At 71.0% G+C, this 55691-nt stretch carries 54 protein-coding genes and 3 tRNA genes (1 of these 57 running past the window's edge); 36 read left to right on the plus strand and 21 right to left on the minus strand.

Annotated features, from left to right (window positions below):
* The 3 genes from D9599_RS17190 to D9599_RS17200 all read left to right on the plus strand — a co-directional run.
* Positions 1-979, plus strand: a 979-nt coding sequence (locus D9599_RS17190) for an aconitase family protein (protein WP_198382514.1), incomplete at its 5' end; no start/stop codon positions are given.
* Entirely contained in the window at positions 979-1530 is a 552-nt protein-coding gene (locus tag D9599_RS17195; RefSeq protein ID WP_198382515.1) for a hypothetical protein, read from the plus strand. The genes D9599_RS17190 and D9599_RS17195, both read left to right, overlap by 1 nt.
* Positions 1527-2198 (plus strand): flavin reductase family protein, encoded by a 672-nt coding sequence (locus tag D9599_RS17200; RefSeq protein ID WP_198382516.1) that lies wholly within the window; start codon positions 1527-1529, stop codon positions 2196-2198. Before D9599_RS17195 ends, D9599_RS17200 begins: the two co-directional genes overlap by 4 nt.
* 78 nt (positions 2199-2276) lie before the next feature.
* Here the strand turns inward: D9599_RS17200 and D9599_RS17205 are convergent.
* The 4 genes from D9599_RS17205 to D9599_RS17220 all read right to left on the minus strand — a co-directional run bounded on the left by D9599_RS17205 (position 2277) and on the right by D9599_RS17220 (position 4683).
* Positions 2277-2367 (minus strand) — tRNA-Ser (locus tag D9599_RS17205).
* A gap of 46 nt (positions 2368-2413) precedes the next feature.
* A complete protein-coding gene (locus D9599_RS17210) occupies positions 2414-2977 on the minus strand; it encodes a nucleoside 2-deoxyribosyltransferase (protein WP_198382517.1) in 564 nt (187 codons plus the stop codon).
* 71 nt (positions 2978-3048) lie between these two features.
* Positions 3049-3702, minus strand: coding sequence for a flavin reductase family protein (locus D9599_RS17215; RefSeq protein WP_198382518.1), 654 nt, complete (start codon positions 3700-3702; stop codon positions 3049-3051).
* A gap of 12 nt (positions 3703-3714) precedes the next feature.
* The gene (locus D9599_RS17220; RefSeq protein ID WP_198382620.1) at positions 3715-4683 is read right to left on the minus strand and encodes a D-glycerate dehydrogenase; all 969 of its coding nucleotides are present in this window, start codon (positions 4681-4683) and stop codon (positions 3715-3717) included.
* A gap of 126 nt (positions 4684-4809) precedes the next feature.
* Here D9599_RS17220 and D9599_RS17225 point away from each other — a divergent pair, with 126 nt between their 5' ends.
* Genes D9599_RS17225 through D9599_RS17240 form a run of 4 tightly spaced genes read left to right on the plus strand, consistent with a single transcriptional unit; the run spans position 4810 to position 9796 of the window.
* Complete coding sequence (locus D9599_RS17225) at positions 4810-5598, plus strand: SDR family oxidoreductase (protein ID WP_198382519.1); 789 nt, start codon at positions 4810-4812, stop codon at positions 5596-5598.
* A gap of 3 nt (positions 5599-5601) precedes the next feature.
* Positions 5602-7683 (plus strand): hydantoinase/oxoprolinase family protein, encoded by a 2082-nt coding sequence (locus D9599_RS17230; protein WP_198382520.1) that lies wholly within the window; start codon positions 5602-5604, stop codon positions 7681-7683.
* Positions 7680-9302, plus strand: a complete 1623-nt coding sequence (locus tag D9599_RS17235; RefSeq protein ID WP_198382521.1) for a hydantoinase B/oxoprolinase family protein — start codon at positions 7680-7682, stop codon at positions 9300-9302. Before D9599_RS17230 ends, D9599_RS17235 begins: the two co-directional genes overlap by 4 nt.
* An 11-nt stretch (positions 9303-9313) precedes the next feature.
* Positions 9314-9796, plus strand: a complete 483-nt coding sequence (locus tag D9599_RS17240; protein WP_198382622.1) for a YaiI/YqxD family protein — start codon at positions 9314-9316, stop codon at positions 9794-9796.
* Here the strand turns inward: D9599_RS17240 and D9599_RS17245 are convergent.
* A complete protein-coding gene (locus tag D9599_RS17245) occupies positions 9733-10449 on the minus strand; it encodes an aromatic acid exporter family protein (protein WP_198382522.1) in 717 nt (238 codons plus the stop codon). The two genes, D9599_RS17240 and D9599_RS17245, sit on opposite strands and share 64 nt — an antisense overlap.
* Before the next feature lie 26 nt (positions 10450-10475).
* On the opposite strand from D9599_RS17245, the gene D9599_RS17250 reads away from it, so the two are divergent.
* Entirely contained in the window at positions 10476-11927 is a 1452-nt protein-coding gene (locus tag D9599_RS17250; protein ID WP_198382523.1) for an amidohydrolase family protein, read from the plus strand.
* Between the two features lie 9 nt (positions 11928-11936).
* Here D9599_RS17250 and D9599_RS17255 read toward each other — a convergent pair whose 3' ends face one another.
* From D9599_RS17255 to D9599_RS17270, 4 genes are all read right to left on the minus strand, one after another.
* A complete protein-coding gene (locus tag D9599_RS17255) occupies positions 11937-12905 on the minus strand; it encodes a tripartite tricarboxylate transporter substrate binding protein (RefSeq protein WP_198382524.1) in 969 nt (322 codons plus the stop codon).
* Positions 12906-12946: 41 nt separating this feature from the next.
* Positions 12947-13927, minus strand: coding sequence for an amidohydrolase family protein (locus D9599_RS17260; protein ID WP_198382525.1), 981 nt, complete (start codon positions 13925-13927; stop codon positions 12947-12949).
* A 4-nt stretch (positions 13928-13931) separates the two neighbouring features.
* Positions 13932-14912 (minus strand): tripartite tricarboxylate transporter substrate binding protein, encoded by a 981-nt coding sequence (locus D9599_RS17265; protein ID WP_198382526.1) that lies wholly within the window; start codon positions 14910-14912, stop codon positions 13932-13934.
* Between the two features lie 143 nt (positions 14913-15055).
* On the minus strand, positions 15056-16042 hold the full coding sequence (locus D9599_RS17270) for a dihydrodipicolinate synthase family protein (RefSeq protein ID WP_198382527.1): 987 nt from the start codon (positions 16040-16042) through the stop codon (positions 15056-15058).
* A 123-nt stretch (positions 16043-16165) separates the two neighbouring features.
* On the opposite strand from D9599_RS17270, the gene D9599_RS17275 reads away from it, so the two are divergent.
* Positions 16166-17089: a LysR family transcriptional regulator gene (locus D9599_RS17275; protein ID WP_198382528.1), complete on the plus strand. Its 924-nt coding sequence runs from the start codon at positions 16166-16168 to the stop codon at positions 17087-17089.
* A 278-nt stretch (positions 17090-17367) separates the two neighbouring features.
* Here D9599_RS17275 and D9599_RS32285 read toward each other — a convergent pair whose 3' ends face one another.
* The 5 genes from D9599_RS32285 to D9599_RS17300 form a co-directional block, all read right to left on the minus strand.
* Positions 17368-18483: a nickel/cobalt efflux transporter gene (locus D9599_RS32285; RefSeq protein WP_198382529.1), complete on the minus strand. Its 1116-nt coding sequence runs from the start codon at positions 18481-18483 to the stop codon at positions 17368-17370.
* Between the two features lie 13 nt (positions 18484-18496).
* The gene (locus tag D9599_RS17285) at positions 18497-18775 is read right to left on the minus strand and encodes a metal/formaldehyde-sensitive transcriptional repressor (RefSeq protein WP_198382530.1); all 279 of its coding nucleotides are present in this window, start codon (positions 18773-18775) and stop codon (positions 18497-18499) included.
* 47 nt (positions 18776-18822) lie between these two features.
* Positions 18823-20148: a chromate efflux transporter gene (chrA, locus tag D9599_RS17290; RefSeq protein WP_198382531.1), complete on the minus strand. Its 1326-nt coding sequence runs from the start codon at positions 20146-20148 to the stop codon at positions 18823-18825.
* A gap of 178 nt (positions 20149-20326) precedes the next feature.
* A complete protein-coding gene (locus tag D9599_RS17295; protein WP_198382532.1) occupies positions 20327-21121 on the minus strand; it encodes a transglycosylase SLT domain-containing protein in 795 nt (264 codons plus the stop codon).
* A 220-nt stretch (positions 21122-21341) separates the two neighbouring features.
* The gene (locus D9599_RS17300; RefSeq protein WP_198382533.1) at positions 21342-22220 is read right to left on the minus strand and encodes an N-formylglutamate amidohydrolase; all 879 of its coding nucleotides are present in this window, start codon (positions 22218-22220) and stop codon (positions 21342-21344) included.
* A gap of 156 nt (positions 22221-22376) precedes the next feature.
* Here D9599_RS17300 and D9599_RS17305 point away from each other — a divergent pair.
* Together D9599_RS17305 and D9599_RS17310 are read left to right on the plus strand one after the other, a co-directional pair.
* Positions 22377-22451: transfer RNA gene (locus D9599_RS17305), tRNA-Val, on the plus strand.
* Between the two features lie 93 nt (positions 22452-22544).
* The gene (locus tag D9599_RS17310) at positions 22545-23573 is read left to right on the plus strand and encodes a cyclopropane-fatty-acyl-phospholipid synthase family protein (RefSeq protein ID WP_198382534.1); all 1029 of its coding nucleotides are present in this window, start codon (positions 22545-22547) and stop codon (positions 23571-23573) included.
* Between the two features lie 4 nt (positions 23574-23577).
* On the opposite strand, the gene tyrS is transcribed toward D9599_RS17310, so the two are convergent.
* Positions 23578-24825 carry a tyrosine--tRNA ligase gene (gene tyrS, locus D9599_RS17315; protein ID WP_198382535.1) on the minus strand — a complete coding sequence of 416 codons (1248 nt, stop codon included), beginning with the start codon at positions 24823-24825 and terminating at the stop codon, positions 23578-23580.
* Positions 24826-24880: 55 nt separating this feature from the next.
* Between tyrS and D9599_RS17320 the strand changes: the two genes are divergently transcribed.
* The gene (locus tag D9599_RS17320; RefSeq protein ID WP_198382623.1) at positions 24881-25987 is read left to right on the plus strand and encodes an anhydro-N-acetylmuramic acid kinase; all 1107 of its coding nucleotides are present in this window, start codon (positions 24881-24883) and stop codon (positions 25985-25987) included.
* 65 nt (positions 25988-26052) lie between these two features.
* Here the strand turns inward: D9599_RS17320 and D9599_RS17325 are convergent, their stop codons facing one another.
* Complete coding sequence (locus D9599_RS17325; protein ID WP_043833836.1) at positions 26053-26721, minus strand: alpha/beta hydrolase; 669 nt, start codon at positions 26719-26721, stop codon at positions 26053-26055.
* Positions 26722-27157: 436 nt separating this feature from the next.
* Between D9599_RS17325 and D9599_RS17330 the strand changes: the two genes are divergently transcribed.
* The 12 genes from D9599_RS17330 (at position 27158) to cysE (ending at position 36824) form a co-directional block, all read left to right on the plus strand.
* The gene (locus D9599_RS17330; RefSeq protein ID WP_198382536.1) at positions 27158-27616 is read left to right on the plus strand and encodes an Rrf2 family transcriptional regulator; all 459 of its coding nucleotides are present in this window, start codon (positions 27158-27160) and stop codon (positions 27614-27616) included.
* Complete coding sequence (locus D9599_RS17335; protein ID WP_198382537.1) at positions 27613-28722, plus strand: cysteine desulfurase family protein; 1110 nt, start codon at positions 27613-27615, stop codon at positions 28720-28722. Before D9599_RS17330 ends, D9599_RS17335 begins: the two co-directional genes overlap by 4 nt.
* A 52-nt stretch (positions 28723-28774) precedes the next feature.
* Positions 28775-29959, plus strand: coding sequence for a cysteine desulfurase family protein (locus D9599_RS17340; protein WP_198382538.1), 1185 nt, complete (start codon positions 28775-28777; stop codon positions 29957-29959).
* 35 nt (positions 29960-29994) lie between these two features.
* Entirely contained in the window at positions 29995-30321 is a 327-nt protein-coding gene (locus D9599_RS17345; protein ID WP_198382539.1) for a ferredoxin family 2Fe-2S iron-sulfur cluster binding protein, read from the plus strand.
* Complete coding sequence (gene tenA, locus D9599_RS17350; protein WP_198382540.1) at positions 30318-31007, plus strand: thiaminase II; 690 nt, start codon at positions 30318-30320, stop codon at positions 31005-31007. The genes D9599_RS17345 and tenA overlap by 4 nt, the downstream gene beginning before the upstream one ends.
* Before the next feature lie 31 nt (positions 31008-31038).
* The gene (gene mnmA, locus D9599_RS17355) at positions 31039-32151 is read left to right on the plus strand and encodes a tRNA 2-thiouridine(34) synthase MnmA (RefSeq protein ID WP_198382541.1); all 1113 of its coding nucleotides are present in this window, start codon (positions 31039-31041) and stop codon (positions 32149-32151) included.
* Between the two features lie 29 nt (positions 32152-32180).
* Positions 32181-32257 (plus strand) — tRNA-Met (locus tag D9599_RS17360).
* 123 nt (positions 32258-32380) lie between these two features.
* Positions 32381-33016 carry a hypothetical protein gene (locus tag D9599_RS17365; RefSeq protein ID WP_198382542.1) on the plus strand — a complete coding sequence of 212 codons (636 nt, stop codon included), beginning with the start codon at positions 32381-32383 and terminating at the stop codon, positions 33014-33016.
* Positions 33017-33107: 91 nt separating this feature from the next.
* Positions 33108-34361, plus strand: a complete 1254-nt coding sequence (locus tag D9599_RS17370; RefSeq protein WP_198382543.1) for a D-amino acid dehydrogenase — start codon at positions 33108-33110, stop codon at positions 34359-34361.
* A 177-nt stretch (positions 34362-34538) separates the two neighbouring features.
* Positions 34539-35177 (plus strand): peroxiredoxin, encoded by a 639-nt coding sequence (locus D9599_RS17375; RefSeq protein ID WP_198382544.1) that lies wholly within the window; start codon positions 34539-34541, stop codon positions 35175-35177.
* Positions 35178-35196: 19 nt separating this feature from the next.
* Positions 35197-36192: a cysteine synthase A gene (locus D9599_RS17380; protein ID WP_198382545.1), complete on the plus strand. Its 996-nt coding sequence runs from the start codon at positions 35197-35199 to the stop codon at positions 36190-36192.
* Complete coding sequence (cysE, locus tag D9599_RS17385; protein WP_198382546.1) at positions 36189-36824, plus strand: serine O-acetyltransferase; 636 nt, start codon at positions 36189-36191, stop codon at positions 36822-36824. The genes D9599_RS17380 and cysE overlap by 4 nt, the downstream gene beginning before the upstream one ends.
* A 4-nt stretch (positions 36825-36828) precedes the next feature.
* Here the strand turns inward: cysE and D9599_RS17390 are convergent, their stop codons facing one another.
* Positions 36829-38955: a malate synthase G gene (locus tag D9599_RS17390; protein ID WP_198382624.1), complete on the minus strand. Its 2127-nt coding sequence runs from the start codon at positions 38953-38955 to the stop codon at positions 36829-36831.
* 155 nt (positions 38956-39110) lie between these two features.
* Between D9599_RS17390 and D9599_RS17395 the strand changes: the two genes are divergently transcribed.
* From D9599_RS17395 to D9599_RS17430, 8 genes are all read left to right on the plus strand, one after another.
* A complete protein-coding gene (locus tag D9599_RS17395) occupies positions 39111-40706 on the plus strand; it encodes a gamma-glutamyltransferase (protein ID WP_232480621.1) in 1596 nt (531 codons plus the stop codon).
* Positions 40707-40767: 61 nt separating this feature from the next.
* Positions 40768-41748: a tripartite tricarboxylate transporter substrate binding protein gene (locus D9599_RS17400; RefSeq protein WP_198382547.1), complete on the plus strand. Its 981-nt coding sequence runs from the start codon at positions 40768-40770 to the stop codon at positions 41746-41748.
* Between the two features lie 31 nt (positions 41749-41779).
* Positions 41780-42421 carry a GPP34 family phosphoprotein gene (locus tag D9599_RS17405; protein ID WP_198382548.1) on the plus strand — a complete coding sequence of 214 codons (642 nt, stop codon included), beginning with the start codon at positions 41780-41782 and terminating at the stop codon, positions 42419-42421.
* A gap of 85 nt (positions 42422-42506) precedes the next feature.
* A complete protein-coding gene (locus tag D9599_RS17410) occupies positions 42507-43904 on the plus strand; it encodes an amidase (protein WP_198382549.1) in 1398 nt (465 codons plus the stop codon).
* Positions 43905-43972: 68 nt separating this feature from the next.
* On the plus strand, positions 43973-45160 hold the full coding sequence (locus tag D9599_RS17415; protein WP_198382550.1) for a M20 family metallopeptidase: 1188 nt from the start codon (positions 43973-43975) through the stop codon (positions 45158-45160).
* A gap of 89 nt (positions 45161-45249) precedes the next feature.
* Complete coding sequence (locus D9599_RS17420) at positions 45250-45519, plus strand: hypothetical protein (protein WP_198382551.1); 270 nt, start codon at positions 45250-45252, stop codon at positions 45517-45519.
* Positions 45520-45553: 34 nt separating this feature from the next.
* Positions 45554-46741 (plus strand): diaminopropionate ammonia-lyase, encoded by a 1188-nt coding sequence (locus tag D9599_RS17425; RefSeq protein WP_198382552.1) that lies wholly within the window; start codon positions 45554-45556, stop codon positions 46739-46741.
* A gap of 32 nt (positions 46742-46773) precedes the next feature.
* Positions 46774-47751, plus strand: coding sequence for a tripartite tricarboxylate transporter substrate binding protein (locus D9599_RS17430; RefSeq protein WP_232480622.1), 978 nt, complete (start codon positions 46774-46776; stop codon positions 47749-47751).
* A 37-nt stretch (positions 47752-47788) separates the two neighbouring features.
* Here the strand turns inward: D9599_RS17430 and D9599_RS17435 are convergent, their stop codons facing one another.
* The gene (locus D9599_RS17435) at positions 47789-49216 is read right to left on the minus strand and encodes a M20 family metallopeptidase (RefSeq protein WP_198382553.1); all 1428 of its coding nucleotides are present in this window, start codon (positions 49214-49216) and stop codon (positions 47789-47791) included.
* 12 nt (positions 49217-49228) lie between these two features.
* Positions 49229-50467, minus strand: a complete 1239-nt coding sequence (locus tag D9599_RS17440; protein ID WP_198382554.1) for an ABC transporter substrate-binding protein — start codon at positions 50465-50467, stop codon at positions 49229-49231.
* A gap of 165 nt (positions 50468-50632) precedes the next feature.
* Between D9599_RS17440 and D9599_RS17445 the strand changes: the two genes are divergently transcribed.
* From D9599_RS17445 to D9599_RS17455, 3 genes are read left to right on the plus strand one after another with little or no spacing between them, the layout of a single operon-like run.
* Positions 50633-51637, plus strand: coding sequence for an NAD(P)H-quinone oxidoreductase (locus tag D9599_RS17445; RefSeq protein ID WP_198382555.1), 1005 nt, complete (start codon positions 50633-50635; stop codon positions 51635-51637).
* Positions 51638-51641: 4 nt separating this feature from the next.
* Positions 51642-52523, plus strand: coding sequence for a DMT family transporter (locus D9599_RS32290; protein WP_198382556.1), 882 nt, complete (start codon positions 51642-51644; stop codon positions 52521-52523).
* A 4-nt stretch (positions 52524-52527) separates the two neighbouring features.
* Positions 52528-53280: an alpha/beta fold hydrolase gene (locus D9599_RS17455; protein WP_198382557.1), complete on the plus strand. Its 753-nt coding sequence runs from the start codon at positions 52528-52530 to the stop codon at positions 53278-53280.
* A gap of 264 nt (positions 53281-53544) precedes the next feature.
* On the opposite strand, the gene D9599_RS17460 is transcribed toward D9599_RS17455, so the two are convergent.
* Positions 53545-54189 carry a DNA-3-methyladenine glycosylase gene (locus D9599_RS17460; protein ID WP_198382558.1) on the minus strand — a complete coding sequence of 215 codons (645 nt, stop codon included), beginning with the start codon at positions 54187-54189 and terminating at the stop codon, positions 53545-53547.
* Between the two features lie 9 nt (positions 54190-54198).
* Positions 54199-55602 (minus strand): L-lactate permease, encoded by a 1404-nt coding sequence (locus D9599_RS17465; RefSeq protein WP_198382559.1) that lies wholly within the window; start codon positions 55600-55602, stop codon positions 54199-54201.
* A 74-nt stretch (positions 55603-55676) separates the two neighbouring features.
* Between D9599_RS17465 and D9599_RS17470 the strand changes: the two genes are divergently transcribed.
* A protein-coding gene (locus tag D9599_RS17470) for a 2'-5' RNA ligase family protein (protein ID WP_198382560.1) crosses the window boundary here: on the plus strand, positions 55677-55691 show its 5' portion. The gene runs 561 nt beyond the window's last position; 15 of the gene's 576 nt are visible here — the first part of the coding sequence; its start codon is at positions 55677-55679; its stop codon lies off the right edge, out of view.

Raw genomic sequence — 55691 nt, forward strand, 5'->3', positions numbered from 1 at the left:
AAGGCACCTCGTGATGGTGGAGAACGGGCTGGCCCGGCCGGGAATGCTCATCTTCTCCGACGAGGGAAACATCGCGAGCCTCGGCGCCGTGGGCGCGCTGAACATCCCGATCTCGACCGAGGTGCTCGTCTCGCTGATCGAGGATCAGAATTGGTTGGCGGTGCCGCCCTCCGCGCGCATCACGCTCACCGGCAGCCTGCCTTTCGGGGTGACGGCACGGGACCTTATCCAAACGATCATCCGCGATTTCGGTGCAACCGACCGGCTGCTCGGCTGCTGCGTGGAATTCACGGGAGAGGCGATCGCGGGTCTCTCGATGGATGACCGGCAGACGATCCTTGCCTCTCTCTTCCACAGCGGCGCCTACACGGGCGTGATGCCGGTGGACGATGTGGCGCTCGCCTATGTCGAGGCGCGCGCCAAAGGACGACCCTATCAGGTGGTGGAGCCGGACGCGGATGCCGACTACGTGCTCGAGGCGGCCTACGATCTCTCCGCCCTCGTGCCGATGGTGACCCGCCCGCCCGACCTGCACGGCGGCGTACCCGTGGACGACGTGAGCGGCCGGCGGATCGACCAGGCGACGATCGGCTCCTGCGCCGGCAACCGGCTGGAGGACATGCGGGCCGCGGCCGCCGTGCTGCGCGGGCGGCAGGTGGCGGGGCACGTCACCCTCTACATCACGCCCGGAAGCCGGGAGGTCTATTCCGCCGCGGCACGGGAGGGACTGCTGGAAATCTTCTCCGATGCCGGTGCCACCGTCCTCGCGCCGGGCTGCACGACCTGCTGGGGCTACCAGGGGCAGCTCAACGACCACGAGGTGCTGATCTCCACGCAGCAGTTCAACTACCAGGGACGCAACGGCAGCCGCCTGGCGGATGTATACCTCGCCGGGCCTTACGCCGTGGCCGCCGCCGCCGTGGCGGGGCGAATTATCGACCCGCGCGAGATGCTGGCCGAGAGGCGGGAGCACGCCTGATGAGCGGCACCGTGCTGCGCGGTCGCGTGTGGAAGTTCGGCGACAACATCAGCGGCGACGACGGGATCATCGAGTTCTCGATTATCCGCGAAGGCTTCGGCAAGGCCTTCGACGAGGAGGCACTGCGAGCCATGTGCTTCCGCCGCCTGCGCCCCGAATTTCCAACCGAAGTCAGGCCGGGCGACATCGTCGTGGGCGGACGAAATTTCGGCCACCACAACCATGTCGAGGTGAGCGTGGCGATGAAGGCCTCGGGCATCGCAGTCGTGGTCGTAGAGTCCTGCGAATCGGGCATTATCCGCCGCGCCCTGAATGTCGGGCTGCCGATTATGACCTGCCCGGGTATCACGGAGGCCGTGGCGGACGGCGAGGTGCTGGAGGCCGACCCTGCCACGGGCGCGATCCGCACCGCTGCTGGCCGGCATTTGCAGTCCCGGCCTTTCTCCGCCCGCATGGTGGAGATCTGGCAGGCCGGCGGCTCGATCCCGCTGCTTCAGCGGGAATTCGCCGAGCGCCGTGCAAGAGAGTCACAAGAGATGGATGCGAGATGAGCGCCAGCGACAACTTCCACTTCGTGGATGGCGAGGGGCTGGACACGGCCGCCGCCTACCGGCTGATCGTCGGCTGCGTGGTGCCGCGCCCGGTCGCCTGGATCACCACGGTGGACGGGGAGGGGCGCGTGAACGCGGCGCCCTTCAGCTCCTACAACTACGTCGCGACTAGCCCGCCGATGCTCGGCGTGAACATCGCCGCCCGTGCGGGCGACGGCGCGATGAAGGACACGGCCCGGAACATCCTCGCGAGCCGCGAGTTCGTCGTGAATGTCGCGACGGAGGCAACGATGGAGGCGATGCACGGCTCCGCCCAGGAATTTCCGCCGGAGATCAGCGAGGCGGAGGTGCTGGGGATCGACCTGCTGCCCAGCCGCCATGTGCGCGCGCCCCGAATCGCGGCCTCGCCCGTGCAGATGGAATGCCGCCTGGACCAGATCGTGCCGCTCGGGCGCGGCGTGAACACGCTCTATATCGGCGAGGTCGTGGCCTTCCATCTCTCGCCCGAGATCTACGACGGCTCGCGCGTGGACAGCGTGAAGATGCGGCCCGTGGCGCGCCTCGGCGGCCCCTTCTACGCGGCGCTGGGGGAGATCATCCACCGCCCCATGCTCCAGCGCCCGCCGGGCGGTGAGGGGTGGACCGGCGTCGGGAAGGAAAAGGCCTGAGCGATAGGTGGCACGGCGGCTCTGGAAAGGAGCTGCTCGCCGCTGGTGCGGGCCCGCTGGTTCCGAACCGGGTAAAGATGGCGGACAGGGTGGGATTCGAACCCACGATAGGCTTTTGACCTATACGCACTTTCCAGGCGCGCGCCTTCGACCACTCGGCCACCTGTCCCGCGGCGGCGGGGTATAGGGGGCCTCGGCGCCGGGGGCAAGCCGGGTCAGAGCGATTTCAGCAGGGCCAGCAGCGCTTCCTCAAAGGCGGAGAGGTCCCGCCAGCGGTCCGCCTCGCGCACGGCGCGCGCGATCAGCGGGTATCCGGCCGCGCGAAGCCCGCCGTCGATCATGAGGTTGTCGTGCAAGCCGAAAGACTCGATGTGCAGGCCCTCGGGGTCCTCCCAGTCACCATCCGCCCTCTGCCGGGCGCCACCGCCGAGAAAGCCTCGCGTGCGCTCGAGGAAGGGGAGGGCGTCGTTCGAGTACCCCGCCACCGGCCGGCCGAGAGCGCGCATGAAGCCCAACTCGTAGACCGTGCCGGCATCGGCGGAAGGCCCGCGGAAAGGGGTCAGGTTGGCGATCAGCGCGTCCGCGCGGCGGATATGCGCCTCGTTGCGGAGGTAGATCGCGAGCCAATCCTCGGCCACGGCATCCGCTTCGGGGCAGGTCACAGGATCGGTTGGGAAAATGCCGGTGGCGCCGTGCCGGGCGCAGATGGAACGTTTGGCATCCGCCAGGGCGCTGGCATCTGGCAGGAAGACCTCGGGGCCCGCGAGATAGATGTGCATGCGGACCAGATAGCAGCTAAGCCGCGAACCGCCAGCAACCGCCGGTGGTCATCATGCCTCGCCGGGCGGCGTCAGCCCTCCTTTCGGCGGGTCTCGGCCTGCTCCGGCGTCACGCGGGGCATGTCGAAAAGGTCCGTCGTGCGGGCGTACCAGCCGCCTCCGTGCATTCGCCCGACGAGGCCGAGCTTCGGCGTGTCCACATAGAGGCGGGTGGCGTCGAGCATGAATTCATCCCGGATATGCACCGCCAGCACCTCGCCAAGCACCAGATTGTGCGTCCCGATCGGCACCGTCTGGAACAGCCGGCATTCCAGCGCGACGGGGCTCTCCGCGATTCGCGGCACCCTGATCCGCTTGGAGGCGGCGGTGGTCAGCCCGGCCATGGCCAACTCGTCCACGCCCGGCGGGTAGTCCGCGCCGGTCACGTTCATGGCCTCCGCCGTGCTCTCGCTGACGAGGCAGAGGGTGAACTCGCCGGTCGCGCGGATGTTGGACATGGTGTCCTTCAGCTCCGTTCCCTCCTCCCCACCCATGCCGCGCGCGCCGACGCCGATGCCGACCACCACCGGGTCATTGCTGAGCACGTTGAAGAAAGAATAGGGCGCGGCGTTGTTCCGCCCCTCGGCGTCCTGGGTCACCAGCCAGGCGATCGGCCGCGGCACGATGGTGGAGACCACCAGCTTATACCGGTCCCGCTTCGGCAGGGCCGCGAAGTCGAAGAACATGCGGCGTTTCCCTCAGGCGGTGCGATGGGGCGGTTCGGTGCCGTGGATCAGAAGGGCGTCCAGGTTCTCAAGGCAGCGGAAACCCATGGCGTCGCGCGTCTCTGCCGTCGCGCTGCCGAGATGCGGCAGCAGCGTGACGTTGGGCGCGCTGTAGTAGCCCTCGAAGATCGCGGGCTCGCCCGTGAAGACGTCGAGCCCCGCCGCGCGGAGATGCCCGGTCTTCAGGGCCTGGCAGAGGGCCGCGTCGTCCACGGTGGTGCCGCGGCCGGTGTTCACCACGATCGCGCCCCGGGGCAGCTTCGCAATGCGGGCGGCATCTAGCCAGTGGCGCGTCGCCTCGCCGCCGGGGATGTGCATCGACAGCACGTCGCAGGAGGCGAGGAAGGCGTCGTCCTCGGCGTGGAAGGCCGCGCCCTCTTCCTCCGCGGGCGAAAGGCGCGCGCGGTTGCGGTAGTGGATCGCCATCCCCATCCCGCGCGCCATCCGGGCCAGCTCCCGCCCGATCCGACCCATGCCGAGGATGCCCAGCCGCTTTCCCTCCAGCGTCACGCCCATGAGCTGGGTGGGCGCCCAGCCCGTCCACTCCCGCGCGCGCAGCAGCCGCTCGGCCTCCCCCGCACGCCGGGCGCACATGAGGATGAGCAGCATGGCGATCTCGGCCGTCGCCACGCTCAGCACTTCCGGCGTGTTGGTGACGGCGATGCCTCGGGCGCGGGCGGCGTCGAGGGCGATGTGGTCGGTGCCGACACTGAAGGTCGCGATGATCCGCACGCTGCCGGGAAGCGCCGCGATCGTCGCGGCGTCCAGCGCGTCGCCGGCGGCGCAGAGGATCCCCGCGCAGCCCTCGGCGGCGCGCAGGAGGGAGGCGGAATCCAGGGCCCGGTCGGGCCCCTCCGGTCGCCGGATCTCGTAGTCGCGGGCGGCGCGCGCCTCCACGGCCTCGGGCAGGGATCGGGTCTGGAGGAGGGTGGGGCGGCGCATGAGCGCCAGGATGCCCGCCCGCGGCGCCCTTGCCAAACGCTCCGGCCTGGGGTCCAGGAGGGGCGATATTGCCAGGACGAGGGGGCCGGTTCAGGTTCCCGGCCCTGATTCGACGGGAGGTCTGCGATGGAACTCGGGTTGCGGGGCAAGCGGGCGCTTGTGATGGGTGCCTCCAAGGGGCTGGGCCGCGCGATCGCGGAGGCGCTGGCGGCGGACGGGGCGTCCCTGGCCATCTCCGGCCGCGACGCGGAGCGCCTGGCGCCGGTCTGCGAGGCGCTGAAGGCCAAGGGCGCCGCCGCGGCCCACGCCTTCGCCGCCGATGTCGGCCGGGGCGAGGACATGGACGCCCTAGCCAAGGGCGCGGTCGCGGCCCTCGGCGGCATCGACATCCTCGTGCTTAACCACGGCGGCCCGCCCGCCGGCACCGCGACGGACGTGACGGAGGAGGCGCTGGAGACCTGGTTCCGCCGCATCGTCCTCTCCCCGGTCCGCCTCGCCAACCTGCTGCTGCCCGCCATGCGCGCGCAGAAGCACGGGCGCATCATCGCGGTGGGCAGCACGGGCATGGTCCAGCCGCTGCCGAACCTTGCGCTGTCGAACATCCTGCGCGCCAACATCGTCGGCTGGGCGAAGACCCTCGCGGACGAGGTCGGGCCGGACGGCGTGACGGTAAACATCGTCGCCCCCGGCGCGATCATGACCGACCGCAGCGTGGAACTCGCCGGCGCCGCCGCGTCGAAGACTAACTCCACGCCCGAGAAGGTGATCGCCGACCGCGAAAAGACGATCCCCATGCGCCGCTACGGCTCGCCGGAGGAGTTCGGCCGCGCCGCCGCCTTCCTCGCCTCCGACGGTGGCTCCTACATCACGGGCACCATCCTGCGCGTGGATGGCGGCGTGGTCCGGGGATTCTGACGCTTGAGCACGGGCGCGAGGCTGGCCGCCGATATCGGCGGCACCTTCACTGACCTCGCGCTCGAGCGCGCGGACGGGCAGGGGGGCGTGGAGCGCTGGACCGCGAAGGTCCTGACCACCCCCTCCGCCCCCGAGGCCGGCGTTCTGGCGGGCATCCGCGCGGTGCTCGCCAAGGCCGGCATGGGGCCGGCGGACGTGGCGCTCTTCATCCACGGCACGACGCTCGCCACCAACGCGGTGATCGAGCGCAAGGGCGCCCGCACCGCGCTGCTGACGACCGAGGGCTTCCGCGACGTCCTCGCGCTGGGCAATGAGAGCCGCTACGACCAGTACGACCTGAACATCACCCTGCCGCAGCCGCTCGTGCCCCGCCGCTGGCGCGTGACGGTACCGGAGCGGCTGGAGAACACCGGCCGCGTGCTGCTGCCGCTGGACGAGGGCGCCGTCCGACGCGCCGTCGCCTTCCTGCGCGATGCAGGCATCGAGAGCCTCGCCATCGGTTTCCTCCACGCCTTCGTGAACCCCGCGCATGAGCGGCGCGCCGCCGCCATTGTGCGCGAGGAATGGCCGGACTTGCCCTTGTCGCTCTCCTCCGAAGTGAGCCCGGAGATGCGGGAGTGGGAACGCTTCTCCACCACCGCCGCCAACGCCTATGTCCAGCCGCTCATGGCCAGCTATCTCGGCCGGCTGCGCGAGGGGATGAAGGAGGCGGGCTTCGCCTGCCCGCTCTTCCTCATGCTTTCCGGTGGTGGCCTGACCACTCTCGAGACCGCCGCGCGCTTCCCGATCCGGCTGGTGGAGAGCGGCCCCGCCGGCGGCGCCATCTTCTCCGCTCATGTCGCGCGGCAGAAGGGCTGGGATCGCGTGCTCTCCTTCGACATGGGCGGCACCACGGCCAAGGTCTGCCTCATCGACGACTTCGCGCCCCAGACCTCCCGCAGCTTCGAGGTGGCGCGGATCGGGCGCTTCAAGAAGGGCTCCGGCCTGCCGCTGCGAATCCCCGTGATCGAGATGGTAGAGATCGGTGCGGGCGGCGGCTCCATCGCCTCGGTCGATGCTCTCGGCCGCATCCAGGTTGGGCCGGAGAGCGCGGGCGCCGATCCCGGCCCCGCTTGCTACGGCCGCGGCGGCGGGAAGCCGGCGGTGACGGACGCGAACCTCCTCCTCGGCCGCTATGACCCCGCGAGCTTTGCCGGCGGCAGCCTGGCGCTGCACCCCGAGGCCTCCCGCGCGGCAATGGACGGCTCCCTCGGCGCGCTCGGCCTCCCGCCCGAGATGGCGGCGCTCGGCGTCGTGGAGGTGGTGGACGAGAACATGGCCAATGCCGCCCGCGTCCATGCCATCGAGAGCGGCAAGAGCTATGACGGCCGCGCGGTGATCGCCTTCGGCGGCGGTGGCCCCGTGCACGGCTACCGCGTGGCGGAAAAGATCGGCGTGAACCGACTTCTCGTGCCCTCCGGCGCTGGGGTGGGCTCGGCCATCGGCTTCCTGCGCGCGCCCGTGGGCTACGAGGTGGTGCGCAGCCTCTACCAGCGCTTCCGGACCTTCGACGCGGGCGCGGTGAACGCGCTGCTGGCGGAGATGTCGGCCGAGGCGCGGCAGGTCGTTGAGCAGGGCGCCTTCGGGGCGCCGCTGGTGGAGCGGCGCATCGCCTATATGCGCTATGTCGGGCAGGGCCACGAGATCGCGGTGGACCTGCCGGTGAAGGCGCTGGCGACGGAGGACGTGGAGGCCGTGCGCGCTGCCTACGACGCCGCCTATGCCGGCTTCTACGACCGCCCCGTGCCGGGCAGCGACGTGGAGATCCTCTCCTTCGCCGTGACTGTCGCGACGGAGGTGGCGGCGCCCGAACCCGTGGCCGAGGTAGCCGCCGCGCCCGCCCCCGCGCCCGTCCGCCACCAGGCGGTGCGCGACACGGCGCACGGCGAGGTCTCGGACTGGCCCGTCTATGATCGCGCCGCCTTCGCGCCGGGTGCGACGGTCACCGGCCCCTGCATCGTGGCCGAGGCGGAGACGAGCACGCTGGTGGGGCCGGGCTGGACCTGCCGGATGGATGGGCTTGGCTACCTGGAGCTGACACGATGAGTGACACCGCCCTCGCCACCATTCAGCGCCAGATCCAGTGGAACCGCCTCATCGCCGTGGTGGAGGAGCAGGCGCAAATCATGATCCGCACCGCCTTCAGCACCACGGTGCGGGAGGCGGGCGATCTCTCCGCCGGCGTCTTCGACCTGCGCGGTCGCATGCTGGCGCAGGCCGTCACGGGCACGCCTGGCCATGTGAACTCCATGATGGAGTCCGTCGGGCACTTCCTCGCGAAGTTCCCGGCCAACACGATGAAGCCCGGCGACCACTACATCACCAACGACCCCTGGCTCGGCACCGGTCACCTGCACGACCTCACCGTCGTCACGCCGGCCTTCCGCAACGGCCGGATCGTCGCCCTCTTTGCCAATACCGCGCATGTCATCGATGTCGGCGGCCTCGGCATGGGGCCGGATGGGCGCTCGGTCTTCGAGGAAGGCCTCTACATCCCCATTGTGAAGTGCTTCGACCAGGGGCGCGCGAACGAGACCTTCTTCGACATTCTCCGCGCCGGCACCCGCACGCCGGCGGAACTGGAGGGCGATGTCTACTCCCTCTGCGCCTGCAACGACGCGGGCGCGCGCCGTCTCGTCGAGATGATGGACGAGTACGGGATGGAGACGATCGACGACCTCGCTGAATTGATCTTCGACGCCTCCTCCCGCGCGACGCTCGCCGAGATCGCGAAGCTCCCGCGCGGCGAGTTCTCGGCCGAGATCAGCTCGGACGGCTACGAGGCGCCGGTGACGCTCCGCGCCCGCATGACCATCGCCGAGGACCACATCGAGGTCGACTACGCCGGCACCTCCGGGCTCTCTGGCCGCGGTATCAACGTGCCCGCCGCCTATTGCCGCGCCTACGCCTGCTTTGGGATCAAATGCGTCGTCGCGCCGGAGGTGCCGAACAACTGGGCCTCTCTGCTGCCTTTCAGGATGGAGATCCCGGAAGGCTGCATCCTTAACGCCCCGCGTCCCTACCCGGTGGCCGTGCGCCACGTCGTCGGCCAGCTCCTGCCCGACCTGATGATGGGGTGCCTGCACCAGGCCGTGCCGGACCGCGTGGTGGCGGAGGGCTCCTCCTGCCTCTGGAACCCGCCCCTGCGCGGCGGCGGGCAGGTCAGCGGCGCCGAGGCCGAGCTGCCGGACTTCGAGGTCATCACCTTCAATTCCGGCGGCACCGGCGCGCGTCCCGGCCAGGACGGGCTGGACGCCACCGCCTTCCCCTCGGGTGTCCGCACCATGCCAGTGGAGGCGACCGAGAACGTGGCCCCCGTCGTCTTCTGGAAGAAGGAGTTGCGCCCCGGCTCCGGCGGCCCCGGCCGCACCCGCGGCGGCCTTGGGCAGGTCATGGAAATCGGCGCGAGGGACGACGCAGAATTTGCCGTCAACGCCATCTTCGACCGGGTGGCAAATCCCCCGCGCGGCCGGGATGGCGGCGGCGATGGCGCCCCGGGCTGGGTGGGCCTGACGGACGGCACGACGATCCGCACCAAGGGCTATCAGGTCATACCCCGCGGCAAGCGCCTGCGCCTAATGCTGCCGGGGGGCGGGGGCATGGGCGACCCGGCCGAGCGCGACCCTGCCCTCGCCGCGCGTGACCTCGCGGACAGCCTGCTCTGAGCGCCCCGCACATCCTCGTGGATGGGGACGCCTGCCCCGTCCGTGACGAGGTCTTCCGCGTCGCCGAGCGGCACGGGTTGCCGGTCACGGTGGTCGCCAACGGCTCGCGCGGGGTGCGGCTGCCCGACTGGGTGCGCCGCGTGATCGTGGCCGATGGCCCGGACGTGGCGGATGACTGGATCGCGGACTCGATCCGCCCCGGCGACATCTGCGTGACCGCCGATATCCCGCTTGCCTCCCGCTGCCTCGCGAATGGCGGCCACGCGGTCGCGCCGAGCGGGAAGGTCTGGGACACGACGAATATCGGCCAGGCCCTCGCGGGGCGGGAAATCGCCCGCCACATGCGCGAGGTGACGAACGGCCAGACCCGTCATTCGAGCTTCACCGCCGACAACCGCTCCCGCTTCCTCCAGGCGCTGGAAACGACAATTCAGCGGGCGATGCGCGGCCCGGCCCCGCCGCCCCCGGCCATGCCGGACTTCTTCTCGGACTGAGCCGCCTTCAGGCGCGTGAAGGCCCAGACCATGCCGAGCCCGACCAGCGCCCCCCAGGCTACCTCGCCGACGCGGGAGAGGAGCATGTGCTGGGGCGATCCTGAATGGGGCACGAGGATGATGATGGTGGCCGTAATGCCCGCAAGCCGGCTGGCCGAGACGACGTTGATCACCGCGCAGGCGAGCACCGAGAGTACCACGGCCAGCACATAGGCGGGCAGTGACTGCCCGAGACCCAGCACGACCGCCACCGCGATCGCTCCGCCGGTGGCGGAGCCGATCACCTGGTCGCGCCCCGTGTTGCGGGCGGCGCCGAACTCCGTCTGCATGACGGCAATGGCGGTGATGGCGCCCCAGAACCCCTCCCGCAGGCCGAGTGCCTGGGTCGGCAGGTAGGCCACCACTGCTCCCAGGGAGGAAAGCAGAGCCTGCTGCGCCCCGCCTTGCAGCCGGTCCGTCAGCGGGATCGCCTTGGAGAGCGCCGTCGCCCGCTTCTCAAGCCGGTCGATCCGCCCCGCCAGCCGCTCGGTGGCCGAGCCGGAGAGTTCCTCGGGCGGGGGTGGGATAGGGGCGGCCTGCATCACGCCAAGAAGGCAGCCAAGCGCGGAAGGTTCCCCCGGGGCCTGGATCGGTGACGCGTGCGGGGCCATCATGCCCGCCCCTCCGGGAAGGTTCCGACATGGCGCTCCGCTGCGACACGATCATCCGCGATGCCACCCTGTTCGACGGTACGGGCGCCCCCCGGCGCCTCGGGGATGTCGGCCTGCGGGGGGATCGGATCGTCGGGGTGGGCGACCTCGGCGCCGCGACGGCGGACCGGGAGGTGATGGCGACCGGCAAGGCCCTGGCCCCCGGCTTCATCGACAGCCACACCCATGACGACCGCGCCGTCCTCTGCGGCCCCGAATGCACCACCTGCAAGACGAGCCAGGGCGTCACCACGGTCGTGGTCGGCAATTGCGGCGTCAGCCTCACCCCGCTCCGCCTCAGCACGCGGCCCATCCCGCCGCTCGACCTGCTGGGCGATGAGGCCTGGTGGACCTTCGACAGCTTCGGCGACTACGCCCACGCGCTGCGGACCAAGGGTTCGGAGGTGAACACCTACGCCTTCGTCGGCCACCAGACGCTGCGCGTGGAAGCGATGAATGGCGACGTCTACCGCCCCGCGAAGGACGCCGAGATCGCCCGCATGCACGACCGCCTGCGCCAGGCGATGGGGGAGGGGGCGAGCGGCTTCTCCACCGGACTCTACTACCCCCCCAACGCCGCCGCGACGACGGAGGAGGTGATCGCCGTCGCCGAGGCCATCCGCCCCTTCGGCGGCCTCTACTGCACCCATATGCGCGACGAGGCCGACCGCATCCTCGCCTCCATCGAGGAGACGGCGAAGATCGGCAAGCGCGCGGGCGTCGCCGTGCATGTCAGCCACCACAAGTGCTCGATGCCCGAGAACTACGGGCGCTCCACCCAGACCCTGCCGCTGCTGGCCGAGTACGCGCGAACCCAGACGCTGACCTACGACGCCTATCCCTATCCCGCGGGCTCGACCGTGCTGATGCCGGACAAGCTGCGCGACGACGTGGAGGTGATGGTTACCTGGTCCGTCCCGCATCCGGAGATGGCCGGGAAGTACCTCAAGGACGTGGCGCGCGGTTGGAACACCGACATCAGGACCGCCGCCGCCCGCCTGCTGCCCGCGGGACAGGTGACCTGGCAGATGGACGAGGAGGATGTGCGCCGCATCCTTGCCCACCCGCTCTCCGTCATCGGCTCGGACGGCATCCCCCACGACGCGCACCCGCACCCTCGGCTCTGGGGCACCTTCCCGCGCGTACTCGGCCACTACGTGCGCGACGTGGGCCTCTTCGATCTCGAAACCGCCGTCCACAAGATGACGGGGCAGGCCGCCGACCTCTTTGGCATGACCGACCGCGGCGTGCTGCGCGAGGGCGCGATGGCCGACATCGTGCTCTTCGACCCGCACACGGTGCGCGACCGCGCGACCTTCGAGGACCCGAAGCAGCTCTCCGAGGGGATCGAGGAGGTCTGGTGCAACGGCGTGCCCACCTACGCCGCCGCGAAGGGCGCGACGGGCGAGAAGCCGGGCCGGCTGCTCACCCGCAACCGGTAGCGGCCGCGCCTACTCGGTGAGGCCCAGCGTGCGGATCAGCTCGCCCACCACCTTGTCGTCCGCCTCCATGCGGGCGGCGAAGGCGGTGCGGCCGAGATAGGTGGCGCGCACCGCCTGCTTCTCCGCGACCTCGCCATAGGCGTGGCTCGCCACCACCTCGCGGCAGGCCTCCTCCACGCGGGCCACGACCGGCTCCGGCGTGCCGGTGCGGAGGAAGAGCCCGCCATAGGTGACCGAGGCGACCGGCCCCAGCCCCAGCTCCGTCAGCGTCGGCACGTCCGGCATGGTCGGCAGCCGCTCGGACGAAGCAGCACCCAGGGAGCGCAGCCCCTGCGTCTGAATGAGGAAGGTTGTGGCGATGCCCATGTCGAGCGTGCCGGAGACAAGGTTCGTCGCGAAGTCCGCCTCCCCGCGATAGGGGATATCCACCACCTCTACCCCCGCGTTGCGCCACACCTGCGCCGCGAGAAGATGCGGGCCCGAGGCCGGCCCCGTGTGCCCGTAGCGCAGCTTGCCCGGGTTGGCGCGCGCGAACTCGATCACCGAGCGCAGGTCGCGGAAGGGCGAGGACTGCGGCACCGCGATGTGGAAGATGTTGTCGAAGGTCTGGCAGACCGGGATCACGGACTCTTTGCTATAGCCGAGGTTCCGGACCCGGTGCGGCTGGATGACGATGGGCGTGACCGGCGAGAAGGCGATCATGTAGCCATCGGGTGGAGCATTCACCACCGCCTGCATCCCGATGGTCAGCGAGGCGCCGGTGCGGTTGTTCACCACCGCCCGCTGGCCGAGAATGGTCCCGAGCTCCGTCGCAAAAACCCGCGCCATGAGGTCCGTGCCCGAGCCGGGCGGCAGGGGCATAACGATCTGCAGCGGCCGCGAGGGAAAGGTCTCCTGCGCCGCCGCATCACCGACCAGCCCGAGGAAGGCGCCGAGCAGCGCCAACCTTCCGATATGCCGCCTTCCTTGGAACGCCATTCTTTCTGTCTCCTCCATTTCTTGTTGTCCGTGGCCCGGCTTCAGCCCGATGGCAGCCAGGGCAGGCGGGCCGCGTTACCGCCGGCCATCGCCGCGCGATCCGCTTCGGTGAAGCCCTCGGCCCGTCGCAGGAAGCCGAGCGGGTCGGCCTCGCCCACGGGGTAGTCCGAACCCATCAGCAGCCGGTCCACGCCGACCACCCGCGCGAGCGCGCCGAGCACCCCGGGTTCATAGACGCAGGTGTCGTAATGGAAGTCGCGGAGGTAGTCGCTCGGCCTGCGGCTGATGTTGCGGGCGCTGGCGGGCATGTTCGTCACGTTGCGGTCCAGCCGCCCGCAGTAATGCGGCAGGAAACCGCCACCATGGGAGACGACGATGGTCATCCCCGGAAAAGCATCGAGCACGCCCTCGTAGATGAGAGAGGCCATCACCTTCGCCTCCTCGATCGGCTGGCCGAGCGAGTTCCAGAGGCTGTATTCCTGAAACCACGGCTCACGGATGCCGTCGGGATGGATGAGCACGGCGACGCCCATCGCGTGCATCGCCTCCCAGAGCGGCCGCAGCGAAGGATGCCCAAGATAGCGCCCATCGACCCGAGCCGGCAGGTTCGCCCAGCGAAGACCGAGCCCCTCCACCGCGCGCCGCATCTCGGCCAGGGAGAGATCCACGTCCTGCATGGGCAGCACGAAGCTGCCGGTGTAGCGCTGCGCGAAGCGCGCGACCCATTCCGCCGCGCGGTCGTTCACGCGGCGCACCATCTCCAGCTCGGCCGCGGGCTCCGCCCAGCCCGTGTACTGGTTCACCGTGCTGGCGGAGACCAGGGCGTGGTCGATCCCGCGCTCCGCCATCTCGGCGGCCTGAACCGCCGGGTCGAACATCCGCTCCATCAGCCGGTGGCGCGGCGTGCCGGGTGATCGGTCCGGCGGCGGGCGTGTGCCGCAGCCATAGAGAACGCTCATCGCCTCCGTCGCGGCCGCCACATCGCGATCGAGGAAATGGGCGTGGATGTCGATGACCGGCACGCGCTTACTCCGGCCTCAGCCCTGCGGCGCGGATGATCTCGCCGTACTGGGCAATCCCCTCGCGCAGCTGGGCCGCAAAGGCCCCTGGCGGGCTGCCGACCACGCGAATGCCGTTATCACTCAGCCGCGCCGAGATGTCGGGCATGGCGAGCACTTTCACCACCGCCTCGTGCATCCGGGCGGGAACCCCCTCCGGCAGCCTGGCGGGGCCAAAGAGGCCAAACCAGGAGGCAGGCTTGCGAAAGCTGGGTACCGTCTCGGCCAGGGTCGGGATCTCCGGCCGCGCGGCGAAGCGCTCGCCCTCCAGCACCGCGAGGATCCGCACCCGCCCGGCCTCCGCATGGGCGCGCGCGTCCACCAAGGCGCAGAACAGCGCGTCGATCTGGCGCCCGAGCAGCGCGGCCATGGCGGGCCCCGTGCCGCGGAAGGGCACGTGCATCAGCTCGAGGCCTGCAACTTCGTTCAGCACCTCGCCGGTCATGTGAAAGACCGAGCCGGTGCCGGAACTTCCATAGGAGAGCTTGCCCGGCGAGCGGCGGGCGAGCTCCACCAAGCCTGCCGCGTCCCGCACCGAGGTCTCTGCCGAGACCGCCAGGCAGGTCACCGCCTCCGCGGCTGCGGTGATCGGCGTGAAGTCCCGCACGGGGTCATAGGGCATGTTGCGGCTGAGATAGAGCGGCGTGATCTGGCTGCTCGGCGTCGTCATCAGCAGCGTATGGCCGTCGGGTTGGGCACGGGCGACGTAGGCTGCGCCGATCATCCCGCTCGCCCCGTCGCGGTTCTCGATCACCACGGGCTGGCCCAGTACCTCCCGCAGCCGCGGCTCGATCAGCCGCGGCAGGAAGTCGGCGGCGCCGGGTGGGAAGGGAACGACGATTCGGACGGGCTGCGTGGGGAAGCCTTGCGCCCGCGTGGCGGCCGATAGCAACGGCAGCGCGGCCGCGCCCCGGAGGAGCGCGCGCCGCGTGGCCCTAACGGCCAGCATCGTGCCGCAGCCCCTGCGCGCGCGGCCGGTTGATCCGCCCCATCGCATCCTCCCCTTCTTGTCACCTCCTCTCGGCGGCCCCCGGAAGGCCCGCCGCTTTCGCCCCGCCGCTATACCCGCGGCGGGGTTCCGTGCAGTGCCCGTCAGGCCGCGCGCTTGAGGTCGCTGCGGTCGATGACGGAGAGGTTGAGAGCCTTCAGAAGGTTGTAGATCGTGTCGATCTCCTCCTGCTTCGGCTTGGGCATCGGCGAGCGCATGAAAGGGCTCGGGATCAATCCGCGCAGCCAGGCGGCGGTCTTATAGCGGATGTGCAGCCGGCCCATGTCCGCGATGTACTCGTGCAGGTTCACCAGGCCACTGTCCCAAATGCGGCAGGCGCCCTCGAGGTCGCGGTTGTCCCAGGCCTCCAGGTGGTCGAGCATCGGCTCCTTTGCGAAGGTCCAGAAGCCGCTCAGCGTGCCGTCGAACATGCCGGTCGCGCGGTACTCGTGGAAGCGGGACGCCAGCGCGCCCATGATCGCGACGGGGCGGTTCAGGCTGCGCAGCCCCTTCGCCACGATGCGGTAGCCGTCATAGGTGTAGGTCATCTTCCAACCGACGATGTTCGGCACCTCGCGGCACATGTGCAGCGCGGCTTTCACCGGCAGGCCGGGGTAGAAGGGAAAGTCGCTGCCGCTGACGGGGTGCGTCACGATCGGCAGGTCCACCGCACGGTCCTGCGCGATGACGGTATCGAGCCAGATCTCGGGGTAGGTGTCCGCGTCCCAGCAGGAGGTCACGTCCTGGGCGCCGCCTGGGGGCGTGACAAAGATGCCGTCCACGCCCAGCGCCTTCGCGTCGCGCGCCGTGTCGACCATCTCTTCCGTGCGGAGCGCCCAGGTGCCGGCGATGATCGGCAGCTTCCCGTGCGCCTCCTCCATCGCGATCTCAAGGACGCGGCGCTTCTCCTCGCGGGTGAGGTAGAAGATCTCGCCGGCCTCGGGATTCACGCAAAGGCCACCCTCCTTCGCAAAGCGAGCGTCGTCCGCGTAGTAGCGGACGTAGCGGCGGAAGGCCTGCTCATCGACCTTCATGTTCTCGTCGAACGGCAGCAGCAGGGCGACATAGCGCCGATGGCCGATGGTGCTCATGGGTTCCTCCTCAGGGCCGCCCTCTCGGAGCGTCGCCGGTGAGGAGGTATGGCGCCGCGCAGCAGCAAAAATCTATCTATACTTATTCATTTCATCATTAATCAGGCGCATGATAGTCTGAGCATGATCGATCTCTCCCGGGTGGACCTGAACCTGCTGGTCGTCTTCGATGCGCTGATGACCGAGCGCCAGGTCACCCGCGCCGCTGCCCAGGTGCGGCTTACCCAGCCGGCGGTCAGCCACGCCCTGCGCCGCCTGCGGCACCTCTTCGAGGACGAGCTTTTCACCCGCGGCCCCGGCGGCATGCAGCCGACCCGCCGGGCGCATGACCTGCACGTGCCCGTTCGCGCCGCCCTGGCCCATGTACGGGCCGCGCTGGGCAGCCAAATCTCCTTCGACCCCCTGACCGTCCGTCGCAGCTTCCGCCTGGCCATGACGGAGGTGATGACGCTCGAGTTGCTCCCCCGCCTCATCTCCCTCATCCGCGCTCGCGCGCCCGGCTTGGACCTCGTCATCCTCGGCAGCGGTGCGGGGGAAGCGGGGGACATGGTGGCCGAGGGCGAGGCCGATATCGGCCTCGGCGTGCTGCCACAGCTTCCGGATGGCCTGCTCGCGCAGGAGTTGTACACGGATGCCCTCGCCTGCGTGGTGGACCGCCACCACCCCGCGCTCCGCGATGGGCAGCTCGCCCTGGAGGACTACCTCGCGGCCGACCACGTGACCGTCGCCGGCCCGCGCCATGTGGGGATCGAGTTGGACGAACTTCTCTCCCGCCTCGGTCTTGTCCGCCGCGTGGTGGCGGTGCTGCCTCACTACGTCGCCATCCCCGCCGTCATCCTCGGCACCGACCTTGTCGGCCATATCCGCGAACGCCTCGTCTCCATCCATGCCAACCGGGGCGACCTGCTGCTTTTCCCGCCGCCTATTCCCATGCCGGTGCCGCCGCTCCGCTTCCTCCAGGTCTGGCACACGCGGGACGACCGCGACGCCGGGCATCGCTGGATGCGGGCCCTCATCGCCGAGGCAGCGAGCGAGCCCTTGTCCTGAGCGGCAGGCGCTGGTGGCTCCGGGGAGAGGAACAGGGGATTCCTCCTCCCGGACCTCGCCCCCTCGTCTTTTTCTTTGAAGCAGAAATTCTCAGTGGCTGGTGCGCCTCGGGTCCATGATCCAAGGCGACCGCCGGGTAGGAAGGCTGCCGGGAAGGGAACCGGCCTCAATCGTCTTATCCGCGTCAGCCGGATGGGGATCCAAGGGCGCCAGGCCCTTGGCGGGCGAGGGCTGGAGAGGGCAGCGCCCTGTCCAGAGGTCAAAGGCGACGTCCCGTATCAGGTCCCGGCGTGTGCCAGCCCCGCGACACCTTGCCAGGCCATGTACAGGCCGACGAGCAGGATGACGGTTGCCGAGACATAGGGTGCCCGTCGCGTCACGCGCTCGAAAGGTTCGGACCAGCGCCGTTCCGCGCGCCGCATGCCGTAAGCCGCCGCCGCGCCGACCGAAACCATCACAACCGCGAGCCCAACGGAGAAGCAGAGAACCAGCGCGACGCCGAGGCTGAACTGGCGGAGCTGCAGGCAGAGCATCAGCACCGTGATGGCCGCCGGGCAGGGGATGAGCCCGCCGGTGAGGCCGAAGAGGATGATCTGCCATGTCGTTGCCTCGCGCCCGGCGAAGCGGCGGCGGATGTCCTCGGCATGGGCGCGCTCATGCGCGTCCTGGAAGGCGGGCTCGTCAGCCTCGGTACCATGGTGCTCATGCCCGTGCTCGTCGAAGAGGAGGGCGTATTCGTGCGCGTGCCCGCCGTGGTCGAGGCGCAGCCGTGCCTCGAAGGCATGCGGCTCTGGGATCTCCTGCACGGATTCGAGGTAATCGCCACGATCCGCGAAGGCGAAGGCTTGGCGCGCGCCGCCGGGGCGGACCGTCTCCAGGCTGACGCTGGCGGCGGGCCAGGCATGGCCGCCCTCGAAGCGCAGGCGCCAGCGGGGCGGCACGCCATCCTCGAAGACCTCCAGCGCCGCGACGCCGTGGCCGGTATCGACCCGCCGCGCCTCACCGGCGTGGTCGTGGTCATGGTTATGCCCGTGATGATGGTGTCCGTGCGCGTCCCGCCGACTGCGCCAGAGCATCCAGGCGGCAACCCCGACCACCACGACGGCGGAGGCGAGCTGGAAATAGGGCTCGGAGGTCTCCGCATCGAACTGACCGGCATAGTGCAGCCCGACGAGCGCCACCGCCCATACCACCGCGGTGTGCGACAGTGCGGCGGCGAGGCCGAGCAGCACCGCCTGCGTCACCGTTCCCCGAACCGCGACGATGAAGGCAGCCATCATTGTCTTGGAGTGCCCCGGCTCCAGCCCGTGCAGCGCGCCGAGCAGGATGGCGGAGGGGATGAACAGCCAAGCGTGGCTCGCACCCTGCTGGATGAGGTCAGTGAAGGATGTCACCGGTGGCCCCCTTTCACTTCATGTAGGTTCGGACGACGCCGAGAAGCTGCTCGACAGCCGCCTCGTCGAGCGCGCCGGGGTGTTTCTCGACATCCACGAGGTGCGTGCGGACATGGTCCTCCACCACCTCGGCCATCAGCCCCGCCATTGCCGCGCGGGCGCTGGAGAGCAGGTGCATCACGCGCTCGCAGTCAGCCTCGGTGTCGAGGGAGCGCTCCACAGCCTCGACCTGCCCGCGGATGCGTCGCACGCGGGCAAGCAGCTTCTGTCGATCACGGATCGTATGGGTCATACGGCAGATATAGGATAGGGGGGTACCCTAATTAAACACTCCCCTGGTCACCCCAGCAGAAAGCGCGCGAGGAGCCCGGCAAGGGCCGTCACCCCGAGCGTGGGAACAAGGCCGATCTTCGTGCGGAAGAGCAGCACGGCCGCCAGCAGCGCGAGCCCGAGCGCGATCGGATCGAGGCTCGCTGCCACCGGCAGTTCGAGCACCATCGGTCCCGCCTCCACGCGCCGCACGGCCGTGAAGAGCACGCGCAGCCCGAACCAGAGCGCGAGGTTGGCGATCACGCCGACCACCGCCGCCGTCACGGCAGCCAGCGCGCCGGTCAGCGCCCGGTTCGCGTGCAGCCGCTCCACATAGGGCGCGCCGAGAAAGATGAAGGCGAAGCAGGGCGCGAAGGTGACCCAGACCGTCAGCAGGGAGGCGAGCACGCCCCAGCCCAGCCCACCCGCTTGTGCGCCCGCGAGGAAGCCGACGAATTGCAGCACGAGCACCAGCGGACCGGGCGTCGTCTCTGCCAAGCCCAGCCCGACAAGCATCTGCTCGGGCTTCAGCCAACCATAGCCCTGCACCGCCTCCTGCGCGACATAGGCGAGCACGGCGTAGGCCCCGCCCACCGTAACCACCGCCAACTTCGAGAAGAAGAGCGCGACATCTGCGAACACACCCGCGCCGAGCAGCGTGAGCGCCATGACCGGCAGCAGCCAGAGCGCAACCGCGACCAGCCCGGCCCGCCAGGCGCTGGCGGCCAGCCGGGCCGGGCGCCCGGGGTCGGCAGCCAGCACCGCGTCCAGCAGGGCCGGCGGCCCATCCTTCGCCGCGGCATGGGCCGATGCCCGGAAGGAGCCGGGCGCGAGATATCCGATCAGCGCCGCGCCGAGCACGACCGCGGGGAAGGGGATGGCAAAGGCGTGCAACGCGACGAAGGCCGCCGCCGCCATGGCCCAGGCAGGCCGTGTTCGCAGCGCCCGCCGCGCCACGCGCAGCAGCGCCTCCACCACCAGCACGAGCACGGCGCAGCGTAGGCCGAAGAAGAGCCCGGCCACCACCGGCACCTCGCCGAGCGTGGCGTAGAGGAGGGAGAGCGCCAGCATCACCGCCATGCCGGGCAGCACGAAGAGTGCGCCCGCCGCGACGCCCCCCCGCACCCCGTGCAGCAACCATCCGAGATAGGTCGCGAGCTGCTGTGCCTCCGGCCCTGGCAGCAGGGTGCAGAAGTTCAGCGCGTGGAGGAACCGGGCGTCGGACACCCAGCGCCGCTCGTCCACGATCTCGCGGTGGAGCATCGCTATCTGCCCGGCGGGCCCACCGAAGGAGAGCAGGCCGATCTTCAGCCAAACGCGAAGGGCGGTGCCGAAGCTCGGCAGTTCCGGTGTCATGGCGAAGGGCACTCGCGTTGGGATGCGAAGCAGGGGCAGTGCCCCACGCGCAGGGGAGAGGCGTGCCGCGGGCAGCTTGCGGCGCGAGGGATCGAAGGAGGGCGCAGAAGAGGGCTCCCGGAAGCGGTGGAAGGGCCCCGATCCTAGTAGAACGTGGCGCCGCCGGCGAAGCCCCGCTCTATCCCCGCACGCCGGGCAGGCCGCGCATCAAGAGCGGCGCCGTCCTCGCGGCCAGCGGGATGGCCATGGCACGGTAGGCGTCGAGATCGCGCCCGCGCGCGGCCTCCGGCGTCGTGCCGGCCATGCGGATGACTGTCGCCGGCGGTGCCGCGCGGATGCTCATCCCCGCCAGGCCGGCCATCGTGGTGCCAGGGAGGGTGGCGGGAACGGTGGCAGGCCGGGGCTGGTTGGACCAGCCGGGCTGCCAAGCGGGCGCGCCGCCAGCCTGCTGCTGCTCTTCCGGCCAGCGCAGCGCCACCTGCGCGCGGTAGGCGTCGGCCCGCCCGGGCGTTTGCGAATGGTAGTGCCCTGCGGCCACCATCCAGTCCCCAGCATTACCCTGCAGACTCTTCAGGAAGCGCGCGGCGTAGCGGGCATCGGCCAGGGGGTCGAAGGCCTCTTCGAGGGAGGCGAAGGCGTTGGCGTGGTGGTGCAGGTTGATCTGCATGCAGCCGACATCGATGATCCGCATGCCCGCGGCACGAAGCTGTCCCACCTCGGCAACTGCTTCCGCCTTGGTGGGGAAGAATTTTCCGCGTCCCTCCGCGTTCATCGTCCACGGCCAGGGGCCCTGCTCCCCGGTGGCGGGATCGCGCCGGCCCGACTCAACCCGCCCGATCGCAGCCAGAAGCCCTGCGGGAATGCCGTATTCCCGTTCCGCAGAGGCGATTGCAGCGCGGCAAAGCGCCGTGGGGGAGGGCTGGGCCAGGGCGCTGCCGGGCAATAGGAGGAGGAGCAGGGCGAGGAGGCGCATGCTCGCCCGTGCTCAAGTCCCGTGCCAGCGACGTTGCCAAAAAATCGCGTTCGCGTGATGGTGCAATGCGGTAGAGGTCTTGCGAAACCTGGGGCCGAGACCTACGTTGTGCATCGCAGCGACGCCTTCTGTCGCGTCGCTGTCTTTCTTGGACGTTTCCTCCCTAAACTCGGCGGTGCCTCTGGCACCGCCTCTTTTTTTGCCCTCGTCACGCCAGGCGTCAGCCTCGCAAGAAGCCCCAGTCCTCGTTCACCAGCAGCGTCAGCAACCGATCCATGTCGGCCCGTAGCGTCACCAGCCCCGGCATCCGCCTGATCTGCCGCTCGTCCATGTAGAGGCTGCGCGCGATCTCCAACTGGATGACGTGCACCCCCTGGCGCGGCCGCCCGTAATGCCGTGTGACGTAGCCGCCGGCATAGGGATCGTTGCGGCGCAGCCGGTAGCCCAGGTCTGAAAGCGCCCCCTCCAGCAGCCTCGTCGCCCGCGGGGCGGCGGCCGTGCCATGGGCATCGCCGAGGATCATGTCCGCCCCCCGCCCGCTCTCCCCGGGTAAGGAGGGCATGGAGTGGCAGTCGATCAGCAGGCAGCCGCCAAAGCGCCGCGTGGTCTCCTCGATGAGGCCCGACAGGGCGGCATGATAGGGCTCCCAGAGGCCGCGCACCCGGTCCGCCGCCTCGTCGAAGGAGAGGCGGCGGCGATAGACCGCCTCGCCGCTCGCCACCACCCGCGCGATCGTGCCGAGCCCGGCCCCCACGCGCGGCGAGGCGCTGTTCACGAAATCGGGCAGCGGCCCGTCGAACATGCCGGGGTCGAGTTCCCAGGGCTCGCGGTTCGCGTCGCAGTAGACGCGGGGAAAGGTCGCGGCCAGCAGCGGCACACCTTTTCCCGGGGCCCCGGCGAAGATCTCCTCCACGAAGCCGTCCTCGGACCGGCGCAGCGCCACCGGGTCCAGCCGGCTCTCTGCCAGGAAGGCGGCCGGGTAGTTCCGCCCCGAATGTGGGGAGGCGAGGACGAGCGGCGCGACCTGCTCCACCGGCCGCTGGAGTAGGAAGGGCGGCGGCGAATCGGCCTCGGCAGGGGCGTTGATCGGAAGATCCATCTTGTTCGGAATCACCACAGCCGGGGGCGCCTGTCACGCATACTTGGCCCCCATCCCGCAAATGGGTGCATGCAGGGGCGAGGGACAGGCTTGCCCCCGGCGGGAGGGCGCGCTAAACGGCCGCTCCCGGCGCGATGTGCCGGTTCCCGGGCGGATGGGCGCATAGCTCAGCGGGAGAGCACCTCCCTGACACGGAGGGGGTCACAGGTTCAATCCCTGTTGCGCCCACCATCTAGCCCCTTCTTCCCCTTCGGCTCGACCGTTCCATCCCCGGCAGTGTAGGGTCCGGCGATGCAATTCTGCCCCTTGCCGCGGTCCTGACCAGTGCTTTTCTCCCGTCCCGCGGTCCCTGCCGAACCATCCCTTCCGCCGGAAGCCGTTGTCTGGGCCTTTCGCCTCCTCCTCGGCCGTGAGCCAAGCGAGGCGGAGATAAAGACCCATCGCCGCCATCCTTCCGCGGAGGCCCTGCGCCGCGCCCTGGTGCCCGACACCTACCGCATCCCGGTCTGGCTCCTCTCGCCCCCGGCCTCGCCGCTGGTGCCCTGGCTCTTCGAACCGCCGCGCCTGTCCCACCCGACCAGTCAGCTCTGCACCGCTGCCCAGTTCGACGAGCCCGACTACGCCGCCTGGTGCGCCACGATCGCCGAAGCGCCGCGGCCGCACCGCAAGCAGTGGGAATTCTGCTGGATCCTCGCCGTCCTGCGCGCGGCCGACGTGATCCGCCCCGGGGCGCGCGCCCTCGGCTTTGGCGTTGGCAACGAGCCGATCCCGGCCATGCTCGCCTCCCACGGCGTGCAGGTCCTCGCCACCGACGCGCCGGCCGAGGTCGTCGGCACGCAGGGCTGGAGCGAGACGCAGCAGCACGCCTCGGACCTCTCGGGCCTGTACCGCGCCGAACTGCTGGACGAGGCCAGCTTCCGCCAGCGCGCCCGCTTCCGCGCCGTGGACATGAACGCCATTCCCGGCGACCTCCGCGACTTCGATGCCTGCTGGTCCTCCTGCTGCTTCGAGCACCTGGGCGGCCTCGCGGCCGGGCTCGACTTCGTGGAGAACTCGCTCGAGACCCTGCGCCCCGGCGGCATCGCCGTGCACACCACCGAGTTCAACCTTGGCTCAAACGACGCGACGCTGGAGACGCCGGGCCTGAGCTACTACCGCCGACGGGACATAGAGGGCCTGCTGGAGCGTCTCGCCCGGCGCGGCCACATGGTCTGGCCGCTGAACCTGCATCCGGGCGACAGCCCGCTCGACGCGCATATTGACGTGCCGCCCTACGCCCTCCCGCACCTCAAGGTGGAGGCGATGGGGCAGGTCAGCACCTCCATCGGCCTGGTGGTGCAGCGGGCGGGCTGACCGCTCAGCCCGCGCGAACCAGCACGTGGCGCTTGCGGCCGGCGGAGAGCTTCGCCGCACCGTCGCGCAGATCGTCCGACGTGACCTCCCGCGCGATGTCGGACACCACCTCGTCGTTCAGCCGCAGGCCCGACTGGCCGACCAGCCGCCGCGCCTCGCCCTTGCTGGCCGCCAGCCCAGCCGCGACCGCGAGGTCGAGCAGCCCCGCCGGAAGCTGCGCCGTGATGGAGGGAAGCGTCTCCGCGGCCATCCCCTGCTCGAAAGTCGCCCGCGCCGTGCCGGCCGCTTCCTCGGCCGCCGCGCGCCCGTGCAGCAGCGCGGTCGCCTCGGTCGCCAGCACCTTCTTTGCCTCGTTCACCTCCGCGCCGTGGAGCGCCGCCAGCCGCGCGCACTCCTCCGCCGGCAACTCGGTGAAGAGGAGCAGGAAGCGCCCGACATCGGCGTCCTCGGTGTTCCGCCAGAACTGCCAGTAGTCGTACGGGGAGAGCTTGTCCGCGTTCAGCCAGACGGCGCCCGAGGCCGTCTTGCCCATCTTCGTGCCCGATGCGGTGGTCAGCAGCGGCGTCGTCAGCCCGAAGGCGCTGGCGCTCTCCATCCGGCGCACGAGGTCGGCGCCCATGATGATGTTGCCCCACTGGTCCGAGCCGCCCATCTGCAGCGCGATGCCGTGGCGGCGGTATAATTCCAGGAAGTCGTAGCCCTGGAGGAGCATGTAGTTGAACTCGAGGAAGCTGAAGGCCTGCTCTCGCTCCAGCCGCAGCCGCACGCTGTCCATCGAGAGCATGCGATTGACGCTGAAGTGCCGTCCGACCTCGCGCAGGAAGGGAATGTAGCGCAGCTCGTCCAGCCAGGCGGCGTTGTCGAGCATGATGGCATCGGTCGGGCCGCTGCCGAATTGCAGGAAGGGCTCGAAGGCGCGCCGAATGCCGGCCTTGTTGGTCTCGATCTGCTCGTCTGTCAGCAGCGGCCGCGCCTCGTCGCGGAAGGAGGGATCGCCCACCTTGCTCGTGCCGCCGCCCATCAGCACCACCGGCTTGTTGCCCGTGCGCTGGAGCAGCCGCAGCAGCATGATCTGCATGAGGCTGCCGACATGCAGGCTGTCCGCCGTGCAGTCGAAGCCGATATAGCCGGGCAGCACCCCCTCGGCCATGCGGGCGACCAGCCCGGCCTCGTCCGTCACCTGGTGGATATAGCCGCGCTCGCGCGCGAGCCGGAGGAACTCGTTGGTGGCCTGGGTCGGGGTATCGGACATCGCGGCGTCAATCGGACCTTGCAAAGCGCCCCGCGCCTAGCACACTGCCCGAATGCTGCGAACCATCGGGTTGATGAGCGGAACCTCGCTGGACGGGGTGGACGCCGCCTATGTCGAGACGGACGGCGAGAGGATCGGCCGCTTCGGCCGCAGCCTGACCATCCCTTACCCGCCCGCCCTGCGCCGGGACCTCCGCGCCCTGCTCGACGCGGCCCCGGCCCTGCATGCCGAGGGGCGGCTGGCCGGCCATCCCGCGCTGCTGGATTGCGCGGAGCGGCTGACCGAACGGCACGCCGAGGCCGTCATCGCCCTCGGCACGGGCGCCGACCTGATCGGCTTCCACGGACAGACCATCCTCCACCGCCCGGCCGCCCATCCCGGGCAGCGCGGCCATACCTGGCAGATCGGCGACCCTGGCCTGCTCGCACGGCGGACGGGAATCGAGGTGGTTCACGACTTCCGCTCGGCCGATGTGGCGGCTGGCGGGCAGGGGGCGCCGCTCGTGCCCGTCTTCCACCGGGTGCTGGCGGAGGCGCTGCCCAAGCCCGTGGCCATCCTCAACCTCGGGGGCGTAGCCAACGTCACCTGGATCGGGCGGGACGGAGGGCTGATCGCCTTCGACACCGGCCCGGCCAATGGCCCGCTGGACGACTGGGTTCGCCGCTCCATCGGCCAGGACTACGACCGGGACGGCCTTCTGGCCGGGGCGGGCGAGCCGGACGAGGCCGTGCTGGGCCGGCTGATAGCCCACCCCTACCTCGCTGCGCCGCCGCCCAAGTCGCTCGACAGGCTGGATTTCGATGGGGCGCTCCGAGCGTCGGGGGCAGGGGACCTCTCCCCGGCCGATGGAGCAGCAACCCTCGCGGCCTTTTGCGCGGTCTGCGTCGGCGCCGCGGCCCGCCATTTTCCGGAACCGCCGCTGCAATGGCTCGTCGCTGGAGGTGGCCGGCGGAACCCGGCCCTCATGCGCACCCTCTCCGGTGTGCTGGATGCGCCGGTCCGGCCCGTGGAGATCGCCGGCTGGGACGGTGACGCGCTGGAGGCCCAGGCCTTCGGCGTCCTGGCCGCCCGCGTTGCCCGGGACCTGCCGCTGACCTTCCCGGGAACGACCGGCGTGCCCCATCCGATGACCGGCGGCCGGCGGGTTCCTGCCCTCGCCTGAAACGCGAAGGGGGCGGCGCACTGAGATGCGCCGCCCCCTCGATCATGGTCCGAAAACGTAGGTGCTCAGTCGGCCGCCATCGACATCCGTGCCCGGTTGAGCACGGTCATCACGTGGTCCTGGGTCGCGTCGGCCACCCGCACCGTCTGCTCGGGCGTGAAGACGTGGGTCGCGCCCTCCATCACCCGGTAGTCGATCTTGATGCCCTTCTGGGTGTTCAGCTTGTCCACCAGCTTCCGCACCGAGGGCTCCGGCACCAGCTCGTCCGCCTCTCCGTGCAGGATGAGGCCGGAGCAGGGGCAGGGGGCCAGGAAGCCGAAATCGTAGTGGCTGGCGGGCGCCGCAATGGACACGAAGCCGCCCATCTCCGGCCGGCGCATCAGCACCTGCATGCCGACATAGGCGCCGAAGGAGTAGCCGGCCACCCACAGCATGGAGGCCGCCGGGTTCACTGCCTGGAGGAAGTCGAGCGCCGCCGTCCCGTCCGAGATCTCGCCGATGCCGCCGTCGTAGCGGCCCTGGCTCTTGCCGACACCGCGGAAATTAAAGCGCAGGGTTGAGAAACCCATGCCGCAGAAGCGCTCATAGAGGGCATGTACGACGCGATTGTTCATCGTCCCACCATGCAGCGGGTGGGGGTGCAGGATGAGGGCGGTGGGCGCATTGGGCTGCTTGGCGTGGTGGTAGCGACCCTCGAGCCGGCCGTCAGGACCAGCGAACATGACCTCGGGCATCATCACCTTCCGCCCCTCGCGGGGCGTTCATCTGGGGTGGGCCGGCCTCTTACGAGGAACCGCCCCACCAGTTTCTTCATCACCGGCACCCCAGCCCGCCCCGCGGCGGCTCCCGGCCAGAAAGGGTTCAGCCCGCGCCCCAGAAGGGGCAGCCGGACGAACCCGGTCCTTCGGATGGAATCGACCTCGAAACGTTCCGTTCGACTGGGCCGACCCCATCCGGAGGGGTGGCCAGGGGCGACGGGGGCGCTTCCGAACCTGATTCCGGGGGTGCCATGTGTTCCGCGCGGCCTTCCGGTACGCGGCACAGGCGCAATATAGGCATCGCCCGACGGGATTCATAACCAAAACATGGCATGGCCTCATGAATCAGTGCGCATGGCTGCCGCCCGCACCGGTCCTGCCCCCGCCACAACGGCGGGGCTGCGGGGCTGAGATGCGGCTTTCCACCCGTGGTCGCTATGCCGTGATGGCACTGACCGAGATGGCGCGGCGCGGCCCGGGTGGGGCCAAGGAGGCGCCGATGACGCTTGCGGAGATCGCGCAGGCGCAGATGCTCTCGGTCGCCTATCTTGAGCAGCTCTTCGGACGACTCCGGCGAGCGGGGCTGGTCCGCTCGGCCCGTGGCCCCGGTGGCGGCTACCGGCTGGGCCGGCCGGCCGTTGCCATCACCATCGCCGAGATCGTCGAGGCGGTGGACGACACCATCGCCAGCGGGCCTGAGGGGGCGGACATGCCGGACATGCCGTCCGACCAGCGCGACCTCTGGCGCGAGCTGGGGGAGCAGGTCCGCCTCTTCCTCTCCGCCATCTCGTTGCAGGACGTGGTGGACGGCCGGACCATGGGCCGCGCCGTGCCGGTGCCCGGCGGGGCGGCGCTCTCCGGGGAGGAATGATGCCCCTCTACCTCGACGCCAACGCGACGGAGCCGCTGCGCCCCGAGGCGCGGGAGGCGGCCCTGGCGGCGATGGAACTGGTGGGCAATCCCTCCTCCGTCCATGCGGAGGGCCGCGCCGCACGGCGGGTGCTGGAGGAGGCGCGCGCCCGCGTCGCCGCCCGCTTCGGGGGCGCGGCGCGGGACGTGGTCTTCACCTCCGGCGGCACGGAGGCGAACGCGCTCGCCATCGCCTCGCTCCGCCGGGGCCGGCGCGTCCTGGCGGGCGCGACCGAGCACCCGGCCGTGCTCCGCGCCTCGGATGGCGCCGGGGTTCTCCCCGTGCTGCCCAACGGCACACTCGACCTCGCCGCGCTCGACCGGGCGCTAGGGGAGGGCGGCCCGGCGCTCGTCTGCCTCATGGTGGCGAACAACGAGACAGGGGTGATCCACCCGGTCGTGGAGGCCGCTGCCCTCTGCCGCCGCCACGGTGCCTTGCTGCACCTCGACGCCGTTCAGGCAGCGGGCCGGATCCCGCTGGCCTTCTCCGGGAGCGGGGCGGAGAGCATGGCCGTTTCCGGCCATAAGCTCGGCGGGCCCAAGGGCGCGGGGGCGCTGCTGCTCCGCCCGGGGCTCGACCTCCAGCCGCTCATCGCCGGCGGCGGGCAGGAACGAGGGCGGCGTGGTGGCACGGAGGCACTGCCCGCCATCGCCGGCCTGGGCGCCGCGGCCATGGCGGCCGAGCCGGCGACCGCCCTTCGGCTGGCCGCGCTGCGCGATGGGATCGAGGCGGCGCTTGGCCTGCCGGTCGCGGGGGAGGGGGCGGCGCGCCTGCCCAACACGACCTGCCTCGTCCTCCCCGGCATTACGGCGGAGACCGCCGTCATTGCCCTCGACCTCGAAGGCGTCCGAGTCTCCGCCGGCGCCGCTTGCTCCTCGGGCAAGGTCTCGCGCAGCCCGGTGCTCACGGCCATGGGGCTGGGGGAGGGGGCGGGGCAGGCCATCCGCGTCTCCCTTCCATGGAATGCGCCCGACGACGCCCCGGCGCGCTTCGCCGCCGCCTGCAGAGCCGTGCTGGAGCGGCTTCGGGGGAGAGTGCCGAACGGCGCGCTCCGGGCGGTGGGCTGATCCGCGCCCGCCGGGCCTCGTCCCCGCCCGCCCAATCGCCCATCTTGGTGCCATGAGGGAAGCCGCGAACCGCCCCGCCTATCTCGACAACCACGCGACCACGCCGGCTGATCCGCGCGTGATCGCCGCGATGCGCCCCTGGTGGGAGACGAATTTCGCCAATCCGGCGAGCATCGAGCACGCGCTCGGCCGCGAGGCCGAGGCGGCGGTCGAGGAGGCCCGCGCCCAAATCGCGGCCCTCATCGGGGCGGAGGCGCGGGAGGTCGTCCTCACCTCCGGCGCGACGGAGTCGAACAACCTTGCCATCAAGGGCGCGGCCCGCTTCGCCGCCTCCCAGGGGGCGGAGCGCCGCCGGATCGTCACGGTAGCGACCGAGCACAAATGCGTTCTCGAGAGCGTCAGCGACCTCGCGGCGGAGGGCTTCGAGCCCTTGGTGCTGCCGGTGCGCCCCGACGGGCTGCTGGATCCGGAGGCCCTACGGGAGGCCCTCTCGGTCCCTACGCTGCTTGTCAGCGTCATGGCCGTGAACAATGAGACGGGTGTCGTTCAGGACATCGCCGCCCTTGCGGAAATCGCCCATGCGGCGGGCGCGCTCTTCCACACGGATGCCGCCCAGGCGGCCGGGCGCATCCCGCTCGATGTGGGCGGCAGGGGGATCGACCTCCTCTCCCTCTCCGCCCACAAGATCTACGGACCCAAGGGAATCGGCGCCCTCTATGTCCGTCGGCGGCCGCGGGTGCGCCTCGCGCCGCTCCTCTCCGGTGGCGGGCAGGAGCGGGGGCTGCGTTCCGGCACCCTCCCGGCGCCCCTCGCCGTCGGTTTCGGGGAGGCGGCGCGCATCGCGCGGCTGGAGATGGCGCTCGACGAGGGTCGCATCGCCGGCCAGCGGGACCGCTTCCTTGCGGCGATGGAGGCGGGCATCCCGGGCCTGCGCGTGAACGGCTCGCGCACGAGCCGCGTGGCCGGGAACCTCAATCTTACCCTGCCCGGCGGGGTGGATGCCCAGGCGGTGATGGCGGCGGCACCGGGCGTCTGCGTCTCCACCGGCAGTGCCTGCTCCTCGGCGAGCATCGAGCCTTCCTACGTCCTGCGCGCCCTCGGCCTGCCGGAGTCGGAGGCACGCGCGACCTTGCGGATCGGCATTGGCCGCTTTACCTCGCCCGCCGAGGTGGACCGGGCGGCAGCCGAGCTGTCGCGGGCCTGGAACGGGGTGCGGCAGCGCGCGGCGGCGGAATGAGCGCCCCGGGCCGCCGCACCGGTTAGGAGAGAGCGATGCCCAAGATGACCTTCGTCGAGCGTGACGGAACGCGCCGCGAGGTGGAGGCCCCGCTCGGGCTCTCGGTGCTCGAGATCGCGCACAAGCACAACGTGGACATCGAGGGCGCCTGCGAGGGCAGCCTCGCCTGCTCCACCTGCCACGTCATCGTGGACGCGGACTGGTTCAACAAGCTGGAGAGCCCGACCGAGGATGAGGAGGACATGCTCGACCTCGCCTTCGACCTGCAGGAGACGAGCCGGCTGGGCTGCCAGCTCATCATGACGCAGAAGCTGGACGGGCTGGTGGTGAAGCTGCCCGCCGGCAGCCGCAACGCGGGATGACGCCTCCCGCGCCCTACGGCCGCGAGGGCGGGCTGTTCCGCGCCCTGCGCTCGGGTGCCGCGCGGGAATGGGATGCCTATTGCTGGCACCCCTTCGTGCAGGGCCTGGCCGAGGGCACGCTGCCGCTGGCCGCCTTCCGGCGCTACCTCGTGCAGGACTATCTCTTCCTTGTGCAGTTCGCCCGCGCCCAGGCCCTGGCGATCGTGAAGGGCGAGAGCCTGGAGGCGATGCGGGCCAAGGGCGCGGTCGTGCAGGCCATCCTCGACGAAACGAAGCTGCACCTCGTCTACTGCCGCGAATGGGGCATCGACGAGGCGGCGGTGCTGGCCGAGCCGGAGGCGCCGGAGACGGTCGGCTACACCCGCTGGGTGATGGACCAGGGCTTCCGGGGCGATATCCTCGACCTTGAGGTCGCGTTGGCCCCCTGCACGGTGGGCTATGGCGAGGTGGCCCAGCGCATTGAGGCGCACCCCGGCCGCCGCCGCGAGGGGAACCCTTACGAGAACTGGATCGTCCAGTACGCCAGTCCCGACTACCAGGCGGTGGCGCGCGGCGCGGCCGAGCGGCTGGACGCGCTGGGCGAGACGCATGGCGGGGCAGCGCGGATCGCTTCGCTGACGCGGGTCTTTGCCGAGGCATCGCGCCTGGAGGCTGATTTCTGGCAGATGGGGCTGAACGCGGCATGAGGATCCTCGTCGTCCTTGGGGAGGCGAAGCTGTGAGAATCCTCGTCGCCATGTCCGGCGGCGTGGACAGCAGCGTCGTCGCCGGTCTGCTGGCGGAGGCGCAGCACGAGGTCATTGGCGCCACGCTCCAGCTCTACGACCACGGCGCGGCGGTCCAGAAGAAGGGCGCCTGTTGCGCGGGCCAGGACATCCACGATGCGCGCGACGTGGCCGATCGCCTGGGCATTCCCCACTATGTGCTGGACCGCGAGAGCCGCTTCCGGGCCGCGGTGATCGAAGATTTCGCGGGCAGCTACGCGCGCGGCGAGACGCCTATCCCCTGCGTCCGCTGCAACCAGACAGTAAAGTTCCAGGACCTGGTGGCCCTCGCGCGCGACCTCGGCTGCGAGGCGCTGGCGACCGGCCATTACGCCCGCCGCATCGACGGGGCAGCGGGTCCGGAGCTGCACCGCGCGGCCGATCCCGCGCGCGACCAGTCCTACTTCCTCTTCGCCACCACGCGCGAACAACTCGCCTTCGCCCGCTTCCCCCTCGGCGACATGCCGGACAAGGCGGCGGTGCGGCGGGAGGCGGTGCGGCTCGGCCTCGCCGTCGCGGAGAAGCCGGACAGCCAGGACATCTGCTTCGTCCCCGAGGGCCGCTACCACGACCTCGTCACCAAGCTGCGTCCGGAGGCGGCGGAGAGCGGGGAGATCGTGGACGAGGCAGGGCGCGTGCTCGGCCGCCACGCGGGACTCGCCCGCTACACCGTGGGTCAGGCGCGCGGCCTCGGTCTGCCCGGCGCCGCCGGCCTCCGGGTCGCCGCCCTCGATGCCGCCCGCGGCCGTGTGGTCGTCGCGCCCGCCGCCGCCATTCCCGTGCCCGAGGTGCCCGTCGGCGAGGTGAATTGGTTCATCGACCCGCCCGCCACACCCTTTGCGGCCACGGCCAAGTTCCGTGCACGGGAGGTGCCGCAGCCCGTCACGGCTGCATGGAACGCCGAGGGTGGCACCCTCGTCGTGCGGCCCGAGCAACCCGTCATCTCCGCACCCGGCCAGGGCTGCGTCCTCTATGACGGGGATCGCGTGCTCGGCGGCGGCTTCATCCGCGCATCCCGGCGCGCAACGGCACCGGATCCGGTTGACAGTTCGGCGCCGGCGGCATAGTTCCGCGACCCCGGCAGGTGGCACGCTCTGGCGGGGTAGCTCAGCTGGTTAGAGCACGGCACTCATAATGCCGGGGTCACCGGTTCAAGTCCGGTTCCCGCTACCATTCGGCTTCGCCACCTGCCGGCTTCCTACACCGCGCATCCGTGAAGGGTGAAAGAACGGTGTAAGCTTGGCCATGTAGACCCCTCCCAAAGCCGCGATCTGATGCGGCGAGGAGGCCTGCCTCATGGCTCCCGCGGATGTATCGACCCTCGAGCCCCGCATCTCGCCCAGCGCGGCCGGTCTTCCGCGGCTCTCGGTGCTTCTCTGCGTCGGCAACGAGGCCGGCCGGATCGAGTCCCTCCTCTCCGCGCTGCCTTTCGCCGACGAGGTAATCCTCGTTGCCGACCGCTCCACCGACGGCACGGTCCGGACCGCGAGCCGCCTGGGCGCGGTGGTCGTGGAGGGTGCCTGGGCGACGGAGGGGGATCGCAAGCGCGCCGGCCTCGACGCCGCGCTCGGCGAATGGGTGCTGGAGCTGGAGCCGGAAGAGAGGCCTGACGCCCGCCTCCTGGCAGCCATCCGGGAAATCGTCGACGTAACCGTGGGCGCCGACTACCACCGGGTGCGAGTCGAACCGGGAAGTGGTGGTGCGGTGCGGCTCTACCGCCGCGGGGCGAAGTCCTGGTCACCCGATGGCTCGCGCGTCCTCCTGCACGGCGTCGAAGGGCCGCCGCTGGCGGGCGTGCTTCGCCGCCTGGGCAGTGCGGCCGATGGGCCACCCGGAACGCATGGGGAGCGTGTTGCCCCCCGCCCCTGGCGCGGCCTCGCCGAGGTTGCCCTACGCCTCTGGAAGGCGCGGCGCCGCTCCTCGGCGGCGTGAACGCGCGGCGGGCGCCGCTGGGTCGCCCGCGGTTGCCTTCCCCGGCAAATGCCCCAAGCTCCCTCCCGGGCATCCCGCCCCGGAGGTTGACATGAAGGTCCTCGTCCTCGGCAGCGGCGTGATCGGCGTCACCAGCGCCTGGTACCTGGCGCAGGCGGGGCACGAGGTGGTGGTGATCGACCGCCAGGAGGGCGCGGGCCGCGAGACAAGCTTCGCCAATGCCGGCCAGCTCTCTTACGGCTATTCCTCGCCCTGGGCCGGGCCGGGCGTGCCGATGAAGGCGGTGAAGTGGCTGCTGATGCACCACCGCCCCTTCGTCTTCTGGCCGCGCCCTGATTGGGAAATGCTCACTTGGCTCGCCCGCATGGCCGCGAACTGTACAGAGCGCGCCTACCATCGGAACAAGGGGCGGATGGTGCGGGTGGCCGAGTACAGCCGCCTTGCCCTGGCGGAGCTGCGAGCCTCCACGGGCATCGAGTTCGACCACCGCGCGCGCGGCACTGTGCAGCTCTTTCGCACCCAGGCGCAGCTCGACCATGTCGGCGGCGACACGGCTGTGCTGGACGAGTACGGCGTGCCCTGGGAGCTGCTGGACCCCGCAGGCTGCATCGCGGCCGAGCCGGCGCTCGCGCGGGTGCGGGACCGCTTCGTCGGCGGGTTGCGCCTGCCGCAGGATGAAACGGGGGACGCCTTTCTCTTTACCCAGCGGCTAGCGGAGCTGGCGCGGGAGGCGGGCGTCAACTTCCACCTCGGTGTGAGCATCGCGGGCATCCGGCCAGAGGGCGGCCGCGTGATGGCGGTGGAGACAGACCACGGCGATTTCAGCGCCGACGCCTACGTGGCCGCGCTCGGCAGCCACACCCCGGCCGTGCTGCGGCCTCTGGGGCTCCGCCTGCCGGTCTACCCGATCAAGGGCTACTCTCTGACCCTCCCGGTAACGGAGGAGGCGGCCGCGCCCGTCTCCACTGTGATGGATGAGACCTACAAGATCGCCATCACGCGCCTTGGCACCCGAATCCGGGTGGGCGGCACGGCGGAGATCGCGGGCTTCAGCAAGAGCCTCCGCGTGCCCCGGCGGGAAACGCTGGAGCACTCCGTGCGCGACCTTTTCCCCGAGGGAGGCGACATCGCCGCCGCTCAGTTCTGGACCGGCCTGCGCCCCATGACGCCCGATGGCACGCCGATCATCGGAAAGACGCCCCTGGCGAACCTCTATACGAACACCGGGCACGGCACGCTCGGCTGGACCATGGCCTGCGGCTCGGGGCGGGTGTTGGCAGATATCGTTTCGGGCCGCGCGCCGGAGATCGACGTCTCGGACCTGGGCATCGCCCGCTACAGCTAGGGAGAGGGACGTTCCCCGGCATTGGCTTCGCAGCACCGGAGCCCCGCCCTTGGAACGGACGTGCTGACTGCCGACATGGCTTGGTGTGGCTGCAGCTGCACGGCTTGCGCGGGTGGAATAGCCCGAAGCTGCGTGTTAGCGTCGTGGAATTCGGCCGGACGAAGAGGAGGATGTCACATGACACTTCAACTTGGGCAAATCGCCCCCGACTTCGAGGCAGACACCACCGAGGGCCGCATCCGCTTCCATGAGTGGCTCGGCAATTCCTGGGGAGTGATCTTCAGCCATCCTAAGAACTACACGCCCGTTTGCACGACCGAGCTCGGCTATGCCGCTAAGCTGAAGCCTGAATTTGACCGCCGCGGCGTCAAGATTATCGGCCTCTCCGTCGATACCGTGGAACAGCACCACGGCTGGAGCACCGACATCGAGGAGACGCAGGGCGCCGCGGTCAACTTCCCAATGATCGCGGATCCCGACAAGAAGGTCGCGAACCTCTACGGGATGATCCACCCGGAGGCCGACGCGTCGGTGACAGTGCGGACCGTCTTCGTCATCGACCCGAACAAGAAGATCCGCCTCATGCTGATCTATCCGCCAAGCGCCGGCCGCAACTTCGACGAGGTGCTGCGCGTGGTGGACAGCCTGCAGCTCACGGACAAGCACAAGGTCGCCACGCCCGTGAACTGGAAGCCCGGCGACCGCACCATCGTCGCCGCCAGCCTCTCGGACGAGGAGGCGAAGAAGCATTTCCCGCAGGGCTTCAAGACGGAGAAGCCTTATCTGCGTTGGGTCGATCACCTGGAGTGGACCTGAGAGCGGGACAGGGTCCGGCATGACCGGCGTCGCACCCGACTTTTGGGGGGCAGTGGGCAACACGCCCCTCATCCGCCTGCGCCGCGCTTCCGAGGAGACGGGGTGCGAGATCTTCGGCAAGGCGGAGTTCATGAACCCCGGCGGCAGCGTGAAGGACCGCGCTGCCCTGGGCATCCTGCAGGAGGCCGTTGACCGCGGCCTCCTCACTCCCTTCCAGCCCGGCACGATCGTGGAGGGAACGGCGGGGAACACCGGCATCGGCGTGGCGCTGGCCGCCAACGCGCGCGGCTGGAAGTCAGTCATCGTCGTGCCGGAGACGCAGAGCCGGGAGAAGATCGACTTTCTGCGCATGATCGGCGCCGACGTGCGGCTGGTGCCGCCGAAGCCGCTGAGCGACCCCGGCCACTACGTGAACACCTCCCGCCGCCTCGCGGAGGAGATGGGCGCGGTCTGGGCAAACCAGTTCGACAACAAGGCGAATGCCGCAGCCCACGAGGCGACGACCGGGCCCGAGATCTGGGAGCAGACAAGCGGCAGAATCGACGCCTTCACCTGCGCCTGCGGGACGGGCGGCACGCTGGCCGGCACGTCCCGGGCGCTGAAGGCGCGCAAGCCCGATGTGCGGATCGTGCTCGCGGACCCGCATGGTTCCGGCCTGTTCTCCTGGGTGAAGACCGGCACCGTCTCGGCTGAGGGGAACTCGGTCACCGAGGGCATCGGCCAGGGCAGCAAGGTTCCCGGCAACCTCGAGGGCGCGCTCATCGACGACGCGCTCCGCATCTCCGATCCCGAGGCGCTGGAGCAGTGCTTCCGCCTTCTCTCGGAGGAAGGGCTGAGCGTCGGCGGCTCGGCGGGGCTGAACGTCGCGGCGGCGATCGCGCTGGCCCGACAGATGGGCCCGGGGCACACCATCGCGACCATCCTCTGCGACAGCGGCGCGCGCTACCAGTCGAAGCTGTTCAACCCAGAATTCCTCCGGGAACGCGGGCTGCCTGTCCCGCCCTGGCTGGCATGATTCGGGAAGCAGCTGAGATCGCGCGCAGCATTCGCCTGCGCGACCCGGCGCGGCCGACCGTGGCGGAGTCCTTCCTCTGCTACGCCGGGCTGCACGCCGTAATCTGGCACCGACTGGCGCATCGCCTCTGGCGCGCGGGGTTCCGGGCGCCCGCGCGCTGCGTCTCGCATCTTGGGCGGTTCCTCACGGGCATCGAAATCCATCCGGGCGCGCGGATCGGCCGGCGGCTTTTCATCGACCACGGGATGGGCGTGGTGATCGGCGAGACCGCGGAGATCGGCGACGACGTGCTCATCTACCATGGCGTCACGCTCGGTGGTCTGACCACCCGGCCCGGCAAGCGCCACCCGACCCTGCTGGACAACGTGGTGATCGGCGCCGGTGCCCAGGTGCTGGGCCCCATCACCATCGGCCGTGGTGCGCGCGTGGGCGCCAATGCTGTCTGCGTGGATCCGGTGCCGGACGGCGTCACGGTCGTTGGTATCCCCGCCCGTCGGCCCGGCCAGCCCTGCAAGGATCCCACGGCGGGCTACGGCATCGCGCCGGGCCAGGTGGACCCTGTGATGGAGGAGATCGCGGCGCTGCGCTCCGAGGTCGCGGCCTTGAGGGAGCGAGCGTCCCTCAAGGCCTGATCCTTTACCCCGCCTTCGCCTCGCGGCGGCGGCGGGTCAGGATGAACTCGGTGTAGCCGTTCGGCTGCGTGGCGCCCTCGAAGACGAGGTCGCAGGCCGCCTTGAAGGCCACGCCGTTGTAGTCCGGCGCCATGGGCCGATAGGCGGGGTCGCCGGCATTCTGGCCGTCCACCACCTTCGCCATCCGCCGCATCGTCTCCTCCACCTGGGCGCGGTCCACGATCTCGTGGCGCAGCCAGTTGGCGATGTGCTGGGCGGAGATGCGGAGCGTCGCGCGGTCCTCCATCAGCCCGACATCGTGGATGTCCGGCACCTTGGAGCAGCCGACGCCCTGGTCGATCCAGCGCACGACGTAGCCGAGGATGCCCTGGGCGTTGTTGTCGAGCTCCGCCTGGATGTCCTCGGGCGCCCAGTTCGTGTTCTCGGCCAGCGGGATGGTCAGCAGGTCGGAAAGCTTTGCGCGCTTCCCGCCCGCCGCCAGCTCCGCCTGCCGCGCGGCCACGTCCACTTGGTGGTAGTGCATCGCGTGCAGCGTGGCGGCGGTGGGGGAGGGGACCCAGGCCGTGCTCGCGCCCGCCCGCGGGTGTCCGACCTTCTGCTCCAGCATCGAGGCCATGGCGTCCGGCGCGGCCCACATGCCCTTGCCGATCTGCGCGTGCCCACGCAGCCCGCAGGCGAGACCGACATCGACGTTGTTGTCCTCATAGGCCGCGATCCACGGGGCCTTGCGCATGTCGTTCTTGCGAACGACGGCGCCGGCCTCCATCGAGGTGTGGATCTCGTCCCCCGTGCGGTCGAGGAAGCCGGTGTTGATGAAGAACACCCGCTCTTTCGCGGCGGCGATGCAGTTGGCAAGGTTGAGCGTCGTGCGCCGCTCCTCGTCCATGATGCCCATCTTCAGCGTGTTGCGGGGAAGGCCGAGCGCGTCCTCCACCTCGCCAAACAGCGCCACGGCCCAGGCCACCTCGGCCGGCCCGTGCATCTTCGGCTTCACGATGTAGACACTGCCGGCGGCGCTGTTCATCCGCTTGCCGCGCAGGTCGTGCAGCGCGATCAGCGAGGTGACATAGGCGTCGAGGATCGTCTCCGCCGTCTCCGCACCGTCGAGCTTCACCGCATCGGTCATCATGTGGTGGCCGACATTGCGGATCAGCATGAGGGAGCGGCCGCGCAGCACCAGCTCGCCGCCATCCGGCGACTTATAGGTGCGGTCGGGGTTGAGGCGCCGCTCCAGCGTCTCGCCGCCCTTCTCGAAGCTGGCGGAGAGGTCGCCGCGCATGAGGCCAAGCCAGTTGCGGTAGACGCCGACCTTGTCCTCGGCATCGACGGCCGCGACCGAGTCCTCGGCGTCCATGATGGTGGAGAGGGCCGCCTCGAGAAGCAGGTCCGCAACGCCCGCCTTGTCGGTCGCGCCGATCGGGTGGTTGCGGTCGATCACGATCTCAAGGTGCAGGCCGTTGCGCGCGAGCAGGATCGCGCTCGGCTCATCCGCCGCGCCGTTGTAGCCGCGGAACTGCGAAGGATCGCGCAGCCCCGTGGTGCTGCCGCTGTTCAGCAGCACACCCAGTTTGCCGGCTTCCACGCGGTAGGCGGCGGCATCGGCGTGGCTGCCCTCCGCGAGGGGCGCGGCATCGTCCAGCACGCCGCGGGCGCGGGCGATGACGGCGGCGCCGCGCTTCTGGTCGAAGCCGCGGGCCTTGGGGCCCTCCTGCGGGATAGCGTCGGTGCCGTAGAGCGCGTCGTACAGGCTGCCCCAGCGCGCGTTGGCGGCGTTCAGGGCGTAGCGCGCGTTGTTGACGGGCACGACGAGCTGAGGGCCGGCGAGGCGCGCGATCTCGTCGTCCACGTTCTCGGTCGTCACCTGGAAGGGCGCCAGCGGCTCCACAAGGTAGCCGATGCCGCGCAGGAAGGCCTCGTAGGCCTCCGCATCCACCGGGCGGGAGGGATTGGCACGGTGCCACTCGTCCAGCCGCTCCTGCAGGCGGTCGCGGTCGCCCAGAAGGCCGGCATTCCTCGGACCCAGGCCGCGCAGCGTGGCCTCCATCGCGGCCCAGAAGGCCCCGGCCTCCACCCCGGTGCCAGGAAGGGCCTCCTCCTCGATGAAGCGGCGGAGGGCGGGGGCGACCTCCATACCCTGGGCTGTTTCGGACACGCGGCGTCCTCCTGTGGATTACACACGCCAGATAAAGCCACGCGTGCGGCCCTGCAAACCGGGCGGGACCGGGGCCTTGCCGCCGCGCCGTTGGGGCGCGACCCTCCCGCCCCGACACTCGCCCCAGGTGACCGATGCCCGACCTCTCCGCCTACCTGCCGCCACCGCACACGAGCCAGCACTGGGCATTGACCAAGCCCGCGGCCTCGGGCAGCGGCGGCGTGGTCGTCTCCCAGTCGCGCGCCGCGGCCGAGGCAGGGGTGGCGGTGCTGGAGGCCGGTGGCAACGCAGCGGACGCGGCGGTGGCTGCTGCCTTCGCCCTGGCTGCGGTGGAGCCCTGGAACAGCGGGCTGGGCGGCATCGGCTTCGCCATCGTCCACAAGCCGGGCGCAGCCCCACAGGTGGTGGATTTCGGCCCGGTGGCCTCGGCGCGCGTCGATCCCTCGGCCTATCCGCTGACGGGAAGGTGGAAGCAGGACCTCTTCGCCTGGCCGGAGGTGGTGGGGGACGTGAACATCCACGGCCCGCTCTCCTTCGTCATTCCCTCCTCCGTCGCCGGCTACGACCTGCTGCGGGAGCGCTTCGGCACGGGGATGGGGCTGGACCGGCTGCTCGGCCCGGCCATCGCCCTCGCGCAGCGCGGGCTCCCGCAGGACTGGTTCACGCTGCTGAAGGTCTCATCCTCCGCCCGTGTGCTGCGGCTCTATGAGGAGAGCGCGCGCATCTACCTACCGGACGGGCTGCCGCCCAACCCGCCTTACCAGGGGGAGCCTGGCTTCTTCCCGCTCGGCCGCCTCGCCGAGACGCTGGTGCGGCTGCGCGACCGTGGGCTGCGCGACTTCTACGAAGGGGGGGTTGCGGCGGATCTCGCGGCGGACATCGCGTCGCTTGGCGGGGTGGTCGATGCGGCTGATCTGGCGGGCTGCCGCGCCGCCGTTCGCGCCTCGACTCCGATTGCTTGGCGCGACACCCACACCCTGCACACTGCGGGCGGGTTGACCGCGGCCCCGACGATGGCGGCTGTGGTCGCGGAGATGAACCGACTGCCGGCGGGCGGCGAGCCCGGTGCGGACTGGTTCCGCGGCTTCGCGCGTGCCATGCGCGGCGCCTATGCCGAGCGCCTTGCGGGCCTCGGCGCCGCGAAGGAGACGGCGGAGACCTGCACCACCCACCTGACCGTGACGGACGGGGACGGGATGATGGTCTCGGTCACCACCACGCTCCTTTCCTCCATGGGCAGCCGCGTGGTGCTGCCGAGGACGGGCGTGCTGATGAACAACGGCATGATGTGGTTCGACCCGCAGCCTGGCAGCGCCAACGCCATCCGCCCGGGCGCGCGCCCGCTCTGCAACATGAGCCCCGTGACTGTCAGCCCCGCCGGCGAGGACACGAGCCCGGTGATGGCGACCGGCGCATCCGGCGGTCGCCGCATCCTGGCGAGCGTGCTGCAGATGCTCGCCTTCACCCTCGACTTCGGCATGGGGCCGGAGAGGGCCGCGCATATGCCGCGCATCGACGTCTCCGGTCCCGACCGGGTTACAGCGGACCGGCGTCTGTCCGCTGAAATTCTCGGCGCCCTGGCCGAGGACGGCGAGCTGGAGGTGGTGGAGCACGCGGTGCTGCCCGTGAACTTCGCCTGCCCGAACCTCATCCTGCGCGACGGGAAGGGGGCGACAGGGATCAGCGACGTCATGTCGCCCTGGTCGGCGGCGCTGGCAGTGCGGGCGTAACGGTACGCGGCTTGCTTAGCGGTCCGGGACGGGGCGCTGCGCCCCCGCCGGAGGACCGCCCATGCTTCATCGCCGCGCCTTCCTCACCGCCACGGCCGCGGGACTCGCCCTGCCCTCGATCGTCCGGGCGCAAGCCAGCTGGCGCCCGCGCCAGCCGATCCGCCTTATCGCCACCTTCCCGCCCGGCGGCTTGGCGGATGTCGTGGCCCGCCTCGTCGCCCCCGGCATCGGCGGCGCGTTGGGCGGGATGGTCGTGGTGGAGAACCGGCCGGGCGCCGGCGGCACGATCGGCGCCGACGCCGCGGCCAAGTCCGCGCCGGATGGGCACACCCTGGTCATCAGCCATGCCTCGCCGAACGGCATCGCGCCCGGCATCTACCCAAGCCTGCCATACGACCCCGTGAACGATTTCACCCACATCGCCATGCTCTGCGACACAGCGAACGTGCTGATGGTGAACAAGGGATCGCCCACCTCAACGCTCACCGGCTTCCTCGAGAAGGCGCGCGGCCCCGGCGCGCGCTACGGCTCCTCCGGCATTGGCTCCATCACCCACCTGATGGGCGAGGTGCTGGCGCGCGAGGCGCGGGCGCCGAAGCTCGACCACGTGCCTTACCGGGGCAGCGCGCCGGCGATGCAGGACCTGTTCGCCGGCCATATCGAGAGCGTCTTCGACCCGCTGACCACCAATGTCGCGATGATCCGCGACGGGAGCGTGACGGCGCTTGCCGTTTCCTCCGCCGCGCGGGTGGCGGCGGTGCCGGAGGTCCCGACCTTCGCGGAACTCGGCCTGCCCGCCCTGACGGCCACCACCTGGATCGGCATCTCCGGCCCCAAGGGCCTGCCGCCCGCCGTCGTGGAGGCGGTGCAGGAGGCCGTGCTGGCCACCATCGGACAGCCGGAGATCAAGGCGAAGATGGCCGAGCTCGCCTCCTACACTCCCGCGACGCCGCTCACGGGCGCGGCCTATACGGCCATGATCGCGAAGTTTGCCGCGAACTGGACGGCTGTGGCGCGGGGTGCGGGGATCACCATTTCCTGATCCATGGCCACGGGAGTTATGCTCCCGAGCGATGAGTGCCGCGGTCAGCATCCCCGAGGAAGTCCTCCTCCTCTGTCTCGACGACGAGACGGGGCGGCCGGTGGAGCTGCCCGCGGCCGCGATGGACCTTTCCCTCGCGGGCGCGGTGCTGATGGAACTGGCCCTCACCGGGCGGCTGGACAGCGACCTCGACCGCGTTTTCGTCGCCAATGCCGCCCCGCTGGGTGATGCCCTGCTCGACCCCGTGCTGGCCCGCATCGCCGCGCGCCCGACGCCGCAGGACAGCGGGCAATGGATGGCGGAGCTCGCCGGCGGGGCCGCCGCACTCCGCACAGCGCTGCTGAACCGCCTCGTCGCCCGGGGCGCCCTGCGGCGGGTGGAGGCGCGGCGCCTTCTCATCCTGCGCGACGTCCGTCATCCTAAGGCCGACCGCGCTCCTTCTGAGGCCGCGCGGGCGAGGCTGCGCGCCGTGCTGCTGGAGGGCGATATCCCGGAGGCGCGGGACAGCCTCATGGTCGGCCTCTGCCGCGCGACGGGCCTCGTTGCCCTGCTGCTGTCGGACGAGGAGGCCGCCCGCGCCGCCCCGCGCATCGCCGCCGTCGCCGGTTTGGAGGAGATGGGCCGCTCCCTCGTAGCCGCGACGCGGGACCGCATGGCGAGCCAGGGGCACTGACCGCGCCGGGCTTTCGCCACGCCCCCCGCTTTCGTCGCGCTCCCCGCGGGTCCATCCTGCCGCCAGGATCTTCTTAGGGTAACGAATGACCGCCACCGATCCCGCGCTGATGAGCGCGGAAACGCTGCTCGCCCTCTACGCCCGCCGCGCCCTCAGCCCCGTGGAGGCGCTTAAGGCGGTGATGGAGCGGGTGGCCCGGCACAATCCCGCCATCAACGCCTTTGCCACCATGAACCCCCAGGCTCTGCGCCAGGCTGGTGAAAGCGAGGCGCGCTGGGCCGCCGGCCGCCCCATGGGTGTGCTGGACGGCGTGCCATGCACGGTGAAGGACCTGCTGAACATGGTGGGCCTTCCCACCCGCCGCGGCAGCCGCACCACCGACCCCCGCCCGCAGACCGAGGACGCGCCGGCGGTGACGGGGCTGCGCGCGGCCGGCGCCGTCATCATCGGCAAGACCACCACCACCGAGTTCGGCTGGAAAACCCCCGGCGACTGCCCGCTGCACGGCATCACGCGAAATCCCTGGGACTTCCAGCGCACCACCGGCGGCTCCTCCTCCGGCGCCGGGGCCGCGGCGGCGGCTGCGTTCGGGGCGCTGCACATTGGCACCGATGCCGGTGGTTCGATCCGCATCCCCGCCGCCTATTGCGGCGTCGTCGGCATGAAGCCGAGCTACGGGCGCGTGCCCCAATGGCCGCACGGCGCCTTCTCCGCCGTTGCTTGCGCGGGGCCGATGGCGCGTAGCGTGCGCGACGCCGCGCTGATGCTGAACGCGATCGCCCGCGCCGATGTCCGCGACCCCCTCTGCCTACCCGACGAGCCCCGCGAGTGGCGCGTCGGCATCGAGGACGGCGTGCGCGGCATGCGGATCGCCCTCGTCCGCCGCTGGGGCTACGAGCCGCCGCTCGACGCGGATGGGGAAGCCGCGCTCGCCCGCGCCGCCGACACCCTCCGCGCCGAGGGCGCGCTGGTTGAGGAGGCCGATCCGGAACTGCCGGACACCCGCCAGATCTTCGGTCGCGTCTGGGGCGTGGCGCTGGCCAAGCTCGTCGCCAGCACGCCCGAGGGCAAGCGCGGCGACCTCGACGGCGGTTTGGATGAGGTGGCGCGGCGCGAAGGCGGCCTCCCCGCCATCGACTTCCTGACGGCCGACGCGCTGCGGGTGGAGGCAGCGCACGCCATGGGCCGCTTCCACCTCCGCTACGACCTCATTCTCACGGCCGCCACCCCGACCGCGGCCTTCGCGGCCGATCAGCCGACGCTCAAGCCCACAGAGGCGCTGTGGCGGGACTGGGCGCCCTGGACCTTCGCGCAGAACCTGACCCGCCAGCCCGCCATCGCCCTGCCGGCCGGGCTGGACGAGGAAGGGATGCCGCGCGCCGTGCAGATCGTGGCGGCGCAGGGCAGGGACGACCTCTGCCTGCGCGGCGCCCGCGCCCTGGAACGGGCGCTGGCCATGCCGGAGGCTAATCCCGTCGGCTGACCACCCGGGCTTGCGCCGCCCGCCCGCCCGGTCCATCCCGGCTCCGAAGAAGATCCCCGGAGCGCGTGATGAGCGAGACCACCGAAGCCCGTGTCCTCGATTGGCTTTCCGGCCGCCAGGGCGAGATGCTCGCCCTGCTTGAGCGCATGGTGAACACAGACGGCGGCTCCTACGACAAAGCCGGTGTGGACGCGGTCGGCGCCCAGGTCCGCGGCTTCCTCGAAGGGCACGGCATTCCCGTCGAAACCATCCCCGGGGAGCGCTTCGGCGACTGCCTGCGCGCGACCGTCGAGGGCGGGGAGGAGAGCGGTGCCAGCGACAACGCCCGCCGGAACATCCTGCTCATGGGCCACCGCGACACCGTCTTCCCCAAGGGCGAGCCCGAGCGCCGCCCCTTCCGCGTGGAGAACGGTATCGCGACCGGCCCCGGCGTGGCCGACATGAAGGCGGGGCTGGTGATGAACATGTTCGTCCTCGCCGCTTTCAAGGCCGTGGGCGGCGCGCCCGGCCCGCTCGTCGGCCTGTTCACCGGCGACGAGGAGATCGGCTCCCCTGAGGGGCGGCCGGTGATCGAGGCCGAGGCGCGCCGCGCCCGCGTCGTCCTCAACTCCGAGCCTGGCCGTGCGAATGGCGGCGTCGTGACCGGCCGCAAGGGCGGCGTCTTTATGGTGGTGGAGATCGAGGGCCGCGCCGCCCATTCCGGCGGTAACTTCGAGGCCGGCATCAGCGCCATCGGCGAGCTGGCCGCCAAGGTGACCGCGATCCACGCCCTGACGGACCTCGCGCGCGGCATCACGCTGAACGTCGGCCTGGTCAGCGGCGGGCAGAGCGTGAACACCGTCGCCCCCTCCGCCCAGATGCAGATCGACCTCCGCTACGTGGAGCCCGCCGACCGCGAGGAGGTGATGGGCCGCATCCACGAGATCGTCGGCCGCTCCTTCGTCCCGGGCACGCGGGCCGCCCTGACCATCCGCGGCGAGTTCCTGCCGCTGACCCAGACAGCCGCAGCCGCGAAGCTGTTCGAGGCCTATGTCGGCGCTGCCGCCGAGAGCGGGCTTTCCGTGACCGGCGATTTCTCCGGCGGCTGCGCCGACAGCGGCTTCACCGCCGCGGTCGGCGCGCCCACCCTCTGTGCGGTCGGGCCCGTGGGCGGCAAGGCGCACAGCCCGGAGGAGTACCTGGAGGTGGCGACCCTCGTTCCCCGCGCCCAGGCCATGGCGCGGGCCATCCTACGGCTCGACCGGGCCGGGCTCTGAAGGGCCGGTATCATCCGGCGAGGTGGCGGGGGCAGAAGGCACGGAACCCTGGGGTAGACCGCCCCCTGCCGCGGCGGCTGGCGCCGGCCTTGCGTGCCCTGGCGCTGCCCCTGCTTCTGGTGCCGCCGACGGGGGCCGTGCCCGCCTGCGGGGCGCCCGTCGCGCAATCCCGGCCGGAACCGCCGCGCCGGAGCTGCTACGGCGGGGCGGAGACCGTCGCCTTCGGGCGCCTGCTGGTCGATTACGGCATCGCCACCCTGCGCTTCGGGGTCGGGATCGTGCTCATCTTCCTCGGCCTTGTCGTCATGGCGCTGGGCTACCTGCTGATGCTGGTGGACCTGCTGCTTTGCTGGCGCTGATTGCCGCAGGTCCGGCGCCCCGGCATCCTCCGGCATGACCTTCCGCTGCTTCATCAACCCGCGCCACGGCGTGCCCGGCATCGTCGTCCTGCCTGAGGGCGCTGGCCGGCGCGCCAGGGCCGCGATCGCGGCCTGGCCCGGCTATGCGCCGACGCCCCTCCTGCACCTCGGCGACGTGGCAACCGCGCTTGATCTCGGCGCGGTGCACTACAAGGACGAGGCGACGCGCTTCGGCCTTGGCTCCTTCAAGGCCCTAGGTGGGGCGCACGCCGTCTTCCGCGTCATCGTGGGGGAGCTCTCTCGCACGGGGATAGCCACCGCGGCGACGGCAGCGGAGCTGGAGGCCGGGATGTACCAGGAGGCGACCGCCGCCATCACCGTCACCTGCGCGACGGACGGCAACCACGGGCGCAGTGTCGCCTGGGGGGCGCGGCGCTTCGGCGCCCGCTGCGTCATCTTCGTGCATCCCGGCGTCACCAGGGGGCGGCGCGAGGCCATGACCGCCCTCGGTGCCGAGGTGCGGGAGGTGCCCGGGAACTACGACGATTCCGTCCGCGCCTCCGAGGCGGCGGCGAGGGCAGGCGGCTGGCATCTCGTCTCCGACACCTCCTGGCCCGGCTACACCGAAACCCCGCGTGAGGTGATGCAGGGCTACCGCCTCATGGCCGAGGAGGCGCTGGATGCCCTGCCGGCCCCGCCCACCCACGCCTTCATCCAAGCCGGCGTGGGCGGCGTCGCGGCGGCGGTCTCGGTCGCGCTGCGGGCCCGCCATGGGCGCGGGCCGCGGCTGGTGGTGGTGGAGCCGGAGCGCGCCGCCTGCCTCCTCGCCAGCGCCGAGGCAGGTGCGCCCACCGCGGTCACCGGCGAGCTGGACACGATCATGGCCGGCCTCGCCTGCGGGGAGCCGAGCCTACTGGCCTGGCAGGAGCTGGAGCGCGCCGCCTTCGCCTTCATGGCCATTCCGGACGATGCTTGCCTACGTGCCATGCGCTTCCTTGCCTGCCGCACCCCACCCGTGGAGGGCGGCGAGAGCGGCGTGGCGGGCCTCGCGGCCCTGGTTCTCGCCGCCCGGAACCGTGAGGGACGCGCCGCCCTCGGCCTCGGGCCGGAGAGCCGCGTCCTGCTGTTCGGCACCGAGGGGGCAACCGACCGGGCGGTCTATGAGGACCTCGTGACCGGCTCTGCGGTTGACACGACTCCCCTGGCGGCCCTTCTGAGGTGAATAAATCGCCATCTTTCCCGGAGGGTTCACCCTTGCTCCAGCGCCGCCACCTGATCGCCGGCCTCGCCGCTACCCCGCTCGCTGCCCCCGCCCTGCACGCCCAGGGCACCTGGCCGAGCGCCCCCGTGCGCCTCGTGGTGCCCTTCGCCGCCGGAGGCCCGACCGACGTGCCGGCGCGCCTCGTTGCCGATGAGCTCTCCAAGCTGCTTCCCCAGCGCGTGATCGTGGAGAACCGCACGGGCGCCGGCGTCGTCGTCGGCTCCGACGTCGTGGCCAAGGCGCCGAAGGACGGGCAGACGCTCCTCTACACCACCATTGCCCACGCGGCGCTGCGCTCGATCTTCCCGCGCCTGCCTTTCGATCCGTTGGCCGACTTCACGCCGGTCGCGCTCACCGGCGTCATCCCAATGCTGATGATGGTGAACAAGGACCTGCCGGTGAACTCGTTGCCGGAGCTTATCGCCCTGCTCAAGGCGAACCCGGGCAAGTACGACTACGCGTCAACGGGGAACGGGGCCGCGCTGCACCTGGCGACGGAGTTGTTCCTCAGCCAGGCAGGCGGGCTGAAGGCGACCCACGTTCCCTATCGCGGCTCCGCGGCGGCCATGCCGGACCTGCTGAACGGGACCGTCGCGATGATGCTGGACGTCGCGAACTCCGCGTTGCCCTTCGTCACGCGCGGCGAGGTGAAGGGGCTGGCCATCTCCGGCGCGCACCGTTTGCCGCAGGTGCCGAACATCCCGACGTTCGGCGAGGCGGGTGTGCCCGGCTACGAGGCGTATACCTGGCACATGGTGCTGGCGCCTTCCGGAACGCCGGAGCCGGTGGTGAGCGCGATCAACGACGCGCTGAACAAGGTGATGGCGATGGACAGCGTGAAGCAGCGCCTGTCGGACCTGACCATGGAGACCCGCTCCGACACGACGCCCGCCACCGCGAAGAAGTGGCTCGACGACGAGATCGCGAAGTGGGAGCCGATCATCAAGGCTGCCGGGATCAAGGCGGACTGATGGTGTGGCGGGGGGAACTTCCCCCCCGCCTTTCCGATCAGACCCCCTGGCCCATGGCCTTGATCGGGGGCGCGAGGTCCTTCGGCAGCGGCGACTCATAGGGCTGCCCGCCCGTGCGCTCCTCGAAATCCGCCTTGGCGCGGGCGATCAGCGCGGGATCGCGCAGCGCGTCCACCGCCGTGCCCGCCATCACCTTGGCGACATGCACCATGCCCTTGTGCGCCGCCGGAGACTTGCCCTGGGCGGTTAGCTGCCAAGAATGAAAGGGCGTGCCGATGGCGCAGGTGGCGCCGCGAGCCTGCACCGTGGGCACCGCCCAGGAGACGTCGCCCACGTCGGTGGAGCCGACGCCGCCCTCACCACGATTTTCCAGCGGCACGATGATGTCGCAGAGCGTCTTGCCCTTCTCCACCTTCAGGCCGTGGCGGCGATGCGCGGCGCGAATGTCCTCCTCGCTCAGCGTTGCCTGGATCTGCGCGGCGTATTCCTTGTCCGCCTCGTCGAACTGCGGCGGGCCGAGACGCTGGAAGTTGTCGTACATCGCCCGCTCGAGCGGCGCGTTGCCGAGCAGGTTCGAGACGGCGCTGACCACCGCCGTCTCCACGCGCGTCTCCGTCATCAGCGCGGCGCCCTCCGCGATCTTGCGCACGCGGCCGACGAGCATGTTCAGCTCCGGCAGGTCGCGCGCGCGGATGAGGTAGCGGACCTTCGCGCGGGACTGCACGACGTTGGGCGCGATGCCGCCGCCGTCCAGCATGGCGTAGTGGATGCGCGCGTGGTCGGGCATGTGCTCGCGCATGTAGTTCACGCCGACATTCATCAGCTCTACGGCATCGAGCGCGGAGCGGCCGAGTTCCGGCGCGGCGGCGGCGTGGGCGGAGCGGCCGTGGAAGGTGAAGTCGATGCGCGTGTTCGCGAGCGACACGGCCTCGTTGACGCCGGAGAAGGAGGCGGGGTGCCAGGAGATGGCGATGTCCACGTCGCTGAATACGCCGTCGCGCGCCATGAAGCCCTTGGCGGCGCCGCCTTCCTCCGCGGGGCAGCCGTAATAGCGAATGCGGCCGGGAAGGTTGTTCTCCTTCAGCCAGTCCTTCACGGCGGCGGCTGCCAGCAGCGAGGCAGCGCCGAGCAGGTTGTGCCCGCAGCCATGGCCTGGGCCGTTCGGCACCACCTCCTTGTGCTCGGCGAGGCCGGCCTCCTGCGAGAGGTTGGGCAGCGCGTCGTACTCGCCGAGGATGGCGATCACCGGCCCGCCCTCGCCGTACTCGCCCATCACGGCGGTCGGGATGCCCGCGAGGTCGCGCTCGATCCGGAAGCCTTCCTTCTCCATTATCGCCAGGTGCTCGGCGACGGAGCGCGTCTCGGTATAGGCGATCTCCGGCATGTCCCAGACGCGATCGGAGAAGGCCGCGTAGTCGTCGCGGCGCTCATCGACCGCGCGCCAGACCTGTTCGTCGTTCCGCATGGATACCTCTTCCTAGTCGGCGCCGAGCCGGGCGCGGGGATGCGCGGCGGCGGCGGCTTCGGGGTGGATGGTGACCAGCCGCCCGTCCTGCCACTGCATCAGGCAGGGCCGGGCGCGGGTGTTCTGGCCGCGCTCATCGAAGGCGGCGCCCCAGCCGGTGGGGGTTGTGCCCTCCGCGATATCGGTCGCGAGCATCGCGGCCCGTAACTTGTCCTTGTCGAGCCCGCCCGCGCGCTGGATGGCATCCAGCGCCACGCGCGCCCCGAACAGGTTCGCCAGGCTGTGCCCGGAGCGCGGGTCCGCGCCGTAGCGGCGCTTATAGGCCTCGGCAAACGCCGCGTTGCCGGGTGCCACGCGATCGGCGATGGCAAAGGCGGGGAAGTCGATGCTCATCACCCCCTCGAAGGCGGGGCCTACGGCGCGGGCGGTGTCGGCCAGGCTGTAGCCGGCGCCGCTGCCGATCACCATTCTTGGCCGCCAGCCCGCCTCACGCATCGTCCTGAACAGCAGGATCGGGTCGTTCTGACCGCCCGTGTGCAGCAGCACCTCCGCGCCCGCCTCCCGCAGGCGCTGCACGGGGCCCGAGAGGTCGGTCGTGCGCGGCGGGTAGGAGATGCGCTCCAGCACCTCCACCCCGGCCTCGCGCAGCCGTGTGACCTGCATTTCCGAGACCGAGGCCCCGTAGAGCGCGTCCTCGTAGAGCAGTGCGGCACGGGGCGGCGCACCGAGCAAGGAGGGCAGGATCGCGGTCACCGCCTCGGCCGTCAGGCGAGCGAAGTCGCCGCCTCGCGGGCAGGTGCGGTAAAGATTGCGGAACCCGCGCTCCGTGATGCTGTCGGCGATAGCGCCCAACTCGAAATAGGGCACGCCCTGCCCCTCGCTCGCCTGGGTCGCGGCGAAGGAGAGGGTGGAACCATAGGTGCCGAAAAGCGCCGCGCATCGCTCGGGCCCGCCAAGCCGCCGCGCTTCGCCGACCGCCGAGGCCTCGTCCCCCGCATCGCCGCGCAGCAGCCGGATGGGGCGGCCGAGCAGCCCGCCGGCCACGTTGCGTTCCTCCACCGCCATCTCAAGGCCGCGGAAGGACTCGTCGCCCAGCAGGGCAGGGGCGCCGGAGAGGGGATAGATGGCACCGAAGCGCCACTCCGCCGCCGGGTTGCCCGTGGGCGAGCCCTGCACCTGGGCGGCGGCGCCACCCGGGACGCCGAGAGCCAGGGCGGCGAGGAGGCTGCGGCGCAGCGCGCCCATGCGCATGGGGCCTTCGTTCCTATCTCGTTCCGATGGGCGGCGGGATGGTCGCCGCTGGGGCGCCCGGGCGCAAGGCCCGGTCGCGCGGATGTGCCCAGGGGCACCCCCAGCTTGACGCACCCGATTGCGGCGCCGACCTTCCGCCGCCCCCGCCCGAGGAGTCCGCCCCGCATGCCCAGCCTTCCCGAGACCATGACCTTCATCGCGCACGGCGCGGGTGGCGGCCCCGAGGTGCTGGTGCCGTCCACCGGCCCGGTGCCGAAGCCCGCCGCGGACGAGGTGCTGATCCGGGTCATGGCCGCCGGCGTGAACCGGCCGGACGTGGCGCAGCGCGGGGGCAGCTACCCGCCGCCGAAGGGCGCCAGCCCCATCATCGGCCTCGAGGTCGCGGGTGAGGTGGTTGCGACCGGCGCCGAGGCCACCCGCTACAAGGTCGGGGACCGCGTCTGCGCCCTGACGAACGGCGGCGGCTACGCCGAATACGCCGTGGCGCCCGAGGCGCAGACCCTTCCCTGGCCCGACGGCTTCGACGCCATCCGCGCCGCCGCCCTGCCCGAGACCTTCTTCACCGTCTGGGTGAACCTCTTCGTCCACGGCCGGCTCCAGGCGGGGGAGACGGTGCTGGTGCATGGCGGCACCTCCGGCATCGGTTCCACCGCGCTCCAGCTTGCCCGCGCCCTCAGCGCGAAGCCGTACGCCACCGCCGGCAGCCCGGAGAAGGTCGCCGCCTGCCTCGAGTTCGGCGCTGTCGAGGCCTTCGACTACCGCAGCCAGGACTTCGTCGAGGAAATGAAGCGCGTGACCGGCCCCAAGGGCACGGACGTGGTGCTCGACATGCTCGGCGCGCCCTATTTCCAGCGCAACCTGCGCGTGCTCGGCATGGACGGGCGGCTGGTGATCATCGCGACCATGGGCGGCAACGAGGTCGAGAAGGCAGACATCCGCCCAATCATGCTCAAGCGCTTGGTGGTCACCGGCAGCACCATGCGGCCCCGCACCACCGCCGAGAAGGGCGCCATCGCCCGCGCGCTGGAGGAGAAGGTCTGGCCGCTCCTCTCCACCGGCCGCGTCGCCCCGCGCGTGCACGAGACCTTCGCCCTCGCCGAGGCCGCGGCGGCGCACCGGCTGATGGAGAGCAGCGCGCATATCGGCAAGATCGTCCTCGCGCTCGGCTGATCCCGTGGCGGATGGCGGGCAGGCGGTAAGGCTCCGCGACCTTCGGATCCTCCTCTTCGGGGTTTTCCTCTTCGGCGCCGGATGGCCGGTGACGAAGGACGCGCTGCGGGACGCGACACCCCTCTGGTTCGCGGTCAGCCGGGCGGGGCTGGCGGCGCTCGGGGCGGCGGTGCTGCTCCTCGCCCTCCGGCGGCTCTCCTGGCCCGGCCGGCGGGACTGGCCGGCGGTGCTGGCAGTCGGGCTGTTCCAGCTCGGCGGCTTCTTCGCGCTCACGCACCTCGCCCTGGCGGTGCTGCCCTCCGGGCGCATCGCGGTGCTGTCGAACGTGACGATCTACTGGCTCGTCCCGCTCTCGGTCATCGTGCTGGGAGAGAAGGTGTCGCGCACCCGCTGGGTGGCGGCGGGGCTCGCGCTGGCGGGTGCGGCGGTGCTGCTCGGCCCCTGGGCGATGGACTGGTCGCAGCCCGGCATCCTGACGGCGAACGCCCTGCTGATCACGGCCGCCCTCCTCTGGAGCATCGCCATCACTGCCACTCGGCGCCTGCCGCCCGCGCGGCCGATGATGGAGCTGCTGCCCTTCTGCTTCGCCACCGCCCTGCTGGTGCTGGCGCCGCTCGCGCTGCTGCGGGAACCCTCGGGCGGGATCGGCCTGTACGCGCTGCCGCATGCGGGCTTCGTCGGCCTCGTCGCCGCGCCGGTCGGCACCTGGTGCGTGATCGAGGCCGGGCGGCGGCTGCCCTCCACCGTTGCCTCGGTGGGGTTCATGCTCGGCCCGGTGCTCGGCGTCGCCACCGGCGCGCTCTGGCTGGGGGAGGCGGTGGGATGGGATGTCTGGCTCGGCGGCGCGCTGATCGCGGCCGGCGTTGTGGTGGCGGTGCGGGGGTGAAGCGATGATCCTGAACGCGGTGGAAGCCGGGGAGGGGCGGCCGCTCGTCCTCCTACACGGGTTATTCGGCCAGGGCCGTAACTTCGGAGCTCTCCAGCGCCGCCTCGCCGGGCGGCACCGTGTGATCTCGCTCGACATGCCCAACCACGGCGCCAGCCCGCACGCGCCGCGGATGGATTACCGCTCCATGGCCGGCGACGTCGCGGAGACGCTCGCCGCACACGGCATCTCGGGCGCCGATGTCATGGGCCACTCGATGGGTGGCAAGGCCGCGATGATGCTTGCGCTCACCGCACCTTTGCTCGTCGGCCGCCTGCTTGTCTCCGACATCGCGCCCGTCACCTACCCGCCGCGCTACCACGACTTGGTGGACGCAATGCGCGCCGTACCGGCCGGCGCCCCGCGCGCGGTCGCCGACGCCGCCCTGGCGCCCGCTGAACCCGACCCCGCCACCCGCGCCTTCATCCTGAGCAACCGCCTGCCGGACGGCTCCGGCTGGCGAATCGGGCTCGATGGCATTGCAGCCTCCATCGACGCCATCACCGACTGGGCGCCACCCGAGGGCGCTCGCTTCGACGCGCCGACCCTCTTCGTCTCCGGCGAGCATTCCCGCTACGTGCGCGAGGAAAACCGGCCCGCCATCCGCACCCTGTTCCCCTCCGCGCGCTTCCTGACGATCAAGGGCGCCGGGCATTGGGTGCATGCCGACCAGCCCGAAGCCTTCGCGGCGGTGATGGAAGGGTTCTTCAGGGTCTGAGCCGGCTCTTGCTGCCCCTGGAGAGGGCTCCTCCCTCCTCAGACCTCACCCGCCAAGGGCCTGAGGCTTTTGGAACCCCATTTGGCTGTCGCGAAGACCTCCTAAATGTGCGGTCACCTCGGGTCTATGGGCCGAGGCGCACGGGTCGGAGAAGTTCTTCAAACCTAAAGAAGAAGATGACGGTGAGGGGGCCGGGGAGAGAAAGAATTTCTTCCTCCTCTCCCCGGAGTCACGGGCGACGGCCGATCAGAACAATCGCAAAACTCACATCGCCGCCGGAACCCGGAAGCGCCCCGCCTTGTTCAGGTCCGCCGCGCGCCAGAGGTACCAAGAGGCCGCCGAGCGGAAAGGCGCCCAGCGTTCGCCGATGAGGGCGAGTTCCTTGGGCTTCGGCTGCGCGTCCAGCCCCGCAGCGACGCGATAGCCCTCGCGCACGCCGAAATCGTCCACCGGCAGGATGTCGGGGCGGCCGAGAGTGAAGATGAGGAGCATTTCCACCGTCCAGCGCCCCACACCACGCAGCGCGACCAGCCGCTCGATCAACTCGGCGTCCGGCAGGCGCGCGGCGGCGCGGCGGGTGGGCACCCAGCCGGCGGCCGACTTGTGCGCGATGTCGAGGATGGCCGCCTGCTTCGCCGCCGAGAAGCCGCAAGCGCGCAGCGCGCCCTCCGGCAGGGCAAGCACCTGGGCGGGCGTGGGGAAGGGCTCGTGCGGCGTGAGGGCGATGAGGCGATTGAGCATCGCCTCCGCCGCCTTGCCGTGCACCTGCTGGTGGGCAATTGCCCGCACCAGAGCCTCGTAGGGTTCGCGGTCCTTCACCGGCTTCAGCGCCATGGCCCCGACCTGCGCGACGACGGGACCGAGGACGGGATCGGCGAGGAGGTGCTGCCGGGCGGCGCGGGCGCTCATGCCGTTTTCCTAAGCCAGGCGCGGCAGCAGCGCCACCGCCGCCCAGCCCGCCGCCATCGCCGAGAGGATGACAGGCAGCGCGGCGCGCCAAAGGGCAGCGGGGCGCGTGCCGTCCGCCAGCAGCCCGCAGACAAGGGCGGTGTTCGCGAAGGAGTGCATGGCGCCGACGCTGCCCGCGAAGTTGTGCAGCCCCGGCGCCAGCCAGGGCGGCAGCCCCGCCGCGAGCCCGAGCCCCGCCTGCACCGGCATGAGGGAGGAGGTTGCGCCCACGTTGCTTCCAGTCACCATTCCCGCGAGGAAGCCGAGCGGCGGGATGGCATAGGGCGCGAGCGGTCCAAGCGAGCCGGCGATCGCCGCGGCAAGCGAGGTGGCCACGCCCGAACCAGCGATCCACCGGCCGAGCAGCACGTAGAGCATCATCGCCGCCGCCGGCCGCCGCATGCGCCGCATCGTGTCCCGCAGCAGCGCCGCGCCGTCCGGCCGCGCCGCCACAAAGCCGAGCGTGACCGTCCAGAGCACCACCGCCACATGAGTGACGGGCAGGGCGGGAAGATCTGCGTACGGCTTCCAGGCCGGCGCATCGTGCCAGGATCGGGCGAGGAGGAGCAGGGCGCTCAGCAGCGCCCAGGGGCCGAGCGCGGCCAGGGCCCGCCGCCAGTCGGCGGCATCGCGGGGAGGGGCGAAGTGCAGGAGCGCCGGCAGCAGCACCGTGCCACTTGACACCAGCGCGACCGTCTCGGCCGGAAGGAACCGAGCGCTAAGGAGGACGAGCGCCGCGAGTGCGGACTGGAACCCCATCTGCGCTGCCCTCTCGCGCGGCGGTACCGGCAGCCCGGCGCGGGCGAGGGCAGCCCAGGCCACCGGCGGGAGGCACATCATCCAGGCCGCGTGCGGCAGCGCGGTGACGAGGGAGATCTCCGCCACCGGGCGTCCGGAGAGCGCGGCGCCGAGCGCGAGCCCCGGCCCCAGCCCGCCCCAGGGAACCAGCCAGAGGGAGAGCAGCGCGAGGAATCCGCCCGCGGCGCCGCGTATCCCCATCGCCCGCAGGGCGCCGAGGGTGAAGACGGCGCCAACCGCGAAGCCTGTAACGCTCTCTACGAACGAGCCAGCGAGGATCATAAGGTAGGCGCGGCGCGGCGAGGCCGGCACGGGCGCATCCGCTCTCGGCGCCACGGCGAGGCTGAACAGCAGCCCGCCCGCTAGGATCGCGACCGGCTGCACGCCGAGGAAGGCGGCGCGAACCGTCTCGGTGCCGAGGAAGCGCAGGAGGGAGGCTCCCTCCGGCAGGGCAAGGGCTAGGCCAGGAAGCGCGGAGGCGAGCGCGATGAGGCAGGCCGGCACCGGCGCCATCCGCCCCGAGGCGAGCAGCCCCAGCAGGAGAACCAGAGGAAGGGCCTCGACAAGAGTGGTCATTCGCGGCGAAGGGCTCTTACCGGCTGGTCGGGCGGGGCGGCGGTCCTCGGTTCGCGGCAACCAACCCTACTGTCATGGTTTCTACGGCG

The sequence above is a fragment of the Roseomonas sp. KE2513 genome, assembly GCF_016107305.1.
GTDB lineage: Bacteria > Pseudomonadota > Alphaproteobacteria > Acetobacterales > Acetobacteraceae > Roseomonas.

Bases quoted from the DNA above. Each gene is read 5' to 3' on its own strand.
- D9599_RS17195 (WP_198382515.1), top strand. From the start codon at position 979: ATGAGCGGCACCGTGCTGCGCGGTCGCGTGTGGAAGTTCGGCGACAAC.
- D9599_RS17200 (WP_198382516.1), top strand. From the start codon at position 1,527: ATGAGCGCCAGCGACAACTTCCACTTCGTGGATGGCGAGGGGCTGGAC.
- D9599_RS17210 (WP_198382517.1), bottom strand. From the start codon at position 2,977: ATGCACATCTATCTCGCGGGCCCCGAGGTCTTCCTGCCAGATGCCAGC.
- D9599_RS17215 (WP_198382518.1), bottom strand. From the start codon at position 3,702: ATGTTCTTCGACTTCGCGGCCCTGCCGAAGCGGGACCGGTATAAGCTG.
- D9599_RS17220 (WP_198382620.1), bottom strand. From the start codon at position 4,683: ATGCGCCGCCCCACCCTCCTCCAGACCCGATCCCTGCCCGAGGCCGTG.
- D9599_RS17225 (WP_198382519.1), top strand. From the start codon at position 4,810: ATGGAACTCGGGTTGCGGGGCAAGCGGGCGCTTGTGATGGGTGCCTCC.
- D9599_RS17235 (WP_198382521.1), top strand. From the start codon at position 7,680: ATGAGTGACACCGCCCTCGCCACCATTCAGCGCCAGATCCAGTGGAAC.
- D9599_RS17245 (WP_198382522.1), bottom strand. From the start codon at position 10,449: ATGATGGCCCCGCACGCGTCACCGATCCAGGCCCCGGGGGAACCTTCC.
- D9599_RS17250 (WP_198382523.1), top strand. From the start codon at position 10,476: ATGGCGCTCCGCTGCGACACGATCATCCGCGATGCCACCCTGTTCGAC.
- D9599_RS17255 (WP_198382524.1), bottom strand. From the start codon at position 12,905: ATGGCGTTCCAAGGAAGGCGGCATATCGGAAGGTTGGCGCTGCTCGGC.
- D9599_RS17265 (WP_198382526.1), bottom strand. From the start codon at position 14,912: ATGCTGGCCGTTAGGGCCACGCGGCGCGCGCTCCTCCGGGGCGCGGCC.
- D9599_RS17270 (WP_198382527.1), bottom strand. From the start codon at position 16,042: ATGAGCACCATCGGCCATCGGCGCTATGTCGCCCTGCTGCTGCCGTTC.
- D9599_RS17275 (WP_198382528.1), top strand. From the start codon at position 16,166: ATGATCGATCTCTCCCGGGTGGACCTGAACCTGCTGGTCGTCTTCGAT.
- D9599_RS17285 (WP_198382530.1), bottom strand. From the start codon at position 18,775: ATGACCCATACGATCCGTGATCGACAGAAGCTGCTTGCCCGCGTGCGA.
- chrA (WP_198382531.1), bottom strand. From the start codon at position 20,148: ATGACACCGGAACTGCCGAGCTTCGGCACCGCCCTTCGCGTTTGGCTG.
- D9599_RS17295 (WP_198382532.1), bottom strand. From the start codon at position 21,121: ATGCGCCTCCTCGCCCTGCTCCTCCTCCTATTGCCCGGCAGCGCCCTG.
- D9599_RS17300 (WP_198382533.1), bottom strand. From the start codon at position 22,220: ATGGATCTTCCGATCAACGCCCCTGCCGAGGCCGATTCGCCGCCGCCC.
- tyrS (WP_198382535.1), bottom strand. From the start codon at position 24,825: ATGTCCGATACCCCGACCCAGGCCACCAACGAGTTCCTCCGGCTCGCG.
- D9599_RS17325 (WP_043833836.1), bottom strand. From the start codon at position 26,721: ATGCCCGAGGTCATGTTCGCTGGTCCTGACGGCCGGCTCGAGGGTCGC.
- D9599_RS17330 (WP_198382536.1), top strand. From the start codon at position 27,158: ATGCGGCTTTCCACCCGTGGTCGCTATGCCGTGATGGCACTGACCGAG.
- D9599_RS17335 (WP_198382537.1), top strand. From the start codon at position 27,613: ATGATGCCCCTCTACCTCGACGCCAACGCGACGGAGCCGCTGCGCCCC.
- D9599_RS17340 (WP_198382538.1), top strand. From the start codon at position 28,775: ATGAGGGAAGCCGCGAACCGCCCCGCCTATCTCGACAACCACGCGACC.
- D9599_RS17345 (WP_198382539.1), top strand. From the start codon at position 29,995: ATGCCCAAGATGACCTTCGTCGAGCGTGACGGAACGCGCCGCGAGGTG.
- tenA (WP_198382540.1), top strand. From the start codon at position 30,318: ATGACGCCTCCCGCGCCCTACGGCCGCGAGGGCGGGCTGTTCCGCGCC.
- D9599_RS17365 (WP_198382542.1), top strand. From the start codon at position 32,381: ATGGCTCCCGCGGATGTATCGACCCTCGAGCCCCGCATCTCGCCCAGC.
- D9599_RS17370 (WP_198382543.1), top strand. From the start codon at position 33,108: ATGAAGGTCCTCGTCCTCGGCAGCGGCGTGATCGGCGTCACCAGCGCC.
- D9599_RS17375 (WP_198382544.1), top strand. From the start codon at position 34,539: ATGACACTTCAACTTGGGCAAATCGCCCCCGACTTCGAGGCAGACACC.
- D9599_RS17380 (WP_198382545.1), top strand. From the start codon at position 35,197: ATGACCGGCGTCGCACCCGACTTTTGGGGGGCAGTGGGCAACACGCCC.
- cysE (WP_198382546.1), top strand. From the start codon at position 36,189: ATGATTCGGGAAGCAGCTGAGATCGCGCGCAGCATTCGCCTGCGCGAC.
- D9599_RS17390 (WP_198382624.1), bottom strand. From the start codon at position 38,955: ATGGAGGTCGCCCCCGCCCTCCGCCGCTTCATCGAGGAGGAGGCCCTT.
- D9599_RS17395 (WP_232480621.1), top strand. From the start codon at position 39,111: ATGCCCGACCTCTCCGCCTACCTGCCGCCACCGCACACGAGCCAGCAC.
- D9599_RS17400 (WP_198382547.1), top strand. From the start codon at position 40,768: ATGCTTCATCGCCGCGCCTTCCTCACCGCCACGGCCGCGGGACTCGCC.
- D9599_RS17405 (WP_198382548.1), top strand. From the start codon at position 41,780: ATGAGTGCCGCGGTCAGCATCCCCGAGGAAGTCCTCCTCCTCTGTCTC.
- D9599_RS17410 (WP_198382549.1), top strand. From the start codon at position 42,507: ATGACCGCCACCGATCCCGCGCTGATGAGCGCGGAAACGCTGCTCGCC.
- D9599_RS17415 (WP_198382550.1), top strand. From the start codon at position 43,973: ATGAGCGAGACCACCGAAGCCCGTGTCCTCGATTGGCTTTCCGGCCGC.
- D9599_RS17425 (WP_198382552.1), top strand. From the start codon at position 45,554: ATGACCTTCCGCTGCTTCATCAACCCGCGCCACGGCGTGCCCGGCATC.
- D9599_RS17435 (WP_198382553.1), bottom strand. From the start codon at position 49,216: ATGCGGAACGACGAACAGGTCTGGCGCGCGGTCGATGAGCGCCGCGAC.
- D9599_RS17440 (WP_198382554.1), bottom strand. From the start codon at position 50,467: ATGCGCATGGGCGCGCTGCGCCGCAGCCTCCTCGCCGCCCTGGCTCTC.
- D9599_RS17445 (WP_198382555.1), top strand. From the start codon at position 50,633: ATGCCCAGCCTTCCCGAGACCATGACCTTCATCGCGCACGGCGCGGGT.
- D9599_RS17455 (WP_198382557.1), top strand. From the start codon at position 52,528: ATGATCCTGAACGCGGTGGAAGCCGGGGAGGGGCGGCCGCTCGTCCTC.
- D9599_RS17460 (WP_198382558.1), bottom strand. From the start codon at position 54,189: ATGAGCGCCCGCGCCGCCCGGCAGCACCTCCTCGCCGATCCCGTCCTC.
- D9599_RS17465 (WP_198382559.1), bottom strand. From the start codon at position 55,602: ATGACCACTCTTGTCGAGGCCCTTCCTCTGGTTCTCCTGCTGGGGCTG.